Raw genomic sequence first — 40,778 nt, forward strand, 5'->3', positions numbered from 1 at the left:
GCATACCGATCACCGCGGCATCTATTCCGGCCGCGAGGCTGCTGAGATGTGCACCTTCGGCGATGCCGAAGCGATCAGCGGGCTCGCCTTCCGCGGCCGCCAGCTGACAGATGCCAAGGGGCAGGCAAGTTTTTTGACGGCCTATCCCGGATGGTACAAGGGCCGTACGCCGCATGTTCACTGCCGCATCCTCGTCGAGGGCAAGGAGCTTCTCATCAGCCAGATCTATTTCGATGATGTGCTGAGCGATATCATCTATAGTGAGCATCCCGACTATCTCGGGCGCCCTGCCCGCGATACGCGCAACGACGAGGACGGCCTCATCCCGGAGGATGCGGCCGACCACATGTTCGATTTCGAAAAGCTCGATAGCGGCGTGCTGTCCGCCACCATCACCATCGGCCTCTCTGCCTGAGCGCGGCAGCGGCGGGGTTGCGCACCCTCGATCACGACGACATCTCCGGCCGTGGAACCCGACACGAGGAAAGCGTCAAGGTCGGCATGTCGGTCGGGGGACTATATGCCCGCATACCATTCATAACCGCGATCCTCCCAGAAGCCGCCATTGCCGCCGTAGAGCTGGCCGAGATCGGCGACGGCTTCGATGCCGGTCAGGTATTTTGCCTGCTTGTAGCCGAGCTGCCGCTCGACCCGGAGCCTCAGAGGCGCGCCATGGGCAACTTCGAGATCGCGGCCGTTCATGCTGTGGGCAAGGATCGTCTGGGGGTGGAACGCATCGACGAGATCGATGCTTTCGTAATACCAGCCGCTGCCGTCGAGCGTCTTTTCATATTCGTCGGCGCAGTGGAACACGATGTAGCGGGCTTCGGGTTTCAGACCGGCCGTCTGAAGCAGCGCACCGAGCGGCACGCCTGTCCATTTGCCGATCGCGCTCCAGCCCTCGACGCAGTCATGCCTTGTGATCTGCGTGCGGGCCGGCAGCGCTTTCAGCTCCGCCAGCGACAATTGCATCGGCTTGTCGACCAGCCCGCCGACTTCGAGTTTCCAGCCCGAAAACCGCTGGTTCATCCAGTCGATATAGCGGGCATTATCAGGTATGCTCGTGCCGTTGGCGCGGAAGGTCGGCGAGATATCAGCTTCGGTGAACTCCCGGGCGAGCGCGTCGTCACCGAGCAGGAAGCGTTGCGTCTTCATGCTGAAGCCTTCGGCGATCTTCAACACCGATTTCGTCCGATCGTTTTCGACGAGGGCATCGCAGCCGGCGAGCCCCAGCGCCGATGCCGTCATGGTCGCGCCGATCAGGAAGCGACGCCTGGTGATGATGCGGCTCATGACTTTCCTCCCTGCCCGATGTCGTAATAGCCTGTGACCATCGAACGCAGATTGTTGAACACACCCGAGACCAGCACCATCGCCACATGCACGGCGACGAAGGCGACGAGCGAGAAGGCGGTCAGGAAATGCAGCGTGCGGGCCGATTGCCGGCCGCCGAACAGATCGAGTAGCCAGGGCGCGACCGCATTGAAGCCCGGCGACATGGTAAGCCCCGTTCCGATCATCAGCGGCAGCAGCACGAAGATCACGGCGACATAGGCGAGTTTCTGTAGCGTGTTGTAGTGGCGTGCCTCGGCCCCTTTGGGAAAGCGCAGCCGGGCGTGACTGACGATCTCGTGGCCGAGATGCGAAGGCTTCAGCTCTTCGGCCGCCGGCAGCAGATCGCGGCGGAAATGCCTGCTGACAAAACCATAGGCGAGATAGATGAAGCCGTTGATGACGAACAGCCAGGCAAAGAAGAAATGCCAGCGCCGGCCCGATGCCAGATCCTGGTAGGTCGGCAAGGTCAGCCAGTTCGGAAAACCGCGCACAGCTGCCTCGCCATCGACATTCGAAACCCCGAGAACGCCCGTCGTGTCGAAGCTCAATCCGCCCAAGTGCGTCACGCCCTTCAGCACATCGCCTTCCTGTTCCGCCTCCATGGAAATGAAGGACGGATCGTCATCGGCGCCATACTGGCCCCAATAAAGCGCCGGATGGGCGTTGAATATCTGCAGGCCGCTATACAACAGCACCGTCATGCACAGCACGTTCACCCAGTGCGAGAGGCGCACCAGCAGCCCATGGCGGTAGAAGAGCGTGCGTTCGCTCGCCATGCCGGCATCGGTCGTAACCATTGTAGTTCCTCCGGATCGGCATAAAAGGTCCTCGCGAGAAAGGACGCGGCCGCCGACGATAAAGTTTCAGCGGCCGCGGCTAAACTTACTGCATCGCGTCGCAGGCCTTCATCATCGTGTCCTTCTTCATCGTGTCCTTTTCCATGCCGGCATTGTGCATGCAGTCGGCCTTGGTGCTGCCGGTCGCCATTGCGTCCTTGGACATGGCGTCCTTCGACATCGTGTCGGTCTTCATGCTGTCTTTCTTCATGGCATCGCTTTGAGCGCTGGCGGCGCCGGCAAGCGACAGGCCGATGACGAATGTGCAGGCGGCAAGGCTGGAAAGGATCTTGGTCATGAGGATCTTCTCGGATCGATTGACATGTCCGCCGGCACCCGCCGACGGCTCGCGGTCCTGAATTCGATCCCCTTGCGAAGGCGGTTACAGCCTCACGCTTATGTGATAGCGCTACAGCGCCCTTTGCGTCTTTTGGAGACGCGCAAAGGACGCTGTACACTTCGAATTGCCGCCGGAAGATTTTTGAACCCGCCTGTAACCAAAGCGTCATCCACCCGAATGATATTGCAGACGACATGACGAGCGCCCATTCGGAACAAGCACTGAAGATGCTGATGCTTCTTTCCCTCGACGGGGACGAGGCAGCCTATCGGCGTCTGCTCGTGACGTTGCGAACCCTGCTCGTCGGTTATTACGGCGGGCGGATCGGCACGACCGCGAAATCCGATACGGAAGATCTCGTGCAGGAGACGTTGCTGGCGCTGCATTCGCGCCGGGCGACCTATGACAGGGAGCGGCCGTTCACCGCGTGGTTCTTCTCGATTGCCCGCTACAAGCTGATCGACCACCACCGAAAGCATGGCGGCCGGTACAAGGCGGAAATAGAACTGGACGAGGAGATCGAAGACGATTTCAGGGAGGATGCGATTGCAGCGCGCATGGATGTCGAACGGCTGTTGAACGGCCTGCCACAGCACCAGCAGGAGCTGATCCGTCAGGTCAAGCTCGAGGGGCAGTCGGTAGCCGACACGGCAAGCCGCACCGGACAGTCGGAATCGGCGGTCAAGGTCGGCGTTCACAGGGGCATCAAGGCGCTGGCGGCAAGATTGCGAGGTGGAATGTGAGAGAGACTGAGGACGTGATCGACAGCCTTGTTCGGGATCTGAAGCCGGTGCCGAGACATGCGCTCGAACGCCGCTTCGCACTCGCCGTCCTGCCGGCCTTAGCAGTCTCGCTGCTGCTGATGCTTATCGTCCTCGGCCTTCGTACCGATATGACGCAGGCGCTGATGCTGCCGGCCTTCTGGATCAAGTCCGCCTACAATGCCTTGCTTGCAATCGCCGCCTTCGCAGCCGTTTACCGCCTGTCCCGGCCGGATGGCTCGGAGGGCCGCTTTTTCGGGATTGCCGCGGCCATCATACTCGCCCTCGCCGTCATGGCGGTCATCCAGCTCGCTTTGTCGCCGGCTGCAAGCTATCCCGTGCTGGTGCTCGGTTCCTCCGCCCTGCATTGCCCGCTGCTGATCTTTGCCTTTGCCATGCCGATCCTGATCGCAAATACCTGGGCTCTCCGTGGCGGCGCCCCGAGCAACCTCGGCATCACAGGCTTCATTGCCGGCATTGCCGCCGGCGCATCCGGCGCCTGGGTCTATTCCTGGTTCTGCACGGAAAACGGCCTGCCCTTCGTCACCCTCTGGTATTCGCTCGGCATCCTGCTGACCGGCGCAATCGGCGCACTGCTCGGCCCCCGCCTCCTGCGCTGGTAGCACCGGCTGTTTGCGGCAGGGCACCACTAATCCTTCATCCGGCATGAAACCAGATGCAGCATTCCTGCGTACTACTCGGGGGATGAGTCTTGCGTACCCCCCTGAATAGGAAAACACAGGCAGCGAGGAATGACGGCATGGTCAGGAAAGAAGGCGTAGCCCACCTCACCCGGCAAGCAGCGGAACAGGGGCTGGCCAGGCTGATGATGAGGCTGCCGGCGACGCGGGCAACGATCAGAGCAGTTGCGGCGAGCCAGCCCCATCTTTATGAATTATGCGGCGCCTACGGCGAAGCCTGCGCCGTCCTCGATCGCATGCGCCGGGATAGATCGGCCGATCCCGCAATCATCACTGAATACGAGATCATCTGCGCGGAAATCGAAGTCGACGTCATCAGGATCCTGTTCGGCGATCAATGAGACTTCCCAAGTGCTGGGCGGACTGCCGCCGCGATGATGCAGCGCCATTTGCAGCCGGCATCCCCATCATCCCAGCAGGTCATCCACATGGATGGAGACGCTCAACGTATCCGTGTCGAAATGCAGCGAAGTCCCGTCGGAGATCTTGTAGTGGAAGGTGTCGCTCACGTCTCCGCTGAGTCCGGCGAGCTTTGCCGCGTCGGCCGTATAGGTGTAATCGCCGTCACTGTCGACATGGATGGTGCCGTATTGGCCGGTCAGCGTCACGCCGTCCTTGTCGACGAATTCGCCCTCGAAGCGGCGAAGCAGCAGATTTCCATTGGCCGAGCTGTCGTTTTCGAGGAGATTGCCGTAATGGGCGCCATCCAGATCGGAGGCGATTTTCAGGCTGTCATGGGTTGCGACAAGCGCAGGCGCCGTGTCCGTGTGCGTCGTATCGCCGACCGCGAGACTATCGCTGCTCGCAAGCATCATCGCCTGAGCCTCGTCGAGCGTGGTGTTGTTGCTGACGGGAAAAGTGTTCGCGGCAATGATGGCAGGAGATATACTGTATGGCCTCACATCGCTGGCGATGACATTGTCGTGGAAGGAGCCGGATGCCGGCCTGTCGACCTTTAGCGCTGCCTGCGACAGGTCGTCGAAGACGTTGTTGTGGATCTCGATACCCTCGCGAACGTAACTGGTCGTGCCGGCGGCGCTGACCACCACGCCCCATACGCCGTCATGGATATAATTGCCTGATATATCGTAGTCCCGCGTATTGCCCTGATCGCCGAGACCGATGGCATAGGACCAGCTGTAGCCGCCATAGCCTGAAATATCGTTGTCGTGGATAGTGACGTTGGTGCCGGCCTGTGCGCCGATTCCGAAACCGCCACCGATAATCGCGTTGTCCTCGACCAAGGCATTTACGGACCGAACGAGCGCGATGACACCCTTCGGCGTAGCTGCGCCCGTCTGGTCGAGGTAATTGCCGCTGATGACGATATTGCTGCTGTCGTTCATCTGGACGGCATCTGCCGCGGTGCCGTGGGCATTGGTGACGGTGTTGTTGAGAAAATTGACGCCGTTGACTTTTTCGATCCAGACGCCGTCGCCGTTCACGTCGTTGATCGTGCTGTTTTCGATGGTGATGTTCGAGCCGGTCCGGAAGGTGATGGAACCTGATTTGCCCGCCAGTCCGGTGTGATCGACCTCGACGTTGCGGACCGTCCAGTTCGAAACATATCCGCCATAAATGGCTGCCCCGCCGGTGTCCGAGATCTTGATGTTCTCGATGACGATGTTCGATGCATAGAGGCTGTGGATGCCGTCATTGGGGCTATGGATGACCGGCGCATCGCCGACACCATAACTGCCGATCGTAATCGGAGCCGCAACGCTGCCGGAGTATTTAAGGTCGAGCTGGTCGTTGAACACGCTTCCGGCGGCGAGCAGCACGCTGTCGCCCGGCTGCAGTTTCAAGTTTTCCACCGCCCAGAACGATGCAAACGGCGTGGCCTCGCTCGTCCCACTGTTGCTGTTGGAGCCTATCGCTGGATTCACATAATAGATTGCCATATCGCCTTGTTCTCGAATTGCCCGCGCAGCCGTCTGAATCGGCTGCGACGCGTGGATCGGATGCGGTCGGGGCTAAAGGCCATGTCAAAAGGCCTTCGATATTGCCCTCACGACGGTTGGCAGACCTGTGGGCCTGCCTTGGTCCCGAGAACGCCTGGCGGAGGCGTATCCTGGAAATGACAACTTATACGAAAACAATCTACTAAATAACGACCGAAAGGTGAATGAATGATAATCGTACACCTCGGCGACGTATGGTCGCAGAGGTGAGATGTCCTGTTTCAGGTCAGTCGCAAGCCGGAAAGGTTGAGGCCGTATTGCAGCCCCTTACCCTCACCCGGCGGCAGCCGGATGAGGGAACACTGCGGAGCCATATGATGGCGAGAGCAACGCTTCCGGGGAGCCACGCCTCCCCGGAAGGAACGCCTCCCGGCATAGCGCCGCTCCCGGCACCCTCACCTCAGCTCAGCAAGCCATCCAGATGGATGAAGACGGTCAGCGTATCCGCGTCGCTATGATGCGAGCTTCCATCGTTGATCCCGTAGCTGAACGACTCGCTCACATGTCCGCTATGGTCAGGGAGCTTCGTTTCATCGAGCGTGTAGGCATAGTTGCCTTCCCGGTCCACATGGATCTCACCATATTCCCCGGTCAGCGTCAGGCCGTGCTTGCCGACGGTTTCGTCCCCGAAGCGCCGAAGCGCCAGGGTGTCGTTATCCGAGCTGTCGTTTTCGAGGAGATTGCCGCGATGGGCGTCGCCCGTATCGGTGAAGATTTTCAAATTGTCATGGACGGCGACAACCGCCGGATCCGCGGAGGCCTCCGTGACTGCCGCGATCTTCGCAACCGGGCTTGCCAGCGCCGTCTCGACATTGGCGACCGTATGGTTGCCTTTGACCGTGAAGGTATGCGCGTCGGCAATGGCCGGCGATATGCTGGTGGCCTTGGTGCCGGTCTCGATCGTATTGTTGTAGAAGGAGCCGGATGCCGGCCTGTCGACCTTCAGCGCCGCCTGCGAGAGGTCGTCGAAGACGTTGTCGTGGACCTTGATATTCGTGCGGGTATAGCTGGCGCCGCTGGGGCCACTGACGGCAACGCCCCATGCGCCGTCATGAATATGGTTGCCTGAAATATCATAGTCCCGCGCATTGCCCTGATCGCCGAGACCGACGGCGAAGGACCAGCTGTAACCGTGATATCCGGATATGTCGTTGTCGCGGATGGCGACGTTCTTGCCAGCGGGCGCGCTGATGCCGAAGCCGCCGCCGGTGAGCACATTATCCTCGACCACTGCATTCGTTGCCCGCACCAGTGCTATCACCCCCTTCGGAGTGCTGGCGTCGGTCTGGTCGAGATGATTGCCCTTGATCAGAATATTGCTGCTGTCATTCACTTGCACGGCATCGGCCGTCGAGCCGTTCGCGCTGGTGACGGTGTTGTTGAGAAGCTTGACGCCGTCGACCTTCTCGATCCAGAAGCCGTCGCCTTTAACGCCCGATATCTTGCTATCTTCGACCGTGACGTTCTTGCTGCTCCGGAAGGTGACGGCGCCTGCGTTTTCCGACAATCCCGTCTTGGCGATCTCGACGTCGCGGACCGTCCAGTTGGTGACACTGCCGCCATAGATGCCCGAACCGCCGATATTCGATATTTTCAGGTTCTCGATGACGATGTTGGAGGCATAGAGACTGTGGATGCCGTCGCCGCTGCTGTGGATGACGGGTGCCGCACCCGTCCCGTAACTACCGATCTTGATCGGCGCGCTCTCGCTGCCGGAATATTTGATATCGAACTGCTCGTTGAACACGCTCCCCTTGGCAAGAAGCACGCTGTCGCCGGGTTTCAGCTTCAAGGATTCCACTTTGGACAAAGTCGCAAAAGCCGAATTCTGGCCCGTTCCGCTGTTGCGGTCGGAGCCACTCGCTGAGTTCACATAGTAGACTGTCATATCGCCATGTTGCCCTATTCGTCGGATCGTTATGTCGCCGCGGGATCGTCCAGGATCGGCCAATCGGATGCGGCGGGGGCAAACCGGCCACGGCAAGAAGGCGATAAGATGTTGTCAATGCGGCAATGGGCGGGCTCGCGCGCCTCATTCCACAGGCAATTGCCTGGCGTGATAAAAGTTACAACTTGGGCCGAGAAATCGGCTACTTCGAGGTGAATAAATCGCGGCGTGTTTGCGCGAGGCACACGTCGCCTTCCGTCTATGCGCCATGTGATTCTTGCCTTCGCTTCGCTTGCGCTCAGGGGGTGAGGAGCGCCCGCGACGAACGCCTTGAGCGTAAGCGAAAGGCGCACTCCAAGGTGAAACCCTACCCCCCTCGCCCTCAAGGCCGAGGTCAGCGGCAACCATGTCGCAGCGATGGGGAGACCTCAGGCCCTACAGCGCCGCGCGTCTTTTCAGACGCGCAAAGGACGCTGTAGCACTTTGAATTGCTGCATAATTTTATCCTTAAATCGATCCCGATTTAAGGAATTATGCAGTAGCCGCTTCGGCCTTGATCTTCGGCTTCAGCAGGATGATGAGAAGCAAGCCGGCGATGATGAGTGCCGCGCCTTCGAGGTGATAGCGTTGCAACTGCTCGCCAAGGATCAGATAGGCGAGCACGGCGATGAAGATGGTCTGAATGTAGAGGAGGACGCCAGCCCGAGCCGCGCCCAGCGCCTCGATGCTGCGATTGAAGAGGTAGTACATGACCGCCCCGCCGGGGATCGCGACATAGGCGAGCGCGATGAGCCCGCTGCCGTTGAGCGTCGAGCGCTCGTCTGAGAATAGCTCGAAAAGGTAGAAGGGCAGCGCCGTCAGCACCGCCGCACCGAGCAGCAGCACCAGGAGCGCAAGGCGATTCATGTCGAATTTCGCGCGGCGGAGCAGGACGGTATAAAGACTGAAACAGAACGCGCCGGCGACGATCCACAGTTCACCCGGGTTGAAGTCGAGCCGCATCAGCGCGGCCGGACTGCCCTTGATGATGATGACCACGATCCCGAGAAAGGCCAGGATCGATCCGATCACCTGCCAGCGTCCCATCGGCTCGGCCAGCATCAAACGGGCAAGGATCATGGTGATGATCGGGATCAGGGCGATGATGATGCCGGCAGTGGTGGCATCGGCATGTTCGAGGCCGACAAAAATCATGCCCTGGCAGATCGCCAGTCCCACACCGCCAATGAGAAGCAGTTCGAGCGGGCGAGCCCACATCAGCGCGACCATGTCGCCAAAATGCCGGCGCACGATCGGCATCAGGATCGCGAAGGCGATCAGCACGCGCCAGAAGCAGAGCGCCCAGGGTGGCATCTCGGTAGAAACCCATTTCGCCGCGATATAGACGCCGGCCGACAGCAGCCAGCAGAGAACGCCCACGGAATAGGCGGCGGCAAGCGAATTGCCTGCCGCCTGTTCCGTCCCGACCGTGTCGCGATGGACCGCCAAGACATTCATTGCCATGGCTGAGTTATGCCACAGTTTCCATGGGCTGAACAGATGAGGGGCGGCGCTCCGCCCGTTGCGGATGTCTCCTTCGGGCCGATCAGGACGGTCGCCGTGATGATGTGACCCGCCCGGAAGATTTAGACAGCCAGCCCCTACCGTCTCGCCCGCAAAGCCGAGGTCAGCGGCAGCCGTGTCGCCGCAAGTGCCGGCAACGCGCCGCCGATGATGCCGATGGCAAGTCCCAGCAGGCCGGCGGTGAGCACGACATCGGCGGTGACGTCGAGCTGGAAGGCCATCTTGGTATTATTGGCGCCCATCGTGCTGGCCTGCCAGCCGTTGAAGGCGAGCCATGAGGCGAGGATGCCGAGGGCGGTGCCGGTGATAGAGAGAGCCACGGCCTCGACCCAGGTGGCAGTGAAGGCCGGCAAGCGGCCGAAGCCGAGCAGCCGCAGCGTGGCGATCTCGACGGTCCGGTCGGAGACTGAGCTCATCATCGTGTTCAGCGCCCCGGCCGTAGCGCCGACCGCCATCAAGAGCGCGATCGGCCAGCCGAACAGGCGGATCAGGGTCTCGGTGCGCTCGGCCTGCGCGGCGTAGAGATCGGCCTCAGAGACGGCGGTGAGCGGCGGACCCGAGAGACCGGACAGGCGCGCGCGCAACGTCGTCAATGCGCTCGCGGCATCGCGCCCGCCATCGAGCCGCACGCGCAGGCTCTGCACCTGCCCCTGCCGGTCGAAGGCCGATTGCACCGCCTCCAGATCCGCCCAGATCTCGGATTCGAAGGCGCTGCCGCCTGAGGTGAAATGGCCGGCGACCCTCCAGTCGACCGCGCCGAGGCGCACCGTCTCGCCGACGGCAAAGCCTGGGAAAGTCTGGGCGATGCGGGCGCCGACGACGATCTCGCGGGCGCCGGGCGAAAACAGCCGCCCTTCGGAAAGCAGGGCGCGCTCGCGCAAGCCCGGGCCTGCCACGTCCATGCCCCTCAGCGACAACGTCTGGTCGGCACCGTCGCTTGCCCTGATATCGACGGGAACGACGGTCTCGCGCGATAGCGTCGGCCCGCCCGCACCGTCGCGGGCAATCCCCGTGTCACCGCTCATGGCGGCAAGGCTGCGGATCGCCTCGGCCGGCACATCCGAGCCGGTCTCCTGGTTGGTGCCGCCGCCTAGGATGACGACGACATCAGGCGAGCCGGCCCCGGCAAGCGCGGCATCGAAGCCGCGCGCCATCGCCAGGAAGCCTGCGAGCACCGCCACCACGAGGGCGACCGAGAACACCATCGACAACGAGATCGCCAGCCGCCGCGGCAGGCTGCCGAGATTGACTCTGATCATGAGAAAGATCTGCTTAAGCGCTGATGACATTGGACTATCTCGATCTGAAGGCATTGACGATGGGCAGGCGCATGGCATTGGCGGCAGGAAGCAATCCAGTCAGGAGGCCGAGACCGGCGATGATGGCGACGGATTTCAGCAGCACGGACGAGGTGAAGGCGAGGCCGAATTCCGGCCCGGCAAACAGCGTCGCGAGCTTGGCAAGCACCAGCCCGCCCGCGCCGCCGGCGGCGAAGACGAACAGCGTCTCGCCGAGGACCAGCACCATGATCCGCCCGCTGGAAAAGCCAAGCACCTTCATGACGCCGATTTCGAAGCTGCGCTCCCTGACGGCAAAGAGCATGGTGTTGACCACGATCATCAGGATCGTCACGAAGGCCGCGCCGACGACGAGGCTGACGATCAGGCCGATATCGGCGAACTGCCGCAAGAAAGCCTCGATGAACTGCTTTTCCGATTGAGTGCGCGTCGGTGCCGCCGAATTGGCAAACAGCGCGTCGATCCTTGCCGCCAGCACGCCGGATGAAACGCCCGGTCGCGGTCGCACCAAGAAGCCATCGACTGTATCCTTGCCGCGGGCGCGCGCCGCATTGACGGCATCATAGCGGGCGATCATGAAATACGTGTCGGTGCTGGCGTCGGCCCCTTCGAAGATGCCGGCGATTTCGAAACTCCAGTTGCGGCTGCCGCCTTCCCTTGTCAAGTGGCTGGTGACCCCGATGCGCTGGCCGACCGACCAGCCCTGCGCCTCCGCCAGCGCCCGGCCGACCAGCACCCGGTCGCGACCCTCCTCCAGCGCTGATATCAGCTGCGGCGTCAGCCCGAGCTCGTCGCCATTGGCCGCGGCGATCAATCGTGGATCGACCGCGCTCGTCATCAAGACATTTTTCTCGACATCGACGAAGCCCCGCATGCGCGTCATATAGGCGACGGCCGCGACATCACTGTCCGCCGCGATCCTGTTGAGATAGGCGAGCGGCAGCGGCTGCGCGCGGCCTGATTTGTTGAAGACGCCGAGCAGCGTATCGCTTGCCCCGGCCGCCCCTTGCGAGCCGCTGAGGAAACTCGCCGTCAGCCCGTAGATCAGGAAGGCGACGCCGACCGAGAACATCAGAAGCGTGGCCCGGAGCGGCTTGCGCCAGGCATTGCGCCGCATCAGCTGGAAGAAGGTCATTGGCCCTGCCTCTCTTGGCTGATGAATTCGCCCTTGTTGAGATGCAGCGTGCGCCGGGCAAAAGAGGCCGCCTCCGGATCATGCGTGACCATGATGATGGTCTTCTGAAGACCTCGATTAAGAAAGCCAAGCATGTCAAGGATATCGTTCGCCGATTTCCGCTCTAGATCGCCGGTCGGCTCGTCGCAGAGAAGCAAATCGGGATCGCTGACGATGGCGCGCGCAATGCCGACGCGCTGCTGCTGCCCGCCGGACATGCTGGATGGAAACTGCCGCTGCCGCCCGGAGAGCCCGACCAGATCCATCACGGTCTCGACGCGCGCCCGCCGCTCCTTGTGCTTGAGCGGCTTCAACAGCAGCGGCAGCTCGATATTCTCGCCCGCATTCAGCATCGGCAGCAAATTGTAGAACTGGAAGACGATGCCCATGCTGTGTGCCCGCCAGGCGGCTCTGGCGCCTTCGCCCATCTGCTCGAGATGGCTGCGGCCGATCCTGATCTCCCCTCCGTCGGGGCTGTCGATGCCGCCGAGCATGTTGAGCAGCGTCGATTTCCCCGAACCCGACGGCCCCATGACGGCGACGAACTCGCCGCGTGCTATGGAAAGGTCGAGCCCCGAAAAGATCGGGATCGTCTCCACGCCGATCCTGAATGCCTTCCTGACGCCGCGAAGCGCGATATAGGGTTCTTGAGTGTCGGTCATCGCTCTGCTCCTTGCTGATGGTCTGTGCTATCCCCGGCCTCACCCACCAGAAGGCGGATGCGCGCGGCCATGGCGGGGCGCATGTCTGACGGCGGTGAGGAAAGTGACAGGCGAAGCGTCACCGTCCCCTTCTCCCGCGAAATCATCGGCGCGATCTTCGATACTTCGACCGCAAAAGGCCGGTCGGGAAAGCCGTCGAGCACCGCCTCGCCACGCAAGCCCGGCCGCATCAACGCGATATTCGCCTCGGCCACATCGGCATCGATGACCATGGTTGCCATGTCGGCAATCGCAAGCAGGCTTTCATTCTCCCGCACGCTGTCCTCGCGCGACAGCACGGTGTCGCCGACATGTGCGGTAAGCCGCGTGACGGTGCCTGATATCGGCGCCCGGACGGTCAGCGCTTCCACCTGCTCGCGCGCCCTGTCGATATCGAGATCCGCCTTGGCCACGTCCTGCCGTGCCTGCAGGGCGGCATTTTCGGCAGTGTCGAACGCCGTCTTCGCCTCCTCCAGCATCTGCGCCGACATCGCATCGCGCCCGGCAAGCCGCTCGGTGCGCGTGAGGGAAGACCGCGCCTGCGCCAATTCAATAGTCTTCGCCGTTAGCGCCAGCTCCGCCGATTGCCGGGCGATCTCGGCCCCCTGAAGCGCAAAGCTGGCGCCGGCATCATCGAGCCGCACCAGCACCTGCCCCGATACGACCCTGTCGCCCGCCTCAACCTCTACGGCAGCGATCCAACCTTCATATTTGGAGAAGATGGTGGCGATATCGGGGGCCACGACGTAGCCGGAGCCGGTGACTTCCCGGGACGGCAATGCCCTGTCCGCTGGGTTATTGGAGGGCGGAGCCCGGATAGGACCGGCGGCGGGCAGGTCGGCTCCATTGACGGATATTGCGGCCTCGTCCTTGCCTATGAGACCTGCAAGCACAGTCTCGATGCGCTCCAGCGTTTCGGGCCGATAGAAAAGAACCACCGCCAGCGATGCCGTCGCGGCAAGGGCCAGCATTGCTCCGGGGATCACATGTCGCCGGACATGGGGCTCCAGCGGTTCCGTCTTGAAGGCCGCGGGCTCGATCGAAAGTGATCTCAGCTTAGCGGCAAGGTCTCGGTCATGTTCTGATGTCGTGTTCATGCCGCCAGAATGACCAACGGCGACAAAACCGCGACCTCGAACGCGTTTCTGACAGTCCTCGATCGCGATTGTGTACTTGGCGCGGCAAGGCACCCGGGGTCAGCCCTCATGGTAAGGAGGCCCGAAGGCCCGTCTTGAACCACGAGGGCGGGTGATTGCGTGGGTACAGACTGGCTGGATGAAGCGCCGGTTGCCAGCCCCGTCCTTCGAGGTCTCTACGGGGCGCTCAGGATGAGCTGGAGAGAGGACAGGGCGTCACTTCAGGACGAAGCCGAAGAGACGCCGGATCCGCCCTTCCTCTCACGCCAGGCAAGCGGCGTCATATCCGTGACACGGCGGAATTCGCGGTTGAAGTTGGACTTGGTCTGGAAGCCGACCTCGAACATCACCTCGGTCACCGATTTCTGGCTCGCGGCAAGCAGCCGGCAGGCCTCGCCGATCCTGTAGTCATTGACATATTGCGAGACGTTCTTGTCCATCGCCCGATTGATCGCCGCCGAGATCTGGCGGGCGGGAATGCCGGCCTTGCGGGCCAGCCGGTCGAGATTGAGATTGGCATCGCGATAGAGTTTTTTTGCCTCCATCAGCGCATCGACCGTGGCGATCGTCTCCTTGTCTTCGGTCGTTTCGGACTTCAGCACCGTCTCCACCGCCTCGGCCGGCGCCCGGCTTCGGCTGGCGGCGGCTGCCGCGATGCCGAGGATGACGAGAACCGCGAGATTGCTGACGCTGATCAGCGTCAGCGCATGCTCGCCATGCGCCCATGTGAAATCGAAAAAGACGAAGATATCGACCGAGGCCGACAGGCACAGCGCCGCCGCCGCGAAGATGATCGCCCGATAGGCCGGCACCGCTCCCTCGAAGGGCGCTAGCCGAAGCGCATCCGCGCCCGGCCGCATCAGAAGCAGGATCGCCAAGGCATAGCCGACGAAAACAAGCACCAGCGCGAGATCGATCGCATCCCGCCGGAACACCATCAAAAGCAGGATGACCGCGGCAGGCACCGCATGCAGTGCAATGCGCGTCGGCAGCGGCCGCCGGCTCGTCCTCACCAGCCTGGAAACCCCGGCATAGGCAAGCGGCGGCACCATCGCCGCGGTGACAGGCGCGATCACGCCCGCCGCCTGCACCCCGTAGCCCCAGCGCAGGCCGGAGAGGACGGATTGCAGCACGGCGAGCAGGATCAGTGCCAGAAACGGCAGGTTGGGCTGCGCCTCCTCGTCGCGCCTGAGGACGGCAACGAAGAGGATGAGCAGCAGCAGGGCAACGACGAAAGGAAGCGGAATGAACAGCATGGCCTGATAGGATCGGAGTGGCGAATGGATGGCCATCATTGCCGAGATCCTCAGCCGGCGCGACCTCCATCATGTTTTAGGACGCGTTTTAGGCGGGGATTTTTTGTGAGCGGCATGCCGTGATACCTCGTCCGACCCTTTGGGTCGCCGGCCACAAGTCTCTATCCGCCATTAAGGTCGGTATGGTTGTTTTCCAGCCAATCCGACAGGCTGTCGAGATCGGCGACATCGCAGGTCCGGGTGATCAGCGCGGGCACGACCGCCTGCGCCTTGTCTTTCGGAAAGTTGCTCTACCAGGGCCTGCCTAGCCGAGAGCGCTTTGCGCAGCGCAAATCCGATCGACCAAAGCATCGAGATCGCCCTTTGGCGGACGGTTCTTGGCGAGGCGCTGCTTGAGATGCATGATCGGCTCCACCAGAATTTCATCAAGGCTCTCGGCGCAGCTGAAGTCGCCCGCCACGCTTTTGACCTTTGAATTGTCAAAGATCGCCGACCATGCCTTGTCGCCCCGCAGCGGGCCAACCCACTCCGGATTGTACCGGACCAGGGTGTCCGTCGGCACGTGTACGATCTTGGCCTCGACATCAAGCAATCTGGCGATCGTCTTTTGAATATCGTCCCAGATGTGGGCGCGGTCGGAGGTGATGTGGAAGATCTCGTTCAACGCCGCCGGCTTGCCGAAAAGCCCGACAAAGGGCACCGCGAAATCAACCGAGCGGGTCAGTGTCCAGGGCGTGTGGCCATCGCCGGCTACGATGGTGGGCTCGCCGTCCAGCATGCGTCTCGCCATAACGTCGCTGTCGCCCATCATGATCGGCAGGCCGGTGCGAACGGTGTGACTGGGGCGGACGATGGTCCAGGGGAGATTCCCGGAATTCTTGAGCAGAGTCTCACAGGCAATCTTGTCCTGGCTATAGCGCCAGTAGGGGTTCATCGCCGGTGTCTGTTCGGTAATCACATAATGGCGCGGCGGCTTTTCATAGACCGAAGCCGAAGAGATGAAGATGTACTGGCCGCAGTGCCCGGCAAACACATCGATGTCACGCGCGACTTGATCGGGCGTAAAGGCAATGAACTGGCACACGACGTCATAATTGGCCTTGGCCAAGTCCGCATAGGCGGGCGCCGCGAGATCGCCGACGATCGAGGTAACCCCCGCAGGCAATGGGTCGCCTCTCAAACTGCGGTTATAGACGCTGACATCGTGGCCCTGAACCACGGCGCGCTCGACGCATGGATATGAAATCTGGCCGGTACCGCCAACGAAAAGGATTTTCAAAGCCATGTGAAGGACCTCGGGATGTAGCGGGGATATGCCGTCAGTCTTCATAGCGCGAAAGAAATCGGTCGTCTCCTGCAAAACACGTGCACCGGCTCACGTCGTTTGGGTCGACCTGTCGCGTAAACCAACGTGGTGGCATTCCGCATAAACCGATCGGACGACGTGAGATTCGGCCGCAACCAGCCATTGCCGATACCGCAAAGATCTCTATCTCAAGCCAATAATGCCCCTTCTGTTTGAGATCAGCACAAGACGGAGGCTTACTTGAAGGATTATCTGCCCTATGCAGCCGGGGTGCTGGCAGGATTATTGGTCGCCTTCCTCATGTCTGGCCTGTTGGCGCTGACGGAGACACCGCAGCTCATACTTTTCGCATTGCTGCCGGCCGTCGGTGGCGCGCTCGTCGAACGCGTTTGCCGTCGCCGGCCCAACAATTCTTGAAGGATTCCATGGCAAGGCTAAAAGAAATCGTCATCGATTGCGACATTCCCTCGCGTGTCGCCCGGTTCTGGGCGGAGGCGCTCGATGGCTACGACGTGATGCCATATGACGACGAAGAACTGGCCCGCCTCGCCGCTCTCGGATTGACACCCGAGACTGACCCGAGCGTGATGGTCGAAGGTCCCGGAACCCGCCTTTGCTTCCAACTTCGCCAGGGGGAACGTCCCGCCCGCAACCGACTGCATCTCGATATTGCCACCCCCGATCGGGCCAGGGAGGTAGAACGGCTTTTATCCCTCGAAGCGAGCTTCGTCCGGGAAGCGGATGGCTACACGGTCTTGAATGATCCCGAAGGCAACAATTTCTGCGTGGTGTCAGAATAATCCGCTCCGCGCCGAAAGCCCGCGCTGCAGGATGAACGGCATCTATCTCAGGACGGCTATACCGGAGCCAAACCGGATCTCCCACGGAATGTCTGGATCAGTCGCGATTCAGGAATTCGAGCACGCGGAGGGTGAGCAGCGCGGTCGCATCCGCATCATAGGACGGCAGCGAGCTGTCGGCGAAGTAGTGCTGATCGCCCGGGTACAGGAAAAGCTCCGCGTCCTCGACCTTCTCCACGATCTCGCGGGCGGCGTCGATGTCGCCCTCGCCGACGAAAATCGGGTCGTTGTCCATGCCGTGGATCTGCACCGCGACGCCCTCCGGCCAGGGTCCGAAGGCCCACTCGCCGCTGATCGGCAGGCAGGAGTAGAAGAGCAGAGCCCCGCGGGCGCCGGGCCGCGTCTGCGCCAGCTTCTGCGCCGGCAGCACACCGAACGAGAACCCCGCATAGACGAGCCCGGGTGGCAATTCGTCGGCGACCCGGACGCCGCGCTCCCTGACCTCGTCGAATCCGATCTCCCCGATATAGGCGAGACCCTCCTCGATGCTGGGGAACGTGCGCCCTTTAAACAGGTCAGGCGTGTGCACGATATGGCCGGCTGCCCTGATGTCATCGGCGAATGCACGCACACCCGGGGTCAGCCCTTGTGCGTGGTGAAACAACAGGACCTCAGCCATACGGAGCCTCCGGGTGGGATGGTCGGGCAAACATTCTGCAACTCTACAGCGTCATTCCCTCGCCGGGAAGAGTGCCGACACGGTACAGAAGCTGCCATGGTCTAGGCGTGGCAGCAGGAACCGTTTCCGGTGTCGTCGGGCGAAGGCTGCAGGCGATTGTCGACGCTCTGGCTGTTTCCTTCCGGCGGCAGGTCCATGGCGGTGTTGGATGCGAAGAAGCCGTTTGGTTTCAGCGTGAAGCCGGCATATTCCACGGGCATGATCGGAAAATCCTCGGGCTTGCAGACATGGGTATGGCCGAAGGAATGCCAGAGCACGACATCGGCATTCTCGATTTCCCGATTCTGCTTGACATAACCCGGCAGGCCGTCGCCGCCGGCGTGCACGTTCGGATAATCGCCGCTCGCATATTTTTCCCTGGCATCGAAGGCGGTGACCCAGATGTGTTTCTTGGCGAAGCCGCCGCGCTGGGCAACGGTCGAATCCGGCTGGGCAAGCATAACAGGCGACGGCATGACGACAATCTTGTAGCCCGGCGCCTTGCCGACGCTGTTCTGGATGTTGGGGTTGGAGACTTTCCAGTAACGGCCGGTCTCGCCATTGGCGAGTGCCGGCGAATCGAGTTCGCGCTTCAGCACCCGACTCCTGGTATCGAAGACATTGCCATAGGGGTTGTCTTCACCCCAGGGACGCGGCACGAACTCATGCTCGGTCACGGTATTGTCGCCGCCGTCGACATCCATGTGCAGACGCGCATTGAAGAAATGCTGGTGGGTCGGACCGCCGAGATGGTCATCGACCATGCCGCCCCATGGATAGGTTTCGCCGGTCGCGACCGCCGCGGTCTGGATGATGCCGGTGAGCTTGGCTTCGAGTTGGATCGTGCCGTCCTGGTAAAGATACCAATAGAAGCCGTAATCGTAGTTGCCGACGGTTGCGAAGAAGGAAATGACGAGGCGGCGCGAACGGCGCACTTCGAAAATACCGTTGCGGAATTCGTAATGCTTCCAGAGGATGCCGTAATCCTCCTCATGCATGCAGATGGCATTCTTCATGATGAAGGGCTGGCCGAAATCATCGGCCGCCGGCACGTCGAAATAGTGAATATGGCCGAGGCAGTCGCAGCCGAGTTCGAGGCAATTGGCCAGGCGTCCGAGACCATATTCGCCAGCATCGAAGGCGCTTTTCCAATAGTGGTTCGCCGTCGGATCGGCATAGGGTACGACCATTTCGGTGACACTGGCGCGAAAGACGACTGGCCTTAGCCTGCCCTGATCCTTGATGCCGAGTTCATGCAGAACGAGCCCCTCGCGCGGGGTGAACCCGACACGGAAACTCCAATTCTGCCATTCGACTTTCCAACCGTCGACAGTAAAGCTCGACCCTTGCGGCTGAACGATATCCAGCGGCTTGAGATCGGGCCGTGGTTCCGGGAAGGTTTCGCGGCCATAATTGTGCTTCTTCCTCGGGACCGGAATGATCTTCTCATCGTCGACGAGATCGACCACTCGGTTGGTGATCAGATCGACCACCGCCACCACGCCCTCGATCGGATGCGCGTAGCCGTTGTCACGGATATCCTCGCGCCAATAGGACACGGCGCGGACGATGCGCTTTCCCTTCTCGAATTCGCGGCCAAAATAGCCCGAGGAAAAAGGATCGATCTGGATGAGCGGAATATCCTCGTCGGTAATGCCGCGCTTCTTGACGGCAGCGATCCAGCGCGGATCGGATTTGACGGTGCCTTCAACGGTTTCGAATTCGCACAGCATGATCGGCGGCTGGCCATAGGGCAATTCATCGACGGGCAGCCGGATATAGGAGGACACCGTGCCGGCAGTCACGTCTACGACGCCCTCGAAGGTTTCGCCATTGCTGATGTCGATTGCCAGGATGAAGGCGAGGCGCGGCAGCCGGTCGCCCAGGCGATAGACGGCAAGATCCGCCTTGGTCGGCTCCTCCAGCCGGGTTATCGGAAAGCGGAAGGTGGGTGCGAGTGTCTGCGTATCCTTGAGTATGGCAACGGCAGAAGCGATCTCGTCGAGGCTCAGGGGATCGAGCGGATGGGTGACTGCGACAACGGCGTCCATTGAAATACCTCTTGGTTTCAAGCCTCTTGGTTTCGGGGGGAGACGACGCACCATGGCGCGTCGCAAGTTGCGGTGATCAGGATCGACCGGAGCAGATCTGCGTATCGATCATCATCTGGTCCGCATGAATGCAGAACACCGAGCAGAAGGCGTGTGCCTCGACGGCAACCAGCAATGTTGCGCAGATCAGGATCGCGACCGCGAGCACCAGAAGGCGATCGACGGGTGCAAGTTCGGCAACGGCACTCATTCGAAGACCTTTCCAAGGGAGGCATAGAGAGCGGGCTTGGATCTCTTGATCCGGATCGCAAACAGCGCGCCAAGAATGCCCACCAGCACCATGGCATAGGGGAAAGCCTTGACGATCAGGCTTTCGCTGCCGGAAAGGAGTGAAAGATTGGAACTGACCAGCACGAGCGAACCCATGAGACCGAGGAGCGCCAGCGTCGGAGCGGTCATCGTGGTCCAGGCGCTGTAGCTGTTCGGCGTCTTGCGGAAGAACATGATGATCGCGACGGAGACAAGCACCTGGACCAGCAGGATACCGATACCCGCCAGCGCGGCCATCCACGAGAACACGACGGTGTAAGGATCGGCGCCGAAGATCACGAACAGGCCAAGGACGACGGCCGCGATCAGGCTTTGCAGCAGACCGGCAGCATAGGGTGAGCCATGCTTGGCGTGAACCTTGCCGAGCACCTGGGCTGCCAGGCCTTCACGGCCAAGGGCGAAGAAGTAGCGGTTGAGCGTATTGTGGAAGGACAGGATGCAGGCAAACAGGCTGGTGATCAGCAGCACGTTCATCGCCTGGCTCGACCATGCACCAAGCACGGAATTGGCGGCGGTGAAGTAGAAGCTGTCGAGGCTGGCAGCCGCAGCAGCCTGCACCTTGCCCGGACCGTAGAATTGCACGATTGCCCAGGTGGAGAAGGCATAGAAGAGGGTGATGAGCAGCACGGCAACATAGGTGGCGCGGGGGATGGTCTTTTCCGGATCTTCGGCTTCCTCGCCGAAAATGGCCGTAGCTTCGAAGCCGATGAAGGAACCGATGACGAAGACCAGCGCCACACCAAGACCGGGCGCAAAGACCGACGATGGCGCGAAGGAGGAGAAGCTGATGCCTTCTGGTCCGCCGCCTGAAAAGACGATGGCAAGATCCAGAACCAGCAATATGGCGATTTCGGCAATCATGCAGACGCCGAGAATCGCGCCCGAGAAGGCGATGTTGCGCTGACCGCAGACCAGCACGACGACGAGTGCTGCGAAGGCCCAAGCCCACCAGGGCAGGACCAGCCCGAGCGGCGCTATGGCGTTGGCCATGAAGAAACCGAACAGGCCATAAATGGCGATCTGAACCGCGCTATAGGTGACCAGCGCCATGAAGGCGCCACCCACACCCGCCGGCTTGCCAATGCCGTGGGTTATATAGGTGTAGAAGGCTCCTGCCCCGCCCACATGCCGGCTCATGGCGGTGAAGCCGACCGAGAAGAGCAGGTAGAGCAGGCCGGCAAGCACGAAAGCGCCGGGGACGCCTGCACCATTGCCAAAAGCGAAAGCGGCCGGCGAAGCGCCGACGACGGCCGTGAGCGGCGCGGCCGCGGCAACGACGAAGAACACGATATGGGCGAGGCCTACCGAGTCCTTGGCCAGACGACGCTCCGGCGATGATGGTGCGGGCATGCTTGCTTCCAGTATCATGGAGAACCCCTCTTTGCTTGCTTGTTGCCAAGAAGGTAAGCGCGGCGATCTGGCCCCGAAATTGCAGTTTATGCCAATGAATCGATAATTCGCGCCACGAAGTTCACCGGAGACGCTGAAAATGGCAGTTGCATCGCATTTGATCAGCCGCATGCCCGCAGTTGCTTCAATTCGAGCCTCCGTTTTGATCCCGCTGGTGCAACAAATCGATAAAAGATCCGGGAAAACCGACCTTCTTCTGGCTTCGCACGGCATTCTGCGCTCGCAACTGGAAGATCCCTACGCTGTCCTGCCCATGGCGCGTTATGTCGCGCTGTTCGAGGAAGCCGCGACCATAACAGGCGAACCGGCACTGGGAGCCCGCATGGGCACCGGATTCAAGCCCGCCGACATCGGCCCCATCGGCATGCTCTTTGCGCTCTCGCCGACCATTCGCAGCGCTTTCGAACGGCTGTCGAAATATGTCAACGCGGTCCAGGGCGCGACCAGTTCCGGCGTGTTCGAGGAGAATGGCGATTTTGTCTGGACCTACCGGATCGTCGATCCCGGCATGTGGCCGCGCCGGCAGGACAGCGAATTCACGATCGCCGCCTCCTGTCAGCTCGTCCGTTCGTGCTTCCGCCGTGGCTGGCGGCCGATCGAAATTCAGCTCGAGCATCACGCCCCGCGCGACGCCGGCGTGCTGGAACGCATCTATGGCGCGCCGATCCTGTTCGGCCAATCCGGCAACCGGATCGTCATGAACAAGGCGGAGGCTGACCGTGTGCACCGTGCGGAAGACAAAAGCCTGATCGAAATCCTGGAGCGGCATATCGGCGATCTGGTCAACGAGCGAGCGGCCGGCGATATCGTCACGGAAAAGGTCCAGGCTCTGATCAGCATCTATCTCGGCCGCAAACCGGTGACGGTTGCAACGCTTGCCGCCGAACTGAAGATGTCGCCGCGAAGCCTGCAGCGCCGGCTGTCAGAGGAAGGCGTGTCGCTTCGCGATCTCGTTCGCCAGCACCGCCAGACACTCGCCACCCACTATCTCGGCGACCGACATGCCGCACCGATGTCCGAGATTGCGCGTGTGCTGGGTTATGCAGACAACACCGTGCTCTGGCGTGCGCTGCGATCCTGGGAAAAGAAGGGGAACGACCCATCTTCGACAGGTTGATCGAAGATGCACGGCAACGGAGATCGCCGATTGCTGCCCTACGGACGGAAGCAAAAGCCCGGCATCCTCCAGCGCCCGAGCGCGGCATTCTCCAACGCCCCTATAGTGACGGTGCCTACTTCTCCTCCCTCATTCCTGTGCTCGTCACAGGAATCCAGCCACGGCGCGTCCGCGCCGTGAATGACTCTCATACGACGAGGTCGTTCTCCCGCGCCCAAGGACTCGGGCGCACTTGATTCCTGTGACAAGCACAGGAATGAGGGAGGTTGGGTTGGCGTTCTCGTCGTCAGCCAAGCACGCCTTCAGCAACGCTCGACACCCTTTGCCGCCAGGATGCCATCAACGGCTGTCGACGTCAGAAATTCCGACAGCTGCCTGGCAGCTTCTGCGTCCGTTGACGCGGCGCTGATGCCAATGGCGAAGTCGATGTAACTTTGCAGTTCTGCCGGAAACCGACCGACAAGCATGACCTCGGGAGCGGCGGCGAGAATCGAGGTCACGGGAACGACACCCAACTCGGCCTCCCCACGGCCTACGGCCGGCGCAGTCTGCCCTCCTGATATGGCCACCAGCTTTGGCTTCACCTCATCGGCTATTCCCAAGCGTTCCAGCAAACCGGAGAAGTAGCCGCCGCTGCTTCCTTCACTGGCGTAGGCGATCGATCTGGCGCTCTTCAACGCATGTTTGAATGCTTCCACCGACCCGATGTCGAGCGGCCGACCGCCTGCCTTGGCCGCCACCCCCATTGCTATCCGGCCAAACGCGACCTCGCTCCCCGCCTTGACTTTTCCCAAGGCGGCCAGATCCTCAACCAGGTTAGGATTGGTGATGACGAGGTCAAAAGGCTCCCCAGCTTCAATCTGTTTCTTGACGACAGGATTGAGCTCCCACTTGACCGTAACTGTGAATTCTGTGTCCGTTTCGAACTGGGATATGAGAGCAAGGACGGCGGGTCGGACCGCAATAGCGCCAAAAAGTCGGATTTCCTTGGTCATCGCCGAAGTCCGCTCCGATCTGTCTATCCTGTCCAACAGACCCTAGGGCGTCGCACCGAAGAATGCCAGCCGGGTGAAGATCGTGTAGTCTGCTTCCGATACCATCAGCGCCACGAAAACCAGCACCAGCAGCGGCGGCAGCAGGATGGCGTAGACGAGCGCCAGCCGTTCCCAGGCCATGTGCATGAAGACGGCGACGATCAGCCCAGCCTTCAGCATCATGAACACCAGGATCAGCGTCCACCTGAGATAGCCCTGGATGCCGAGATAATCGACCATGTAGGAAAGGGCGCTGAGCACGAAGAGCAGGCCCCAGACGAAGAGATAGAGCCGAATCGGGTGCTGCTGTCCGGTGTGTTCTTGTACATGCACCGTTTGCGCTTGTGCATGCGCCGTTGTCTCGCTCATGACGACCTCACCACAGATAAAAAAACGCGAAGATGAAGACCCAGACCAGGTCGACGAAGTGCCAGTAGAGGCCCATGATCTCGACGGCCTCGTAGCGGCCTCTCCGGCTGGTGAAGAAGCCGCGCCGTTCTACGTCGAAATCGCCCCGCCAGACCTTGCGGGCGACGATCAGCAGAAAGATGACGCCGATCGTGACATGGGTGCCGTGAAAGCCTGTTATCATGAAGAAGGTCGATCCGAACTGTGCCGCGCCCCACGGGTTTTCCCAGGGGCGCACGCCTTCAGTGATCAGCTTCGTCCATTCGAAGGCCTGCATGCCGACGAAGCCTGCGCCGAGAACGGCCGTGAGCAGCATCAGCATGGCCGTCATGCGGCGGTCGCGGCGATAGCCGAAGTTGACCGCCATCGCCATGGTGCCGCTGCTCGAGATCAGCACGAAAGTCATGATCGCGATCAGGATCAGCGGAACGTCCTGGCCGCCGATATGCAGCGCGAAGACCTCGCTCGGATTGGGCCATGGAACAGGCGTCGACATCCGGGCGGTCATATAGGCGATCAGGAAACAGCCGAAGACGAAGGTGTCGCTCAAGAGGAAGATCCACATCATCGCCTTGCCCCAGGAGGCGGTCTTGAAGGCGCGCTGATCCGAGCTGAAATCGGCGGCGACACCGCGCAGGCCGACCGGGCTGAGGCCTGGCTCGCCGTGTGTCTGGACAGGATGTGCCATCTGCAAATCTCCTAACTGAGCAGTGTGCGGCAGAGATCGACGAAATCATTCGCCCATCCGGCAAAGAGCGCGAAGAGCAACAGCCAGACGGCGAGCATGAAATGCGAATAGATAGCGGAAAGATCGACGCTGAGGCGCAGCCTCTCCGGCGCAACGTCGGTTGAAAATGCCCTGACTGTCGTATGCGCGAGCACGGCAAGCCCGCCGAGGATATGCAGGCCGTGCAGGCCGGTCAGCAGGTAGAAGAAGCTGTTGGAAGGGTTGTCGGCCAGCACGTAGCCGGCCGCCGTCAGCTCCCGCCATGCCTGGATCTGCCCGATGAGAAAGAAGATGGCAAGCGCAAGTCCTGCAGCAAGCGCCGGTCGCAGCACCTCCATGCGGCCATGCCCTGCTTCTCTTTTCGCCCATTGCAGGGCAGCGCTGCTTAAGGCCAGTGCCGCAGTGTTCACCCAGAGCAGCCGGGGAACAGGCGTCGCCCACCAGTCGGTCGACGCCATGCGCATGAAATAGGCGCTGACAGCAAGGCTGAAGACGGCACCGACGACACCGAGAAACACGAAGAGCCCGATTTTCACCGCCGGCGCCGGCAGCCTTTGCCGCTCGGCACCGTCATGACCCGGCAGCTGCACCGACCCGGTTTCGAGCCAGGGCTTCGAGGTCAACCGCTGCCCGGAAAGCCACCAGAAGATAATGGCGGCGACTGCGGCAAGGAAGATCAGCATGACGTTCATGCGTGGACCTCTCGTGTGACGCCGCCGCCTGACGGCACCGTCTGCGGAATGAAATCCTCGGCCGCCCCCGGCACGCTGTAGTCATAGGCCCAGCGGTAGACGACCGGCAGATCCTTTCCCCAGTTTCCATGGGCGGGCGGCGTCTGCGGCGTCTGCCATTCGAGCGTCGTTGCCCGCCACGGATTGCCGCCGGACTCCCTGCCCCGGAAAAGGCTCCAGACCAGATTGAACAGGAAGACCATCTGTCCAGCCCCGACGATCAGCGCCATGACGGTGATGAAGATATTCAGCGTATCGGCCGAAGGCGGAACGAAGGCCGTCTCTCCCATCTCGAAATAGCGGCGCGGCACGCCGAGCAGGCCGAGATAGTGCATCGGAAAGAAGATCGCATAGGTGCCGAGGAAGGTGATCCAGAAGTGGATATGGCCGAGCACGTCGTTCAGCATGCGTCCCGTCACCTTCGGATACCAATGATAGATCGCCCCGAAAATGACGAGGATCGGCGCCACACCCATGACCATGTGGAAATGCGCGACGACGAACATCGTGTCCGACAGCGGCACGTCGACGACGACGTTGCCAAGGAAGAGGCCGGTCAGGCCGCCATTGACGAAGGTGACGATGAAGGCGAGCGCAAAGAGCATCGGCAGGGTCAGGTGGATGTCGCCGCGCCACAGCGTCAGCACCCAATTATAGACCTTGATCGCCGTCGGGACGGCGATGATCAGCGTCGTCGTGGCGAAGAAGAAGCCGAAGGCCGGGTTCATGCCGCTGACATACATGTGGTGCGCCCAGACGACGAAGCTGAGCGCGCCAATGATGACGATCGCCCAGACCATCATGCGGTAGCCGAAGATGTTCTTGCGCGCATGCGTGCTGATCAGGTCCGAAACGATGCCGAAGGCCGGCAATGCGACGATATAGACCTCCGGATGCCCGAAGAACCAGAAGAGGTGCTGGAACAGGATCGGGCTGCCGCCGCCATGCTGCAGCTGCGTGCCCATTTCGACGATGGCAGGCATGAAGAAGCTCGTGCCGAGCAGGCGATCGAACATCATCATGACGCAGGCGACGAAGAGGGCGGGAAAGGCGAGCAGCGCCATCACGGTCGCGGTGAAGATGCCCCAGACCGTCAGCGGCATGCGCATCAATGTCATGCCGCGAGCGCGCCCCTGCAGTACGGTCACCACATAGTTCAGCCCGCCCATGGTGAAGCCGATGATGAAGACGATCAGCGAGGAGAGCATCAGCAGGATACCCCAGTCCTTGCCGCCAGGCGTGCCGGAGAGAACGGCCTGTGGCGGATAGAGCGTCCAGCCGGCCCCCGTCGGACCGCCGGGGGCGAAAAAGCCCGCGGCGAGGATCAGCACTGCGAGCAGATAAATCCAATAGCTCAGCATGTTGGCGTAGGGAAACACCATATCGCGCGCGCCGACCATCAGCGGAATGAGGTAATTGCCGAAACCGCCGAGGAACAGCGCGGTCAGCAGATAGATCACCATGATCATGCCGTGCATGGTGATGAACTGATAATAATGATCGGCATCGATGAAGGTGAAATAGCCGGGAAAGGCGAGTTGAATCCGCATCAGCCAGGAGAGCACTAGCGCCACCAGGCCGATTGCGATCGCCGTCAGCGAATATTGGACGGCAATGATCTTGGCATCCTGGCTGAACACATATTTTGTCCACCAGCTTTTCGGATGATAGAGCTCGACATCCTCGACTTCGGCAGTGGGGATAGCGCCTGCGCTGTCGGATGGAATCTCAACCATGATCTCTTCCCCTTCGTCTCCTAGCGATCTGCGACCGCTGCGGGGTTCAGTTTGCCGGCGGCATCTCTCCCGATGACGCCGTAAGCTGGGTGAATGTCTGCTGCTGTCCGAGCCAGGTCTGGTAGTCGGCATCGGCTTCGACCACGACGGTGCCGCGCATTTGCCCATGGCCGACGCCACAGAGTTCGGCGCAGAGGATGTCGAAGGTCCCTGTCCGCGTCGGCGTGAACCAGAAATAGGTGATCATGCCGGGTATCATGTCCATCTTGGCGCGGAATTCCGGCACGTAGAAATCATGGAGCACATCGACCGAGCGCAGCAATATGTGCACCGGCTTGCCGATCGGTAGATGTAGCTCGCCGCCCTCGATGATGACGTCGTCAAGGCCGCTCGCGTCGTTTTTATCAAGGCCGAGCGGGTTTTCGGGGGTGACGTCGCCGGTCTCAGCGCGGCCGAGCTTTCCGTCGGCTCCCGGCAGCCGGAAACTCCACAGCCACTGCTGGCTGACGACCTCGACCGATGCGGCATCGGCAGGCACCGTGATGAACTGGTTCCACACGATCAGGCCGGGCGCCAGCATCGCCGCGACGCCGACCGCCGTTCCCCCTCCCAGCAGCAATTCCAGCCTGCGGTTCTCGGGCTCGTAATGTGCCCGGTTGCCGGGCTTGTGCCGGAAGCGGAAGACGCAATAGGCCATGAACGAAACCACCGCCACGAAGACGATGCCGGTGATCCAGAAGGTGATGACGAGGGTGGTGTCGATATAGGTCCAGTTGGACGCGATCGGCGTCCACCACCACGGGCTCAGCACATGGAACAGCACGGAGCCGACGACAATCAGGACGAGGATCAGCACGACAGCCATGTCCGCTCCTCCTCGAGCAGGTCGACCCGTGAAACCGCATTCCGCAAAAAGTCCGTGTTTATTATCGCACAGATAGAAAATATCGGCAATTACGGCAATTTAGGCATGCACCCCCAGGCGCGAGCCGCCATTTGGAGTATTGCCCGTCATTGGGAATATTGCCCATCACTTGGAATATTGCTTGAGATAGGCGATGAGATTGGTGATTTCCTGGTCGTCCTTCACCCCGACGAAGGCCATCTTCGTACCCTTCACCTTCCCCTTCGGATTGTGCAGATAGTCGCGCAGCGCCGTCTCGTCCCAGACGAGACCGCCCTCGCCGGCCGCCTTCATTCCGGCCGAATAGGCGTAATCGGGATGCGTTCCGGCCTTCCGGCCGAACAGCCCATTCAACGACGGGCCGACCTTGTTCGTATCGGAATCGGCGACATGACAGGTCGCGCATTTTTTGAAAACGGCCGCACCCGCCGTCGCATCGCCCTCCTGCGCCCCGGCGTTACCAGGACAAAGAGCAATGACGGATGTGGCGATCAGCAGAACAACACGGTAATCCACGGCAAACCTCATCCTCCTCAAGGTCGCCAGCCACTCACACCCTCCGCTATCTCTCGCGTGTGGGTGGTGGTTGCCATGGCATAAAGCTTAGTCCTTCGCGGGTGCAAGTCAATCGGTTCCGCAATTGCGGCATGGATCTTCGCTGCCGCGCGCCCCGCCTTTCATGACTTCCGCTCCGGCAAATCGCCCTGCCCAACTAACCCTCTCACAATCTCCAGGAAGCGTTCGCCGCTCGCCGACAATGCCGGTGGGCGCCATGCGGCGGCAATCGGCAGGGATGGCGGCGGCGGCAGGACGGGGCGGTAGGCGACGCCCGGCCGGACGGCTTTCGCGATGCCCGAAGTGACGAAGCCGAGACCTGTTCCGGCCGCCACGAGGCCAACCAGCGTCGTCATCGGCGTCACCTCCTGGACGATCCGGGGGCTGATGCCCTCGCCCCTGAAAAGGGCTATCACCCGGTCGTATATGCTGGGACCGATCGCCCGCGGCGCAAGCAACAAGGGCTCGCCGGCAAGATCGGCGACGCGGATGACCGGCTGCTCCGCCAGCCGGTGCGTCGCCGGAAGCGCCAGCACGAACGGCTCGTCCGGCAGGGAGTGGATGATCAGATCCCGCGAAAGCGGTGGATGCAGCACGCCGAGGTCGATGTCGCCCGATGCAAGGGCGGCTTCCAGCAAAGGCGAACTCATCTCGATGAGATCGACCTCGACCTGCGCGTAGCGGGCACGAAACGCCTGCACCGCCTCCGGCAGGACGCCGTAAAAGGCGATCGGCGTGAAGCCGAGCCGCAGGCGCCCGACCTCGCCGCGCACCGCCCGCAGGGCTTCGGCCTTCGCCAGCCCGGCATGCCGCACCGCCTCGCGGGCCGGGCCGAGGAAGGCCGCGCCCGCCGGCGTCAGCGCCACGCCGCGGCGGTCGCGCTCGAAGAGATCGGTCCCGACCTCGCCTTCCAGCACCCGGATCCGTTGGCTGAGCGCCGGCTGGGTCAGGTTCATCCGTTCCGCCGCGCGGCGGAAATGCAGGTCTTCGGCAACGGCCACGAAACAGGCAAGCGTGCGGATGTCCAGGACAGCCTCCTGATGCGAAATGCCTATCACAGGCGACAGGATTACGATTGGAAAATTATCAACATCAGCGGCATTTTCAAAGGACCGCCAACAAGGGAGCAGGATCATGAACGGATCAATCCTCACCGCCGCGACGCTCGCCATCGCCTTCAGCCTCGCCGCGCCCCAGAGCATGCAGGCTGCCGAGGGCGCGCAAGCAGCGCCCGAGATTCTCCGCCGCATCTCTGCGAGCCGGATCGCCGTCATCTCCGACGGTGATTTTCTCGCCCGGACTTACGGCACCGCCGAGCTTGCGCCGCGAAATGCCGGCTATCGCGATCTGCTGACGATCATGTCACCAGTCGGGGAGAAGATCGTCACCGGTTCGATACCGGTCTCCAATTCGGTGACCTCGGCGCCTGAAATCCTAGCCCTCAGCGAAGACGGGCAAACCGCCTTCGTCACTGAAAGGCTGGGCGAACGTCCAAAGGGCGGCAACAGAATCAGCGACCTGCCGCCGGGCCGGCGGCTCTTCGCAGTCGACCTTTCGGATGACGCGGCACTCCGCCTCTCCGACACGGTGGAGATCGAAGCCTTCCCCGAGGCCTTGTCCCTCAGCCCGGATGGAGAGAGCGTCGCCGTCGTTTCCAACACGCCGGAGGCGAGCTTCGTCCAGATCGTCGCCTATCGCGATGGCCGCTTCAGCCGCCTCGCCCGGTTCGACCTCGCCGACCTCGGGGTGAGAGGATCCGAGCCGGCCCCGCGCGGCGGCGTGACCTCGACCAACGTCCACTGGCATCCCTCAGGCCGCTTCCTGGCAGTCAATATCAACACGCAAAACCGGGTCGCCTTCTTCGAGGTCACCGGAGCCAACGACGCGCCCATTCTGCGCCCATGGGGCAATGTCGTGGAGGTTGGCGCCGATCCCTTCGTCGGCCGTTTCACACCCGACGGGCGCCATTATCTCACCGCCAACTGGGGCCGGAACTTCACCGCCAAGAACCTGGAGGGCCGTATTCCGCAGACACCATCGACGATCAGCGTCATCAGGCTCGCCGATCCCGCTACATCGCCACAATCGGCTCGCCACGATCTCCTCGGCGGTGCCGAGACCGGCCTCTCCTCCGAGGGCATCGCCATCAGTCCGGACGGCCAGCTCGTCGCCACCGTCAATATGCGCGGCACAGCCTTCCCGCCGGGCTCTGCCCGCTTCCACCGCGACGCCAGCGTCACGCTTCTGAGTTTTGATCCGGCAACCGGCGCCATCGCCAGGCTCGCCGACTATCCCTTCGAGGGTTCCCTGCCGGAAGGCGGCGCCTTCGATCGGACAGGAGACCACTTCCTCGCCACCGTGTTCCAGGGCCATGACGGGGCCGGGCCCGAGGCCGGCCCGGGGCTCGAAGTCTTCCGCGTCGCAAAAGGCGACCGGCCGGCGCTTAAGCGGCTCGGCCGCGTGCCGCTGCCGCACGGCGTCCACCATGTCGATCTCGCACCGTAGGACGCCCGCAGATTTGCGCAGACGGCGAAGGTGGGGGAATATTATTCAATATCGGACTGATGACCATGCGACCTCAGCTGCCGCCATTTGGCTGCGCCCCGATCGAAAGCGCCTCCTTTACCGCCAGCTCGGCCATGGCGAGAGCAGCCTCGCGGGTCCTGGCGGCGGCGATGAAGCGGCCGTTGTGGCAGAAGCTTGCACCCTCTATGCCGCACACCGCCTCCAGTGCACCATTGGTGAGCCCGGCCCAGGCCGCCGGCAGGTCGGCCCTGAGCTCGAACCCTTCCTCGGCGCGGCGAATGCCGGTCACGCACCAATCCTTTTCACGCGGGTGAACGACGAACAGCAGGTGATCGGCACCCGCCTTGACGATGGCGGGACGGAAGGGCATGCCCCTCGGCAATTCCAGAACACGCCCCTGCCCCGCGGCCTCGATTGCCCGATGCACGATCGCTTCGGCCCGCAATTTTGCGGCACTCTGGGCGATCCTGGCCTCGACGAAACTGCGGGCAATGGCAAGGGCCGCGTGGAAGGCACGATCGTCGGCCTCAGGGTCCGCTTCGTCGAAAACCGGTTTCAGGGTTTCCAGCAGCACCGGCAGCGTCAGCCCGGCCAGCGGCCCGGATGGGCTGAGCGCGCCATTATCAGTCAGATCGATCGGCAGCACGAAGCCGGCGTCGAAAGAGCCATGCATCGCCTCGACATGCGCTTCGGGAAGGTCGGAGGCTGCGAGATAGTCACGGCCGTAATGCTTCCAGATCAGCCCGAACGAGCTGTAGGGCTGGCCATCGTCGCGCAACGGCGCGCCGCGCTGGTGGTGATCGAATATCCCGGCAGCGGGGTCATAAGCTCCGCCGACATCGTAGATGATCCGGTCTTCGCCCGGCGTGATCCACTCCGGCGCCCGGCTGCGAACGATACGCGCCTGCGGGAAAAGCCGGGTCAGGATGACGCTCGACAGCAATTCATCGGCATGAAAGCCACCGGAATGGGTGACGAGGAAATCGGGGATCATGGGAGCTATGCGCCTTGTCGTTCGCGGAGAGTCCGCTTGCAGGTCGGCACCAAATAACCGTTGCCGGCTGCTATCTCAACCCATACCTTAAATCGGAGAGGATTTAAGAATAAAATGATGCAGCAATCCAATGTGTTACAGCGTCCTTTCGCACCACGCCAAGATACCGGTCTCTAGTTGAATTCATCGAAGCCCCTGAAGGGTGCATCAGGATAAGAGGCAGTCCGTGGAGATCCCTCAGCACTTTCACGTTGTCGAGACGGCCGGATGGCTTGTGAACCACCGCATGAACTCCGCCCTTCCCGGTTACCTCATGATCAGTTCCAAGACCGACACCAACGATCTGTCGGATCTGCCCGAAGACGCTTTGGCCGAATTCGGCCCGTTGCTTGCAAGGGCTCAGAGCACGCTGAAACGGCAATTGAATGCTCAGCGCGTCTATATCGGCCGGTACGGGCACATGCCCAGTTATCCGATCCACTTCCATGTGATCCCGATATATGACTGGGTGGAGGAGTTGTTCTGGAAGGACGCTCGATATCGCCTGCTCGAGAATTTTGCAGAAGGACCGGGGGAAACTGCAACGGATGGCGCAGAACTGACGCTGTTTGTCTGGCGCGAGTTCTGCGAACGCGCAGAGCCGCCGCCGATCAGAGGGCCTTCGGTCTCAGAGGCCATCGAGCTGCTGCGAGAGGCAATGCGGTTTCCGCCGCTTTAGATCATGCATGTCGCCGGAAAATGCCCAGCGGTTTTGGCAGGACGGCATGCATGAAGAGAAAGGGGTCCAAGACAGCGCCGGCCTCGTGACCCCTGGCGATCCTATGGCCGAAAAGCGAGGTCGAAGGTCTCCGGCCGTCTCGACCAATAATCGCCGATCTCCTCCATGAGATCGAAATTCCCGGGCATCCATCAATCCATGACGTATTGGATATGATGCCGGCCGTGCACGGCCGATTTCTGGACATGGGCGCGAACGCCGAAGACCCGGCCGTATCCTCGGTCAGCACAACCTCGGGCGCACCGGAGGCAACGATCTCGCCTTTCTGAAGCACCGCCAGCCTGTCGCAGAACATCGCCGCCAGATTAAGATCGTGCAGCGCGACGATGCAGGTGATGCCGAGCTTCGAGATCAGCGAGAGAATGTCGAGCTGATGCTGGATATCGAGATGGTTGGTCGGCTCGTCGAGTAGCAGTTCGCTCGGCGCCTGCGCCAGCGATCTGGCAATATGGACGCGCTGACGCTCGCCGCCCGACAGCATCTGCCAGAGTTGGCCCGCCCTCTCCTGCATGCCCACCCGCGACAGGGCCTCGTCGACGGCGGCGTCGTCTCCGGCACCCCAGGACGACAACAGCCCGCGATGCGGCGTGCGGCCGAGCCGCACCACTTCGCGCACGGTCAATTGCGTATCGGTCGTCGACTGCTGCTCGACGAAGGCGACGCGACGCGCAAGGGCTGCGCGCGGTAGCGAGGAAATGTCGTCGTCACCCAGCCGGATGATGCCGCTGCGAACCCTGCGCAGCCGGCAGATCAACCTGAGAAGGCTGGATTTGCCGGAACCATTCGGTCCGAGCAGGCCGAGCACCTTGCCCTTTTCCACCGTCAGGCTGACGCCGTTGACGATGACGATATTACCGGCGGCAAAGCTCACCTCGTCGATGCTGATGCTCATGCCTTCCCCCGCACACGATAGAGGATGACGGCGAAGGCCGGTGCGCCGAAGAGCGCGGTGACGACCCCGATCGGCAGGATCTGCCTGCGGGATGATGATGCGCGAAATGATATCGGCGCCGACCATGTAGATCGCGCCGCCGAGCGCCGTTGCCGGCAGCAGCCGCCTATGCGCCGGTCCGACGAGGAAGCGGGCGGCATGGGGGATGACGAGGCCGACGAAGCCGATCGAACCCACCATGCTGACGACGCTTGCATGGCTTCATGCCGCAGTTCGGTGCGCGAACTGTCCCCGCGCCAGCGGGACTTGCGAAAATTATCCGTTGATATGGTCCAGCGAATGGTCTAATTTTCCAGAAGAAACTGGGTTGCACTGGTCCTGGGGAGTGCGAACGATGCGAGTGTCTGTGACGGATGCCAAGGGGCAATTGACCGAACTGGTCCGGCGTGCCGAAGCCGGGGACGAGGTCATTCTCACCCGGCACGGTCATGCCGCCGTGAAACTGGTTCCGATGAGGGCAGCGCCCGATCGGAAATCCCGCCGGACGCTCATGGAAGCGGTGCGGGCCTCCGCCATTGCCAAAGCCGCAGATGGGCCGCCGGCCGCACGCAGCCAGGATTTCCTCTATAGCGATGACGGCCTGCCCGAATGATCGCCGTCGACACCTCCGCCCTGATGGCGATCGTCCTTGGCGAACCACAAGCCGATGCCCTGATTGCCGTCCTCGAAGCCGAGGATGATCTCCTGATCTCCGCCGGCACGGTCGCCGAAGCCTTGATCGTCTCGGCCCGTCGCAACGTCGGCGATGAGATGGAACAACTGATCGACGGCCTCGGCTTCGAAATCGTCGCCATCACCCCTGCCTCCGCCCGCCGCATCGCCGAAGCCTACCGCACCTGGGGCAAAGGCGCCCATCCCGCCAGCCTGAACTTCGGCGACTGCTTCGCCTATGAGGTAGCTAGGGAACATGGATGCCGGCTGCTATTCGTGGGGGACGACTTCGTTAGGACCGATATAGAAAACGCGCTTTGAACGATGCGGCGGTTGCCAGCACCGGCCGCCCTACAACGCATCCAGCGGAATCTTCAAATACCGCCTGCCATTTCCCTCCGGCTCGGGCAGCCGCCCGCCGCGGATATTCACCTGCAGCGCGTGCAGCATAAGCTTCGGCTTCGGCAGCGTGCGGTCGCGCGCCTGCCGCAGCGCCACGAAGCCTGCCTCGTCGATGCCTGATATATGCGGGTTGGCGCGTTTCTGGGCGGCGACCGTACTTTCCCAGCGCGGGTGGCGGCCGCCGGGCTGGTAGTCGTGGCCGGAAAACAGACGAGTTTCCTCGGGCAGCGACAGGATCGCTTGGATCGAGTGCCAGAGAGCCTTAGCGCTGCCGCCCGGGAAATCCGTGCGCGCCGTGCCCGAATCCGGCGTGAACACCGTATCGTGCACGAAGGCGGCGTCGCCGATCAGATAGGTAATCGAGGCAAGCGTATGGCCCGGCGAAAACATCACGCGGGCTTTAAGCGCACCGATCTCGAAGGTGTCGCCATCGGCAAAAAGCCGGTCCCATTGCGAGCCGTCGGTTTCAAGCGCCGGCCAGTTATAGATCTCCTTCCAGAGCTTTTGGACGTCGGTGACATGACTGCCGATTGCGGTCGGCGCGCCGGTCCTCTCATGCAGATAATGCGCGGCGGAGAAATGATCGGCATGCGGATGGGTGTCGAGGATCCACTCGACCGTCAGCCCTTCGCTTTCGATGTGAGCAAGGATGGCATCGGCATTGACCGTCCCCGTCGCCCCCGACATCTCGTCGAAATCGAGCACCGGGTCGATGATGGCACAGCGTTTCGTCTCCGGGTCGGAAACGACATATTGCACACTGCAGGTGCGGGGCTCGAAGAAGGCCGTCACATGAGGTGCCTGCCTCGCCCGTTTCTCCAGAAAATGTCGCGCGCCAGCAAGATCGAAGCCGAGGCTTTGACCGAAAGCCTCGACGTCGCCGGGCTGCATCCGCCCGTCGAGTACCTCGCCCAGCGCATAAAGCGTCAGCGCCCGAGTGCCACTCTTGCAATGGGCAACGACCGGCCCCTTCGCTTGCGTCATCGCTGCCTGGAAGGCGCGGATATCGGCCTCGGTGACCTCGGACCCCTTCACCGGCACGAAGCCATAGGAAAGCCCGGCGGCGGCGGCCGCCGCCTTTTCCGCAGCATTGCCGGGCTGATCCGGCTCCTCGCCATCCGGCCGGGCATTGATGACGCCGGCAAAGCCGCGCGCCGCGAAATCGGCAAAGTCCGCGGCATTGGGCTGGCCCGCCACCGATATCAGTTCATTGACCCTCACGGATGTCATCGAAGCCCCTGCGCGCCCGTATCATGCAGCATCGCATGTATTAGGTTACACTCTCACAAGTATATCTCCGAGCGCAAGAATAGCTTCCGCCCGGCGCGTGCGTGATTAAAACGACAGCGTCGCCGCACCTTCCTTGATCTCAGCATGCATGGCGCTGGCGCCGACGATGACGACGCCGTCGAGCATGTCCTCCTGCGTGTAACCGCGCGAGGTGACACAGGGCGGGCAGGCCCAGATCGTGCCGCCGCGCTGCTGGAAATTCTCGATCAGGCTCGCGAGCGGATCGAGCGGCGGCACATGCGTCATCTGCTGGCCACCCTTGCGCACCAGGTCGATCCCGGTGCTGGTAAGGAAAACCGAGACTTTCAGCCCGGCGGTGATGCCGCCATTGGCGATGGTGAAGGCGACGGAGGACAATTCGGATTCGATGCCCTTGGTGACGAGCACGACCAGTTTGTCGGTTGCCGTTTGCATAGTATTCTCCTTCAGTGGGTTTGAACGCACTGATGATAGGAGGGCGCGCGGCGCGCGTATTTGGCCGGAATGCGTGAAGCCTTGTCCGAAAATCCAGACGCTGCGGGTGTCGCGCGCGACGACGTGCTGTCGGCGCTGCTTTCGACGATCCGCCTTTCGGGATCGCTGCAATTCTGCTTCATGCCGACGGGCGACTGGCAGACCGATGCCGCGCCGTCGCTTGCAAATCTTTCGGCAAAGGCATCGGGCACGATGCCGTTTCACATCGTTGTGGCCGGCCGCTGCTGGCTGAAAGTGGAAGACGAAGAGACCGATCTCGAGGCCGGCGACGTGCTGGTCTTTCCCTTCGGCACCGGACATCAGCTCGGCGCGGGAAGAGACGGCAAGCTGGTGCTCCCGACCCGCGACCTGCCACAGAAGCCATGGCGTGAGATTCCCGTGCTGCGCTACGGCGACGAGACACAAGGCGTGCGGCTGCTCTGCGGCTATCTGCAGTGGGATGGGCTGAGCTTTGCGCCGCTTCGGCGGGCCCTGCCCAGACTGATCCATGTCAGAACGCGGGCCGCCAATGACGGCGACTGGCTGCGCACCACCATCCGCCAGATGGTCGAGGAGGTCGACCGGCCGCGTGCCGGTGGCGTCTCGATGCTGCCGCGGCTGACGGAAATCATCTTCATCGAGATCCTGCGCCACCAGATCATGATGGCCGAGCCAAGCTCGGTCGGCTGGCTGGCAGCGCTTGCCGACCCGGCGCTGTCGCGCTGCCTCTCCCTCATTCACGACGATCCCAAACGTGACTGGTCGCTGGAGCAATTGGCTGCGGCATCGGGAATGTCGCGAAGCGCCCTCGCTGATCGCTTTCAGACGATGCTCTCGACATCGCCGATCCGCTATATCCGCGACTGGCGGCTCTATCTCGCAAGCGTCGCGCTCGCCACATCGGGTCAGCCGATCGCGGCGATCGCCTATGACGCCGGCTATGCCACCGAAGCCGCCTTCAACCGCGCCTTCTCCCGCGCCTTCGCCACCCCACCGGCGGCCTGGCGGGCGACGGCGTCCAAGAGAGGCTCATCCTGAGGTGCCCCGAAGGGATCGTGTCGCTGCACGTCTGAATATACCGAAATCTCGCGATATCGGATCGACCGGAGAAAATAATGAGGCCAGTCGGAATCAGGATTGCGGCGGTAATGTTCTCGGTTGCCGTTTGGGCTACAGCCGCAATGCACATTCCGATGATTGAGACGCACACATTGATACTGGCGCTCGCCAGATAGCCTGGCATGTCATCGCCAATACGCCACGAGTGCAATCGAATATCCGACGGCGCGGGATTGAGGGTGTACCGGACCGATGAGCGGCAGCGCCTCGAAGGACGAGGCGGGTGCGCCGGCGCCAGATGGATGCAGGGAGCAGCGTTGCGGCGTGCCCTTCGAAGCTCCGCCCTACGGGCTACACGCCTCAGGATGAGGGCTGTTGGTGGATGCCGCTCTAAGCCGCCACCGGCCCCCGGTCGCGCGCCGCCTTCATGTCCCTGACCGGCGACAGGCCGAACATGCGGCCGTATTCCCGGGTGAACTGCGGCACGCTCTCATAGCCGACGGCAAAGGCGGCGTGGCTGGCCGGGACACCTTCGGCAAGCATCAGCCGCCGCGCCTCGATCAGCCGCAGCTGCTTCTGGAATTGCAAGGGTGAGAGCGAAGTGACGGCGCGAAAATGCTGGTGGAAAGAGGATGGGCTCATGCCTGCCACCGCAGCCAGCCTCTCCACCGGCACGGTCTCGGCGAACTCGGCGCGCAGCACTGCCACCGCCCGCGCCACGCGCCGCACATGGCCATCCGGCCAACCGAGCCGGCGGATCGCCGAGCCATGGCGGCCGGCAAGCAGCCAGTAATGCATCTCGCGCACCAGCTGCGCCTGCAGCACCGGCACCGAGGCCGGGCGGTCGAGCAGGCGCATCAGCCGCAGCGCCGCATCCGCCACCTCCGCATCGGTCGGCTCGACGCGCACCGGCGCGCCATCGGCCACCCGCGCGAGCTTCATCTCGACGCTGAGCTCGGCGATCAGCGCCGGGTCGAGGTCTAGCACCAGCGAGTAATAGGGCCGGCCGACGCTTGCCGCGGTGATCTCGCTCACCGTCGGCACATCGGCCGTGATCAGCAGCGAGTCCCCAGCGCTGAAATCGAACACGTCATCGCCCATCGTCACGCGCTTGGCGCCCTGCACGACAAGCGCCACCAGCGGCTTGGAGATCGCATATTGCATATCGCTCGGCATCGTCGCGCGGATGGTGGCAAGGCCTGGAATCGGCGTGCGCACCAGGCCGGAGAGATCGGCATGGGTCTCGGTGTAGCGGCGAACGGCTTCCAATAGCGTCTCTGTCATGCCCTGGCCTCTCCTGCAGTCGAGCTACCCTAAGCCGAAATTGGAGGTTTAGGCAATATCCCTAGCGATTCCGGCAACACCGCCCGCCTTCCCTCTGGGATAGTCACGCCGTCAGAGAGACGAGACGCCTGATCGCAGCGGATCGCCGAACGCAAGGAGGTCTTCGATGACTGAAATCTCCCATGCCGGCACCGGATTCGGCGGAATAGGCAAAATGTCAGGCGCTTCGGGCAACGGGCCTCGCCCGCTTTTTCCGATCGTCGCATCAACACACCACGAAGGAGTTTCGAAATGAGCAAGATTGCAATCGTCACCGGCGCCAGCCGCGGCCTCGGCCGCAACACGGCTGTCAGCATCGCCCGCCATGGCGGCGATGTCATCCTGACCTACCGCAGCGGCAAGGCCGAGGCCGAAGCCGTGGTCGGCGAAATCGAAGCTATGGGCCGCAAGGCTGTCGCCCTGCCGCTCGATGTCGGCAATGTCGCAACCTTCCCCGCCTTCGCCGATCAGGTCCGTAAGGCGCTCCGCGACAAGTTCCGGCGCGACAGCTTCGACCACCTCGTCAACAATGCCGGCCACGGCGAAATGGCGATGTTTGCCGAGACCACCGAGGCGCAGTTCGACGCGCTGTTCGACGTCCATGTCAAGGGCGTGTTCTTCCTCACCCAGGCGCTGCTGCCGCTGCTTGCCGATGGCGGCCGCATCGTCAACTTTTCCTCCGGCCTCACCCGCGTTTCCTATCCCGGCTTCTCCGCCTATTCGGCCGCCAAGGGCGCAATCGAGATCCTCACCGTCTACCTCGCCAAGGAACTCGGCAGCCGCGGCATTACGGTCAACACCGTCGCGCCCGGCGCCATCGAAACCGATTTCCTCGGCGGCGCCGTCCGCGACATGCCCGACCTCAACAGCCAGTTCGCCGGCATGATCGCGCTTGGCCGCGTCGGCGTGCCCGACGATATCGGCCCGATGATCGCAAGCCTGCTCGGCGACGACAACCGCTGGATCACTGCCCAGCGCATCGAAGTCTCCGGCGGCCAGGTCATCTGAACTCGCCTGCCGCCAGACAGCAAAAAGCCCCGCCAATCATTGACGGGCTGTTCCTCCTGAAAATCGCTTCGGCATTACGTCCTCCAGCGCCGCGCGCCTTTTCCCGCACCTTCGGCGCCCAAGAGAGCCTCATCCTGAGGCGCCCATAGGGCCTCGAAGGACGAGGCGGTCTCCGACTGCGAGCAGGTTGGAAGGATCAAGTAGATGGATTGGCGACGCCGGTTTGTTCCATCTCCTTCTGAACGACGCAGAACGTGTTGCCGTCCGGATCAGCCAGAACGATATAGTCCGCGCCTTCGGGATAGCGCCAATCCACACGCTGCGCTCCAAGAGACAACAGCCGCTCGACCTCGGCTTGCTGATCGGATGCATAGAGATCGAGATGATGGCGCTGGTGGGTGCTGGGGTCGGATGAAACGATCGTGATCGCCATCTGCTGTCCTTCGCCCGTGACCGGGACAAGAATGGCCCAATCTTCCGACGGCTCTCGCAAAGGTTTATAATTCAAGGCCGCGCACCAGAATTCGATGGCGCGCGCAACATCCCTTACACCCCAGACAATCGA

The 40,778-nt window shown here is 62.1% G+C and carries 41 protein-coding genes and 3 pseudogenes; 13 read left to right on the forward strand and 31 right to left on the reverse strand.

Annotated elements, in window-relative coordinates; all coding sequences use genetic code 11:
- Positions 1-415 (forward strand): annotated as a pseudogene (locus tag FY112_RS18455) (protocatechuate 3,4-dioxygenase); the annotation flags it as partial.
- 101 nt (positions 416-516) lie between these two features.
- On the opposite strand, the gene FY112_RS18460 reads toward FY112_RS18455, so the two are convergent.
- The 3 genes from FY112_RS18460 to FY112_RS18470 form a co-directional block, all read right to left on the reverse strand.
- Positions 517-1,293 (reverse strand): molybdopterin-binding protein, encoded by a 777-nt coding sequence (locus FY112_RS18460; protein WP_151519019.1) that lies wholly within the window; start codon positions 1,291-1,293, stop codon positions 517-519.
- Positions 1,290-2,132: a cytochrome b/b6 domain-containing protein gene (locus FY112_RS18465; protein ID WP_017961000.1), complete on the reverse strand. Its 843-nt coding sequence runs from the start codon at positions 2,130-2,132 to the stop codon at positions 1,290-1,292. The genes FY112_RS18460 and FY112_RS18465 overlap by 4 nt, the downstream gene beginning before the upstream one ends.
- Positions 2,133-2,217: 85 nt before the next feature.
- Positions 2,218-2,469, reverse strand: coding sequence for a pentapeptide MXKDX repeat protein (locus FY112_RS18470; protein ID WP_017961001.1), 252 nt, complete (start codon positions 2,467-2,469; stop codon positions 2,218-2,220).
- A 236-nt stretch (positions 2,470-2,705) separates the two neighbouring features.
- Here FY112_RS18470 and FY112_RS18475 point away from each other — a divergent pair, with 236 nt between their 5' ends.
- The 3 genes from FY112_RS18475 to FY112_RS18485 all read left to right on the forward strand — a co-directional run bounded on the left by FY112_RS18475 (position 2,706) and on the right by FY112_RS18485 (position 4,314).
- Complete coding sequence (locus tag FY112_RS18475; RefSeq protein ID WP_017961002.1) at positions 2,706-3,254, forward strand: sigma-70 family RNA polymerase sigma factor; 549 nt, start codon at positions 2,706-2,708, stop codon at positions 3,252-3,254.
- A complete protein-coding gene (locus tag FY112_RS18480; protein WP_131645590.1) occupies positions 3,251-3,895 on the forward strand; it encodes an NrsF family protein in 645 nt (214 codons plus the stop codon). The genes FY112_RS18475 and FY112_RS18480 overlap by 4 nt, the downstream gene beginning before the upstream one ends.
- Before the next feature lie 137 nt (positions 3,896-4,032).
- A complete protein-coding gene (locus FY112_RS18485; protein WP_131709399.1) occupies positions 4,033-4,314 on the forward strand; it encodes a nodulation protein in 282 nt (93 codons plus the stop codon).
- A gap of 66 nt (positions 4,315-4,380) precedes the next feature.
- Here the strand turns inward: FY112_RS18485 and FY112_RS18490 are convergent, their stop codons facing one another.
- The 9 genes from FY112_RS18490 to FY112_RS18535 form a co-directional block, all read right to left on the reverse strand.
- On the reverse strand, positions 4,381-5,874 hold the full coding sequence (locus tag FY112_RS18490; RefSeq protein ID WP_131709400.1) for a right-handed parallel beta-helix repeat-containing protein: 1,494 nt from the start codon (positions 5,872-5,874) through the stop codon (positions 4,381-4,383).
- A 460-nt stretch (positions 5,875-6,334) separates the two neighbouring features.
- On the reverse strand, positions 6,335-7,822 hold the full coding sequence (locus FY112_RS18495; protein ID WP_017961005.1) for a right-handed parallel beta-helix repeat-containing protein: 1,488 nt from the start codon (positions 7,820-7,822) through the stop codon (positions 6,335-6,337).
- A gap of 531 nt (positions 7,823-8,353) precedes the next feature.
- Positions 8,354-9,325, reverse strand: coding sequence for a DMT family transporter (locus FY112_RS18505; protein WP_027668996.1), 972 nt, complete (start codon positions 9,323-9,325; stop codon positions 8,354-8,356).
- Between the two features lie 137 nt (positions 9,326-9,462).
- On the reverse strand, positions 9,463-10,674 hold the full coding sequence (locus tag FY112_RS18510) for an ABC transporter permease (protein WP_017961007.1): 1,212 nt from the start codon (positions 10,672-10,674) through the stop codon (positions 9,463-9,465).
- A gap of 4 nt (positions 10,675-10,678) precedes the next feature.
- Positions 10,679-11,818 carry an ABC transporter permease gene (locus FY112_RS18515; protein ID WP_151519020.1) on the reverse strand — a complete coding sequence of 380 codons (1,140 nt, stop codon included), beginning with the start codon at positions 11,816-11,818 and terminating at the stop codon, positions 10,679-10,681.
- Positions 11,815-12,519 (reverse strand): ABC transporter ATP-binding protein, encoded by a 705-nt coding sequence (locus FY112_RS18520; protein ID WP_151519021.1) that lies wholly within the window; start codon positions 12,517-12,519, stop codon positions 11,815-11,817. Before FY112_RS18520 ends, FY112_RS18515 begins: the two co-directional genes overlap by 4 nt.
- Positions 12,516-13,748 (reverse strand): efflux RND transporter periplasmic adaptor subunit, encoded by a 1,233-nt coding sequence (locus FY112_RS18525; RefSeq protein ID WP_151519022.1) that lies wholly within the window; start codon positions 13,746-13,748, stop codon positions 12,516-12,518. Before FY112_RS18525 ends, FY112_RS18520 begins: the two co-directional genes overlap by 4 nt.
- A gap of 167 nt (positions 13,749-13,915) precedes the next feature.
- Entirely contained in the window at positions 13,916-14,989 is a 1,074-nt protein-coding gene (locus tag FY112_RS18530) for an AraC family transcriptional regulator (protein WP_131628359.1), read from the reverse strand.
- A 265-nt stretch (positions 14,990-15,254) separates the two neighbouring features.
- Positions 15,255-16,235, reverse strand: a complete 981-nt coding sequence (locus FY112_RS18535) for an SDR family oxidoreductase (protein ID WP_151519023.1) — start codon at positions 16,233-16,235, stop codon at positions 15,255-15,257.
- Between the two features lie 261 nt (positions 16,236-16,496).
- Between FY112_RS18535 and FY112_RS36820 the strand changes: the two genes are divergently transcribed.
- Together FY112_RS36820 and FY112_RS18540 are read left to right on the forward strand one after the other, a co-directional pair.
- Entirely contained in the window at positions 16,497-16,673 is a 177-nt protein-coding gene (locus tag FY112_RS36820) for a hypothetical protein (RefSeq protein WP_165504189.1), read from the forward strand.
- Positions 16,674-16,681: 8 nt separating this feature from the next.
- Positions 16,682-17,056, forward strand: a complete 375-nt coding sequence (locus FY112_RS18540) for a VOC family protein (RefSeq protein ID WP_131628360.1) — start codon at positions 16,682-16,684, stop codon at positions 17,054-17,056.
- A gap of 97 nt (positions 17,057-17,153) precedes the next feature.
- On the opposite strand, the gene FY112_RS18545 is transcribed toward FY112_RS18540, so the two are convergent.
- The 4 genes from FY112_RS18545 to FY112_RS18555 form a co-directional block, all read right to left on the reverse strand.
- A complete protein-coding gene (locus tag FY112_RS18545) occupies positions 17,154-17,765 on the reverse strand; it encodes a dienelactone hydrolase family protein (RefSeq protein ID WP_151519024.1) in 612 nt (203 codons plus the stop codon).
- 71 nt (positions 17,766-17,836) lie between these two features.
- Positions 17,837-19,825 carry a primary-amine oxidase gene (locus FY112_RS18550; RefSeq protein ID WP_151519025.1) on the reverse strand — a complete coding sequence of 663 codons (1,989 nt, stop codon included), beginning with the start codon at positions 19,823-19,825 and terminating at the stop codon, positions 17,837-17,839.
- Positions 19,826-19,901: 76 nt separating this feature from the next.
- On the reverse strand, positions 19,902-20,075 hold the full coding sequence (locus FY112_RS36825) for a hypothetical protein (protein ID WP_172426267.1): 174 nt from the start codon (positions 20,073-20,075) through the stop codon (positions 19,902-19,904).
- Positions 20,072-21,523 carry an APC family permease gene (locus tag FY112_RS18555; protein ID WP_131709412.1) on the reverse strand — a complete coding sequence of 484 codons (1,452 nt, stop codon included), beginning with the start codon at positions 21,521-21,523 and terminating at the stop codon, positions 20,072-20,074. The genes FY112_RS36825 and FY112_RS18555 overlap by 4 nt, the downstream gene beginning before the upstream one ends.
- Before the next feature lie 121 nt (positions 21,524-21,644).
- On the opposite strand from FY112_RS18555, the gene FY112_RS18560 reads away from it, so the two are divergent.
- Complete coding sequence (locus FY112_RS18560; protein WP_017961020.1) at positions 21,645-22,682, forward strand: AraC family transcriptional regulator; 1,038 nt, start codon at positions 21,645-21,647, stop codon at positions 22,680-22,682.
- A 302-nt stretch (positions 22,683-22,984) separates the two neighbouring features.
- Here FY112_RS18560 and FY112_RS18565 read toward each other — a convergent pair whose 3' ends face one another.
- The 8 genes from FY112_RS18565 to FY112_RS18600 form a co-directional block, all read right to left on the reverse strand.
- Positions 22,985-23,677, reverse strand: coding sequence for a substrate-binding domain-containing protein (locus FY112_RS18565; protein WP_181018242.1), 693 nt, complete (start codon positions 23,675-23,677; stop codon positions 22,985-22,987).
- A 42-nt stretch (positions 23,678-23,719) separates the two neighbouring features.
- Positions 23,720-24,085, reverse strand: coding sequence for a cytochrome C oxidase subunit IV family protein (locus tag FY112_RS18570; protein WP_151519027.1), 366 nt, complete (start codon positions 24,083-24,085; stop codon positions 23,720-23,722).
- Between the two features lie 7 nt (positions 24,086-24,092).
- Positions 24,093-24,812, reverse strand: a complete 720-nt coding sequence (locus tag FY112_RS18575; protein ID WP_029870510.1) for a heme-copper oxidase subunit III family protein — start codon at positions 24,810-24,812, stop codon at positions 24,093-24,095.
- A gap of 11 nt (positions 24,813-24,823) precedes the next feature.
- Positions 24,824-25,543 carry a cytochrome c oxidase subunit 3 gene (locus FY112_RS18580; RefSeq protein WP_151519028.1) on the reverse strand — a complete coding sequence of 240 codons (720 nt, stop codon included), beginning with the start codon at positions 25,541-25,543 and terminating at the stop codon, positions 24,824-24,826.
- The gene (ctaD, locus tag FY112_RS18585; RefSeq protein WP_017961024.1) at positions 25,540-27,318 is read right to left on the reverse strand and encodes a cytochrome c oxidase subunit I; all 1,779 of its coding nucleotides are present in this window, start codon (positions 27,316-27,318) and stop codon (positions 25,540-25,542) included. The genes FY112_RS18580 and ctaD overlap by 4 nt, the downstream gene beginning before the upstream one ends.
- Positions 27,319-27,364: 46 nt before the next feature.
- Complete coding sequence (locus FY112_RS18590; RefSeq protein ID WP_017961025.1) at positions 27,365-28,183, reverse strand: cytochrome c oxidase subunit II; 819 nt, start codon at positions 28,181-28,183, stop codon at positions 27,365-27,367.
- Between the two features lie 165 nt (positions 28,184-28,348).
- A complete protein-coding gene (locus FY112_RS18595; protein ID WP_026158740.1) occupies positions 28,349-28,738 on the reverse strand; it encodes a cytochrome c family protein in 390 nt (129 codons plus the stop codon).
- 161 nt (positions 28,739-28,899) lie between these two features.
- Positions 28,900-29,913 (reverse strand): LysR family transcriptional regulator, encoded by a 1,014-nt coding sequence (locus tag FY112_RS18600; RefSeq protein ID WP_017961027.1) that lies wholly within the window; start codon positions 29,911-29,913, stop codon positions 28,900-28,902.
- Between FY112_RS18600 and FY112_RS18605 the strand changes: the two genes are divergently transcribed.
- A complete protein-coding gene (locus tag FY112_RS18605; protein WP_017961028.1) occupies positions 29,912-31,282 on the forward strand; it encodes a hypothetical protein in 1,371 nt (456 codons plus the stop codon). The genes FY112_RS18600 and FY112_RS18605 overlap by 2 nt on opposite strands.
- A 73-nt stretch (positions 31,283-31,355) precedes the next feature.
- Here FY112_RS18605 and FY112_RS18610 read toward each other — a convergent pair whose 3' ends face one another.
- Positions 31,356-32,297: an MYG1 family protein gene (locus tag FY112_RS18610; protein WP_017961029.1), complete on the reverse strand. Its 942-nt coding sequence runs from the start codon at positions 32,295-32,297 to the stop codon at positions 31,356-31,358.
- Positions 32,298-32,523: 226 nt separating this feature from the next.
- Between FY112_RS18610 and FY112_RS18615 the strand changes: the two genes are divergently transcribed.
- Positions 32,524-33,015, forward strand: coding sequence for an HIT family protein (locus tag FY112_RS18615; RefSeq protein WP_077978599.1), 492 nt, complete (start codon positions 32,524-32,526; stop codon positions 33,013-33,015).
- A gap of 191 nt (positions 33,016-33,206) precedes the next feature.
- Here FY112_RS18615 and FY112_RS18625 read toward each other — a convergent pair.
- Positions 33,207-33,967 (reverse strand): annotated as a pseudogene (locus FY112_RS18625) (ABC transporter ATP-binding protein).
- Positions 33,964-34,222: pseudogene (locus FY112_RS18630) on the reverse strand (iron chelate uptake ABC transporter family permease subunit); the annotation flags it as partial. The pseudogenes FY112_RS18630 and FY112_RS18625, both read right to left, overlap by 4 nt.
- Positions 34,223-34,361: 139 nt before the next feature.
- On the opposite strand from FY112_RS18630, the gene FY112_RS18635 reads away from it, so the two are divergent.
- Both FY112_RS18635 and FY112_RS18640 read left to right on the forward strand, forming a co-directional pair.
- Positions 34,362-34,619, forward strand: a complete 258-nt coding sequence (locus tag FY112_RS18635) for a type II toxin-antitoxin system prevent-host-death family antitoxin (RefSeq protein WP_017961033.1) — start codon at positions 34,362-34,364, stop codon at positions 34,617-34,619.
- Positions 34,616-34,999 (forward strand): type II toxin-antitoxin system VapC family toxin, encoded by a 384-nt coding sequence (locus tag FY112_RS18640; RefSeq protein ID WP_017961034.1) that lies wholly within the window; start codon positions 34,616-34,618, stop codon positions 34,997-34,999. Before FY112_RS18635 ends, FY112_RS18640 begins: the two co-directional genes overlap by 4 nt.
- Before the next feature lie 30 nt (positions 35,000-35,029).
- On the opposite strand, the gene blh is transcribed toward FY112_RS18640, so the two are convergent.
- Positions 35,030-36,310 carry a bifunctional sulfur transferase/dioxygenase Blh gene (gene blh, locus FY112_RS18645; RefSeq protein WP_017961035.1) on the reverse strand — a complete coding sequence of 427 codons (1,281 nt, stop codon included), beginning with the start codon at positions 36,308-36,310 and terminating at the stop codon, positions 35,030-35,032.
- A gap of 105 nt (positions 36,311-36,415) precedes the next feature.
- Positions 36,416-36,784, reverse strand: a complete 369-nt coding sequence (locus FY112_RS18650) for a DsrE family protein (RefSeq protein ID WP_094085636.1) — start codon at positions 36,782-36,784, stop codon at positions 36,416-36,418.
- Between the two features lie 69 nt (positions 36,785-36,853).
- Here FY112_RS18650 and FY112_RS18655 point away from each other — a divergent pair, with 69 nt between their 5' ends.
- Positions 36,854-37,861, forward strand: a complete 1,008-nt coding sequence (locus FY112_RS18655; protein ID WP_017961037.1) for an AraC family transcriptional regulator — start codon at positions 36,854-36,856, stop codon at positions 37,859-37,861.
- Between the two features lie 411 nt (positions 37,862-38,272).
- Here FY112_RS18655 and FY112_RS18660 read toward each other — a convergent pair whose 3' ends face one another.
- A complete protein-coding gene (locus FY112_RS18660; protein WP_017961039.1) occupies positions 38,273-39,166 on the reverse strand; it encodes an AraC family transcriptional regulator in 894 nt (297 codons plus the stop codon).
- Positions 39,167-39,457: 291 nt separating this feature from the next.
- Between FY112_RS18660 and FY112_RS18665 the strand changes: the two genes are divergently transcribed.
- Positions 39,458-40,213 carry an SDR family oxidoreductase gene (locus tag FY112_RS18665; RefSeq protein WP_017961041.1) on the forward strand — a complete coding sequence of 252 codons (756 nt, stop codon included), beginning with the start codon at positions 39,458-39,460 and terminating at the stop codon, positions 40,211-40,213.
- A gap of 196 nt (positions 40,214-40,409) precedes the next feature.
- Here FY112_RS18665 and FY112_RS18670 read toward each other — a convergent pair.
- Positions 40,410-40,778, reverse strand: a 369-nt coding sequence (locus FY112_RS18670; protein WP_210384805.1) for a VOC family protein, incomplete at its 5' end; no start/stop codon positions are given.

The organism is Rhizobium sp. PEPV16 (assembly GCF_008919455.1).
GTDB lineage: Bacteria > Pseudomonadota > Alphaproteobacteria > Rhizobiales > Rhizobiaceae > Rhizobium > Rhizobium leguminosarum_Q.

What these genes read in the sequence shown, in the direction of transcription:
- FY112_RS18460 (WP_151519019.1), bottom strand. Translation starts at nt 1,293, where the DNA reads ATGAGCCGCATCATCACCAGGCGTCGCTTCCTGATCGGCGCGACCATG.
- FY112_RS18465 (WP_017961000.1), bottom strand. Translation starts at nt 2,132, where the DNA reads ATGGTTACGACCGATGCCGGCATGGCGAGCGAACGCACGCTCTTCTAC.
- FY112_RS18470 (WP_017961001.1), bottom strand. Translation starts at nt 2,469, where the DNA reads ATGACCAAGATCCTTTCCAGCCTTGCCGCCTGCACATTCGTCATCGGC.
- FY112_RS18475 (WP_017961002.1), top strand. Translation starts at nt 2,706, where the DNA reads ATGACGAGCGCCCATTCGGAACAAGCACTGAAGATGCTGATGCTTCTT.
- FY112_RS18485 (WP_131709399.1), top strand. Translation starts at nt 4,033, where the DNA reads ATGGTCAGGAAAGAAGGCGTAGCCCACCTCACCCGGCAAGCAGCGGAA.
- FY112_RS18490 (WP_131709400.1), bottom strand. Translation starts at nt 5,874, where the DNA reads ATGGCAATCTATTATGTGAATCCAGCGATAGGCTCCAACAGCAACAGT.
- FY112_RS18495 (WP_017961005.1), bottom strand. Translation starts at nt 7,822, where the DNA reads ATGACAGTCTACTATGTGAACTCAGCGAGTGGCTCCGACCGCAACAGC.
- FY112_RS18505 (WP_027668996.1), bottom strand. Translation starts at nt 9,325, where the DNA reads ATGGCAATGAATGTCTTGGCGGTCCATCGCGACACGGTCGGGACGGAA.
- FY112_RS18510 (WP_017961007.1), bottom strand. Translation starts at nt 10,674, where the DNA reads ATGTCATCAGCGCTTAAGCAGATCTTTCTCATGATCAGAGTCAATCTC.
- FY112_RS18515 (WP_151519020.1), bottom strand. Translation starts at nt 11,818, where the DNA reads ATGACCTTCTTCCAGCTGATGCGGCGCAATGCCTGGCGCAAGCCGCTC.
- FY112_RS18520 (WP_151519021.1), bottom strand. Translation starts at nt 12,519, where the DNA reads ATGACCGACACTCAAGAACCCTATATCGCGCTTCGCGGCGTCAGGAAG.
- FY112_RS18530 (WP_131628359.1), bottom strand. Translation starts at nt 14,989, where the DNA reads ATGATGGCCATCCATTCGCCACTCCGATCCTATCAGGCCATGCTGTTC.
- FY112_RS18535 (WP_151519023.1), bottom strand. Translation starts at nt 16,235, where the DNA reads ATGGCTTTGAAAATCCTTTTCGTTGGCGGTACCGGCCAGATTTCATAT.
- FY112_RS18540 (WP_131628360.1), top strand. Translation starts at nt 16,682, where the DNA reads ATGGCAAGGCTAAAAGAAATCGTCATCGATTGCGACATTCCCTCGCGT.
- FY112_RS18550 (WP_151519025.1), bottom strand. Translation starts at nt 19,825, where the DNA reads ATGGACGCCGTTGTCGCAGTCACCCATCCGCTCGATCCCCTGAGCCTC.
- FY112_RS36825 (WP_172426267.1), bottom strand. Translation starts at nt 20,075, where the DNA reads ATGAGTGCCGTTGCCGAACTTGCACCCGTCGATCGCCTTCTGGTGCTC.
- FY112_RS18555 (WP_131709412.1), bottom strand. Translation starts at nt 21,523, where the DNA reads ATGATACTGGAAGCAAGCATGCCCGCACCATCATCGCCGGAGCGTCGT.
- FY112_RS18560 (WP_017961020.1), top strand. Translation starts at nt 21,645, where the DNA reads ATGGCAGTTGCATCGCATTTGATCAGCCGCATGCCCGCAGTTGCTTCA.
- FY112_RS18565 (WP_181018242.1), bottom strand. Translation starts at nt 23,677, where the DNA reads ATGACCAAGGAAATCCGACTTTTTGGCGCTATTGCGGTCCGACCCGCC.
- FY112_RS18570 (WP_151519027.1), bottom strand. Translation starts at nt 24,085, where the DNA reads ATGAGCGAGACAACGGCGCATGCACAAGCGCAAACGGTGCATGTACAA.
- FY112_RS18575 (WP_029870510.1), bottom strand. Translation starts at nt 24,812, where the DNA reads ATGGCACATCCTGTCCAGACACACGGCGAGCCAGGCCTCAGCCCGGTC.
- FY112_RS18580 (WP_151519028.1), bottom strand. Translation starts at nt 25,543, where the DNA reads ATGAACGTCATGCTGATCTTCCTTGCCGCAGTCGCCGCCATTATCTTC.
- ctaD (WP_017961024.1), bottom strand. Translation starts at nt 27,318, where the DNA reads ATGGTTGAGATTCCATCCGACAGCGCAGGCGCTATCCCCACTGCCGAA.
- FY112_RS18590 (WP_017961025.1), bottom strand. Translation starts at nt 28,183, where the DNA reads ATGGCTGTCGTGCTGATCCTCGTCCTGATTGTCGTCGGCTCCGTGCTG.
- FY112_RS18605 (WP_017961028.1), top strand. Translation starts at nt 29,912, where the DNA reads ATGAACGGATCAATCCTCACCGCCGCGACGCTCGCCATCGCCTTCAGC.
- FY112_RS18600 (WP_017961027.1), bottom strand. Translation starts at nt 29,913, where the DNA reads ATGATCCTGCTCCCTTGTTGGCGGTCCTTTGAAAATGCCGCTGATGTT.
- FY112_RS18610 (WP_017961029.1), bottom strand. Translation starts at nt 32,297, where the DNA reads ATGATCCCCGATTTCCTCGTCACCCATTCCGGTGGCTTTCATGCCGAT.
- FY112_RS18635 (WP_017961033.1), top strand. Translation starts at nt 34,362, where the DNA reads ATGCGAGTGTCTGTGACGGATGCCAAGGGGCAATTGACCGAACTGGTC.
- FY112_RS18640 (WP_017961034.1), top strand. Translation starts at nt 34,616, where the DNA reads ATGATCGCCGTCGACACCTCCGCCCTGATGGCGATCGTCCTTGGCGAA.
- blh (WP_017961035.1), bottom strand. Translation starts at nt 36,310, where the DNA reads ATGACATCCGTGAGGGTCAATGAACTGATATCGGTGGCGGGCCAGCCC.
- FY112_RS18650 (WP_094085636.1), bottom strand. Translation starts at nt 36,784, where the DNA reads ATGCAAACGGCAACCGACAAACTGGTCGTGCTCGTCACCAAGGGCATC.
- FY112_RS18655 (WP_017961037.1), top strand. Translation starts at nt 36,854, where the DNA reads ATGCGTGAAGCCTTGTCCGAAAATCCAGACGCTGCGGGTGTCGCGCGC.
- FY112_RS18660 (WP_017961039.1), bottom strand. Translation starts at nt 39,166, where the DNA reads ATGACAGAGACGCTATTGGAAGCCGTTCGCCGCTACACCGAGACCCAT.
- FY112_RS18665 (WP_017961041.1), top strand. Translation starts at nt 39,458, where the DNA reads ATGAGCAAGATTGCAATCGTCACCGGCGCCAGCCGCGGCCTCGGCCGC.